We start from the raw sequence: 57,671 nt of genomic DNA on the forward strand, positions 1-57,671 counted from the left end.
GCTGGATTGGTTAAGTATTGGTATAGGAATAAGCGTTCATATAGAAGTTGGGGAATTAGAGCATTTATCAATGCCTTTGGCTGTGTTGCTACATTTGTAGTATTAATTATAATCGTTGAAAGTAAATTTTTTGAAGGCGTTTGGATTGTGATAATTGCGATCGCAATTATCATGTATGGTTTATATGCGATAAAAACTCATTATATAAGAAGAGAGCATAATCTAGCACTAAGTGTTGATGAGGCAATTGTAAATGCTTGTATACATGAAAACTTGAAACCAAAAATAGTTGTATTAGTTTCACGTATTCACCGTGGCACAATAGAGTCGTTAAGGTTAGCAAGAAATCTATCTTATGATATTACTCCAGTTTTTGTTTCGGCAAATCAAAAGAAAATCGAAAAAATTAAAACCGAATGGAAAAATTTAGCTTTCAAAGAAAAGCTCTTGATAATGCGACCTATATATAACTCGTTTATAACTCCAGTATTGCAAATTTTGCATAAAAATGACCTAAGAGATCCAGAACGAGGCTATTCTGTAGTAATAATTCCAGAAGTTGTAAATACAAAATGGTGGCACTTCCTACTACATAATCAAAATTCACGCATGGTTAAATTAGCTATAGCAGCAATGGATAAAAAAGATGACAAAACTGTTACTAGAGTAGTGATTTCGGTTCCATATAAAGCAGAATAGATGATGGTTTTTTAAAGTTATTGGCTAGTATCTAGGATTTTTGGAGCTTTAAAGCAGGTTTAGTAGTTTTGTTGATATTGGCTGTATGTGTAGTGTTTGAGTTTACTAGTGTTGGTTTAAGTAGTTTATTTAAACCATTGGTATGTTGCCTTCTATAATGCTGTAGAGCAATATAAACAAGCAAACATTATTGCACCAGCTAGTAATATTTGCTGCTATTACTTCAGTGATGTTATTAAATAGTTTTTTGACATATTTTTGTGGTCAGTATCTTTGATAATCTTTATGTGTAAACTAATGACAGAGAATTATGTCAGTAATTGGCTTAATTCTAAAGTTACCTAAGTTGTGCCAAAATTTATGACAATCCTGAAGAACTCATTAGTTATGATATACAGCAGCTCATTATTCTTTAAAATAATATATTTTTGACAATTATTAATAGTTTGTCTCAACATTAGTTTCTTTCTCTATTATTTTGTGGTGGTTATAGGGTATTATCCTTGTCATTATATGGTTATGACTTTAATATCTATGGTTATATTTTTTTGGGTTAAAATAGTTTTAGTAGTAAATGTTTTGAGTTGTTTTTAGGCTTGGTAAGCCTTTAAGAGAGCTTTTATATAGTCATAAGAAATGTGAAGCAGATTTTAGATATGGCCTTATATGTGGTTAGAAATAATAAAAACTACATTTATGATAATCAATCTGAAAAAAGAGAATATGTTTTATCAAAGAAGAATTTTAATAAGGTTGTTATTTTTATAAAGTTACATTCCGTAAAAAAAAAAAGATATTGTCAGAAGTTTTTTTGTACAAATAGTCCTTGACTAGAACAATTTTAGCATTACCACGCTATTTTGCTAAAATTATTAGTTTTGGATAGATTATGCAGGTGCAGTCAGCATTTACAGTGTCATTTCTCCAATGCTACTTCTAGTTTTTAGAATGAGAATTTAGCTGAGCTAAGAACTAATATTAGTAGGTTTTCTGAGCTTAAAAATTTCTCAACAAAATACCTAAAATACTTTTTTATTATAGCGCCCATATTTACCTGAGGATGATTTTAAAATAGCAATGTTTTATCCATATTTTGCTAATATTCTAGCAAATGATGAATTCAAGCAGATAATTAATTTATTAGGAATAGGCTATTTGGCTAAATTTATAAATACTATGCATGATTGGGGGAATATATATACTATCTTCTGGCAAACAGCAAAAGCTGCGATTATGTAAAATTATTTACTAAAGATTATGATTTGATTTTGCTTGATGAGGCAACTTGAATATAGATGTTAACTTATAGAAAAATCTATTAATTACTCAAAATAAAGGCTTAGCGTATATTTCAGTTAGCCATAATTACAGAGTTAAAGCGTATCATGATAAAGTTATCGAACTTACTAGTGATTGATTAGAAGATGTATAATAATACTAGCAAAATAGCCTAGGGCAATAGCCCAAGTCCACTTTAGATGTCCGACAAAAGTGTATTTGCCTTTAGATTTACCCATTACAGCAACACCAGCAGCGGATCCAATAGCCAATAAACTACCACCAACACCAGCGGTAAGTGTGATTAAGAGCCACTGAGCATGCTCCATAGTAGGGTTCATGCTTAATATCGCAAACATAACAGGTATGTTATCAATAATAGCTGAGAGTATACCAATTATAGTGTTTGCTTGAGTATGTGCCGAAAATAAAGTTGGAGCTATCGACTGCATATCCGAGTAGATATATTGAGAAGCAATACCTAAGTAACCAAGAGCAGCAAGTCCTTGCACTGAGACTAAGATACCATAGAAGAATAGTAAAGTATCCCACTCTGCTTCTTTAACTTTATCGAAAATATCAAAAGCATGTGGAGGCATTTTATGACCTTTAGGATTTTTATTTTCATTAGCTATTTTTAGACCATAAAAGTAATTATAAATCATTACATAGCCAAATCCTGTCATCATCCCTAGTGATGGTGGAAGGTGAAGCATATGTTCAAATGATACAGCTGTAGCTATTGTCAGTATAAATAACGCTATTACTGTAATAGCACCACGTTTAAGCTCAACTTTTTCTTCAATTATTGACTGAGTTTTCATTTTAGGTATAAAAAAACTCATAATAATAGCAGGAACTAAGAAGTTGACAAGTGACGGTAAAAATATAACAAAAAATTCAGTAAACTTGATAACTCCTGCTTGCCAAACCATAAGCGTGGTAATATCGCCAAATGGCGAAAACGCTCCACCAGAATTTGCGGCAACTACGACATTCACACAAGCCATGGTTATGAATTTTTTATTATCTTTACCGATAGATATTACAACAGTACTCATAACTAAAGCCGTAGTTAAGTTATCAGCAACAGCTGATAAGAAAAAAGCAATTATACCGGTAAGCCAAAAAGTTGCTAGATAACCAAAACCAGCGCGTAAAAGAGAACTTTTTAATTTGGCAAAAACATTTCTATCTTCGATTAAATTGATATATGCCATAGCAACCAATAAGAAAAGTAGAAGCTCGCCATACTCTATCATAATATGGTTGAAATTACTATGAACAATATTATTAGCACCCAAAGATTCGCCAACAATAGCTACTAGTATCCAGATTACCCCAGCAGCAACAATTACAGGCTTTGATTTGTTTAATTTAGTAAAGTCCTCTGTCATTACCAGTAGATAAGCCAAAATAAATACTACTATAGCTGTTATTGCTAAAGGGTGATTAACTGCATTGACACTAATAGCACTTAGTGTTTTTTCATCTTTTGCAAATGACAGAATTGGTAGTATAATTGACAAAATAAGTATAATCTTTTTGTACATTTTATTTGATAAAACTCTTTGAATAACGGCTATTATAACACCGATAATCATATAATTAAAAATAAACTAAACAAGCTGATCTTATAAGTCTTAATATGCTAAATGGGTAACATATTTTTATTATTAATGTTATAATAACTGGTTATCCAATATAATAAGTACAAGAGTGTTTCTTATGTGGAAGTATTCTCCATTAAAGACTATTCTTATCTTAGGGCCTATGGCTTTTGCTTTTGCATTAGCTATGGATGTATATATGCCTGTTTTACCTGATATGCGTGAATCTTTACATACAACTCAGCAGATGGTACAAGTGACGTTATCTTTATTTTTGGTCGTGACAGGTGTCGGACAGCTTTTCTTGGGGCCTTTATCTGACCAACTTGGTAGATTTAGAGTTATCCTATTATCGGCGATATTGTTTGTTATAGGTTCTGTCCTTTGTGCTTTATCGAGTAATATAGAGCTTTTGATAGCTTCTAGAGTAGTGCAGGGGTTAGGCTGCTGTGGTTTGTCTGTTTGTGCTTTTGCAATTATTCGCGATGCCTTTTCAGGTAAAACAAGCTCGATTGTCTATAGTTTTATAAACGCAATTATATCAGTCTCTCCTATTATAGGACCTTTAATAGGTGTACAACTAGCTATTCATTTTCATTGGCAATCAGCATTTGTATTCCTTACTGGGTTAGCAATTGTAGCATTTTTGATAGTGGTGATATTTGTCAAAGAGAGTTTACCTATCGAAAGGCGTAAAAAAATGTCTTGGAATGTATTTGCAAGATATTTATATGTAGCTAAGTCTTTACAGTTTTGGACATATTCATTAGCAGCTGTATCTGGAATGGCTTCATTTTTTATGCTATTTTCGATGACACCGTATATTATCAATTATCTAGGGTACCCAATATCTGAAATATATGTCGTATTTGGTTCAGCAGGATTAGCATTTTTGATAGGCTCTTTATTCGCAGGCATTATAGTTAATGCGTTAGGTGTTTATAAAACAGCTTTGTTAGGAGTTGCATGCGTTTTTGTTGCAGGTATCTTATCATTAAGTATTTATGAAATATGGGGATTAAGCTTGTGGGGGTTTTTTGCTCCATGTTTTTTAGCAACATTTGGTTGTGCACTTACTGCAGGTACTGGAGCAAGTGGTAGTATGGAGCCTTTTTATGAAATAGCAGGCGTTGCTGCAGCATTATTTGGAACTATGGAGTTTGCTATTAGTGGAGTTATAGGAAGTATAGCAATGTTATTTCCTGCTACTAGTTCTATACCTATTGCTATTACAATGATTATTATGTCAATAGTTTGCTTTATACTTCTACTCTTAATAAAAGTTAAAACAAATTAAAATATGACTTTTTAAAAAAATTGCAACTTTTAGATTATTGTTACTAATAGTTTTTTATAACAAGGAAAGATCATAGTCAGCAGATTCTTGCTTAAGTTTAATAATAATCTAATGCACGTAAGTATCCTTTTTAGATATTCAAACTTTTTTGGATCCCAATTATGAATATCTAAACTTAGCAAGTCATTTATAATTTCTTTACTAAATCGATATTTAATAGTTTAGCTGGAGATTCAGCAACAATACTATATGGTTCAACATTTTTGGTGACAACTGTATTAGACGCCACAATAGCACCTTTAAATCAATAGTAATTCCTGGCATGATTTACATTCTCGTCCCCAGACAAGCCACGTCATTAATATAAGTATCTCCCTTGCCAATATAAGCCTCTTCAATAAATTCCATAAATGGATACAAGCAAAACCAGTCAGATCTGTGAGTATGGTTACCGCCAATCATAATAATAACTTCTGGCGCGATGAAACTATATAACTTGTCTATCAGACCAACTTACTTTCAATTGTTTGCTTATCTCATAACCATAAAGGATAGCTAATAACGGATTCTTCAAAACCATAATCCCAACAGTCACTATAGTAGCTATTTTCTCCCTTATTTTATATTAGTGTTTTTAACGTTCTCATGTAGAAGTTGTACTTTTAACTTGTGTTTCTTAGACATTTGTGTTTATCCACTTTATAGATTTTTAATCATCAAAGCAAACTTCATATCTTTAGCTGTAACATTATCAAACTTTATCTTAGCTTTATAGCCGCTACCTTTTGCTTCTTCCATATGTTTGCCATCCTTATCTTGCATATTATCTAGGATAATTTCACGGCTACCAGATGGTAACATTAGTTCGATACTATCACCAATCTTGATTTTATTGCGGACATTGACATCAGCATAACCAGTGTGTTCATCAAAGTTTGTTATTTCACCAACAAATTGCTGTGTAGAGCTGCGTGAATTAGAATTATCATATTTTTGATACTCATCGTGTACATGGCGACGATAGAAGCCTTCTGTATAACCTCTGTGTGCAAGACCTTCAAGCTTATCCATTAGCGTCATATCAAAAGGTTTACCGGCTAGAGCATCTTTGATTGCTTGGTCATAAAGTTGAGCTGTTCTTGCGGCATAAAAGAATGATTTAGTTCGCCCCTCAATTTTAAAGCAGTCAACTCCCATTTTCATCATAGTTTCTACATGTTGTATTGCACGCAGGTCCTTTGAGTTCATAATATAAGTGCCATGCTCATCCTCAAACATTGGATTATATTGGCCTGGCTCTTTATCATTTTCTATCAAGACAACTTTATCAGATGGTGTACCGATACCTAAAGTAGATAGTGTTTGTACTGGTTCAAAATTGCCTAATTCGTTTTGTTTTGCTTCGGCAACTTTATAGCTATTACGACACGCGTTGTTACAAACACCTTGATTAGGATCTCTATGGCTATAATATCCTGATAGTAAACATCTACCAGAGTAAGCCATACAAAGAGAACCGTGAACAAATGTTTCAATTTCCATATCTGGACAATGTTCTTTAATCTCAGCGATCTCTTTTAGCGATAACTCTCTTGACAGCACAACACGCTTTATCCCCAGTTTTTGCCAGAATTTAACAGTTTGATAATTTACTGCATTTGCTTGTACTGATAGATGTATTTCTTGATCTGGGAAATGCTCTCTAACAAGCATTATCATTCCTGGGTCAGACATAATCATAGCATCAGGCTTAAGAGCTATTACTGGAGTTATATCTTTTATGTAAGTTTTTATTTTTGCATTATGTGGTGTTATATTATTAGCAAGCATTATTTTTTTGCCTTGAGCATGAGCCTCAGTAATAGCTGTCTCAAGGATTTCTAGCTTTGAAAATTCATTATTTCTTACTCTCAGGCTATATCTGGGTTGGCCGATGTATACAGCATCTGCTCCATATGTAAAAGCATAGCGCATCGCCTGTAGCGTGCCTGCAGGCGATAGTAATTCAGGTCTTTTCATTTATGCTTATATCCTTTAATTTAGTATTTACTAATTTAATTTTTAGAAAGTGAATAATTTACTCTAAGTATTTTAACTTTTTATTTTTTGTCTATAAAGATTTTTTTAAAAAAATCAGAATAAACAAACATGCAGAAATTAGGCGATATTTATAACTATATTGAATTAAATGAACATATATAGCAGTAAAGGTAAATGTCTGCAAATTTCGCATTAATTGAATTTCAGCTGTCATTTATCTTATATTAGAATGTTGATATAAAATAATAACTCAAAGCAAAAAGTAGTAAGGTTCCTTTTGCTGTGGTATTATGATATTATATCTTGTCTGAATAGTAGATGAAATTTACTTCTTAAATATCTAATAGGATCTAATATGAATTTTGAGCTTGCTAGAGAAAATATGGTAAAGCAACAAGTTCTTATTGAAGGACTTTCTTTAGATGGTGTTGCTAAAATTATGGCAGAAATCCCTAGAGAAATTTTTTTACCGAGAGAACTTCAAGGTTTAGCTTATTGCGATACAAATTTAATTGTAGGCGAAAAAGAATTAAGAAGTCCGATGTTTACAGCTAAGCTTGTAGAGGCATTAGCTATCAAAGCTAACGATAATATCTTAAAACTCGGGTTAGAAAGTGGTTATCCAGTAGCCTTAATAGCTAAATTATGTAAGAGTGTCGAACTTGTTGATTATGATGAGCAAAGCTTAGCCTTAGTAAGGCGTCAGCTAGCAAATATTGATATATATAATGTTGAGTTTAATAGTGCTGAACATATAACCAATATTATCAAAAATGGTAAAAAATATAATTGTATATATATATCAAATGTGGTTAAAGAAGATGAGATAGATGAGTCACTATTAGGGCTTCTTGAGACTAATGGTAGACTAATATTTGTCGTTAGAACAGCTATTTGTGATAAAGCTTACTTGATAATTAAAACACCAACACAAAAATACGAAAAGAGTCTCCTCTTTAACACGTACAATAAGTAAGAAGTGCTATGAAAAAGTTAATAACATTATACTTCTTAGGTTTTTTTGGGTTCTGTCTAGCGTTAGCTAATGAAAATACAACTGTTCCTAACTATAACTATGCAGGAAGACCTGTAGGTACTGATGTTGCTGAAAACGCGTATAGTGTCGAAAAACAATATGCCAAAGCTGATCAGATTAAACAAGGCAATAGATTCTATAACCTTAAAAAAGCTGATGAAGTTGCGATGGTTGGTGATACTGAGGATAAGTACTATAGTTTAGTCGATATATATAAGCTAGCTGCTGAACATAATGCTGATTATCAAGCAGCAAGATCAACTTTTGTGGCAAATGTTGAAACTGTGCCAACAGCATTAGGCGCATTATTACCACAGATTGATTTTAATTATAACCTTAGAAGAGATTTGTATAATCAGTTCGGTGGTAGAGTCAATGATACTGCAAATGTGGTAAATTTTAGTGGTTCTCAGGTTCTCTTTGATTGGAGTAAATGGAAGACATATACCCAGGCAACATATTTGCAAAAATCGTATGCGATGATTTATGCTAAAGCTGAACAGACTCTTATAACTGATACGGTTACTGCATATTTTGAGCTGTTAAGAGCAGAGCAGGCACTACAGTTTCAGTTTGCTAACGAAGCTTGGAACAAAAATTTATATTTGACTCAGAAGTATAAGTATAACTCAGGTATGGTTTCGTATGCTGATTTTAAAACTACAGATGCACAATATCGTCAAGCAATCGCTGATAGAGTTAATGCACAAAGAAATTTCATTAATGCCAAAGCTGTGATGGCTAAACTTATTGGTAAGCGTATAAGTTCGATTTTATATATATCAAAAGATACTGAGTTTGGTAATCCAGTTCCTGATGATATTAACTATTGGTTAAATACTGCTGAGAAGCATAATCTCGATATTGCGCAGAAAAAATTTGAATACGAAGCAGCACAAGAGGGGGTTGGCATTCAGTGGGGTAATTTTTTTCCTAAAGCTAATTTAACTGGTGGCATAATGATGTCTCGTAATGCTCTTTCTAATTCACCAGCACAAATAGCTGTAATCCCAACTAAATATGATGTTGCTAATATTGGTGGCGAAGTCAACTGGAATTTATTAAGAGGAGGTTCTGATTATGCTCAACTTAAACGGGCTAGTTACGATAATCAAGCAGCTAACTATGCGTTACTACAGACTAAGAGAGAAGTTTATGCTAGTACAGTAGAGGCATATCAAACAGTTATCCTTGATGTAGTTAGAATTGAAGCCTTTAGAAAGTCTGTATATTCAGGTATAGCTTCTGTAAAAGCGATATTAGAAGGTTTTGAAGCAGGGACACAGACAATCGTTGACTTGCTTAACCGTCAGGCAATACTTGTCCAAGCACAGCTATCATTTGCAGATGCTATATTCAACTATGTTGAAGATTATGTGCGCTTAAAACAATTGCAGGGAAGCTTGACATACAAAGATATTGAATACACTAATAGTATTTTAGGAACCACAGATATAATATCGCAGATTGCAACGGAGTAATTAGTTTGATGTCGCAGGCCTCAGCTTTTATTTTAGACTTTGAGAAATATAAAGCTGAGCACATTAAATCATGGCTCTTTAGTAGAAATATAGATTTATCTCAGCTTACAAACAAGCAAGAAATATTTTCGCAGTTTATTCGTTATTTTGTTTTAGAAGAATTTTATCATATTTCCTCGCCAGTTTTTTTCAATCAGCATGGTAAACCTTACTTAGAGGATAATAGTATTTTTTTTAATATTAGTCATACACTGACAAAGCTTATAATTGCCGTTGCTGATCAAGAGATTGGTGTAGATATTGAAAAGCTATCAGCTAGACAAAATATTATTAGGATCGCACGGCGTTACTTTAGCGAATTAGAATGCTACGAGCTAACTATTAGTGATAATCCTAATAAGGATTTTTATACTTTATGGACACTCAAAGAAGCACAAGTAAAAAGAAATTCACTGGGAATAGCAAAAGGCTTGAGCAGTTCTAATTTCAGCAAAGTTAATAACTTCTGGCTTAGTAATACTTATCCAGATGATTTTGTGACATTTTTTTATGACGAATTAATAATCTCAATATGTTGTAAAAATATCGCTGCTGAGAAAATTAATTTATTCGAGATAGTAGATTTTAAATTTAAGATACAACTATAGCGAGAAGATTATAGCGATACACGGCAAAAATGATAAAAATATGTATAGAATACCTGCAGACTGCAAAATAGAATCGAGCGGTGTAAATATCTTGGCAAATTTGTGGAATTCAGCTACTGAGAATGCTATAGTTTGCTCAACTACTTGGTTCATTAGAGGCAGCTGTACTTGAATGGTATGGTGATGAAATGGCGCTGGCGCGATAAGATGAAAGCCCAAGGTAAAGATTATTCAAAACCAAAATTAGTTACCGGACCTGTGCAAGTATGCTGGCATAATTTTGCTAGATATTGTAATATAGAGCTTAGAAGAGATGCCGATGTCTCGAAATAGCTTAATAATGACACCACAAGCTGTATTAGAAAGGTGTGATGAAAATGCTATAGGAGTTGTACTAACTCTTGGAGTAACTTTTATAGGACAATATGAACTAGTCGAAGATGTATGTAAAGCTCTTGATGATTTTGAAAAACAAACAGATATAGATATTCCGGTTCATGTTGATGCAACTATCATGAGGTTTCCAGGCTCTGTTTATAGATTCATATTTAAAGTGGAATTTTAGATTATCTCGTGTCAAATCAATCAATGCATTATGACACAAGTTTGGCCTATCTAAGCTTGGTGTTGGTTGTGTTGTCTGGGCTGATAAAAAGTATTTACCAGAGAATTTGATTTTAAATGTTAATTACCTATGTGGTAATATTCCACAACATTTGCACTGAATTCTCACGGCCAGGTGGCCTGATAATAGTAGCGTAGTATTATATAATTTTGTTAGGCTAGGTTTTGAAGGTTATAAGAGAGTACATCAGATTTGCTATGATTTTGCAAAATATATACACTAGTAAATTAGAAGAGATGGGTAATTATTCATGCTGGTGAGTGAGGTATTCCTACCGTTAGCTGGTCACTTAAAACAACTAAAGAGTATAGTATTGTTTAATATATCTTAGAAAATCTGCGCTAAAGGTTAGCAAATAGCGGCTTACATAATACCAAAGAATTGCAAAGATCTAGTATGCATGTGCTACTTAGAAAAGGCTTTAGCTGTGACTTGGCATAGTTGATGATTGGAGATTTAGTTTCGGTGATTGATTCACTAGAGGTAAAGTCAAAAACATTGAAAGGAGTAGTTTTGCGCATTAGTATTTTAGATAATTTTGATTAATTTATCGTGTTAAATATTGTTATAATATTGTGTTAATAATTAATTTATACTAAGAGTAATCGGTAGTTTATGTGTGGAGTAATTGGAGTCGCTGGACCAGATCAGGTTAGTTATGCGTTATTTTATGGTTTAAGTCTTTTGCAACATAGAGGTCAAGATGCTGCAGGTATCGCAACTATGGATCAAGGGCACTTTTTTATCCGTAAAAATACAGGACTAGTAAATGATGTATTTACAGATGAGAAATTAGAGAAGTCAAAAGGTAAAATGGGTATAGGTCATGTAAGATACCCAACAGTAGGAAGCTTGGGTGCTGCAGATAGTCAGCCTTTTTATGTAAATAATCCTCATGGTATAGTTTTTGCTCATAATGGTAACTTGACTAATGTTCCAGAGCTTGTACAAATGCTCCATAATATTGAAAGACGCCATCTTAATACAAGTTCAGATTCCGAATTATTACTCAACTTTTTTGCTTGTGGTATGAATAAATCAAAAGGTTGTCCAATTCCAGATGCTGTTTATAAAGCATGTGAGTTTGTCTTTGAGCATGTCAAAGGTGGCTATGCTTGCACTGCAATGATAGCAGATTTTGGTTTAATTGCTTTTAGAGATTCTTATGGTATTCGCCCACTTGTGCTTGGTTTTAAAGAGTACGATAATGGTGATAAAGCCTATATGGTTGCTAGTGAGAGTGTTGCTTTAGATATTTCAGGATTTAAAGTATTGCGTGATGTAGAGCCTGGTGAGGTGATAATAATCACTGAAGATAGAAAGGTTCATTCTAAAATCTGTGCAAAAAATCCAGTATTAGCACCATGTCTATTTGAATATGTCTATTTTGCTCGACCAGATAGTATTATGAATGGTGTTAGTGTTTATCAAGCGCGTGTTGATGCAGGTAAAATTTTAAGCAAGAGAATCAAAGAGTCATGGAAAGATAAGGATATCGATATTGTTATTCCTGTACCGGAGACAGGTAGAGCTTCTGCTCAAGAGATTGCAACAGCACTAGGTGTAGAATACCGTGAAGGCTTTGTTAAGAACCGCTATATTGGTAGAACATTTATCATGCCGGAATCAGTTGATAGAAAGAATTTTGTAAGAAGAAAACTAAACCCTATTCCAGCAGAATTTAAGGATAAAAATGTTCTACTTGTTGATGACTCTATTGTAAGGGGTACAACATCAAAACGCATTATTGAAATGATTAGAGATTTAGGTGCTAAATCTGTTTATTTTGCTTCGGTATCTCCGGCAGTTCGTTATCCAAATGTGTATGGTATTGATATGCCGGTTAAGTCAGATTTAATTGCTCATGGTAAGACCATAGAGGAAATTCGCCAGTGGATTGGTGTAGATGGGTTGATATATTTACCATTAGAGGATTTAAAAGAGATTATTCAACAGCAAAATCCTAAGATTAGAGAGTTTGAGGATAGTGTTTTCTCTGGTAATTACATTACAGGTGATGTTGATGATGTTTATCTAGATGTGCTAGAGAAACATCGTAAAGAGTTAAAAGAATTAGAAAAATATAGGTTTGATAACTAATGATTAGGATTTTTAAAGGTTTAAGTGCATTCTCTTCTTTTAGAAGAGAAAAAATTTTAGCCGATGTTAAAAAAATATCTAGTAAAGTTGAGTCAATATCAGCGCAATATATTCACGTTGTTGAAATTGATCAAGAGCTTAACAGTAAGCAAGAGCAGATTATTAAATCTTTACTTAACTACAATAGAGAGTATGGTTTAGCTCAACCAAAAGGTCATACTTTTATGACGGCGCCAAGAGTTGGTACAATATCACCGTGGTCTTCTAAAGCTACTGATATTATCCGTAATACGGGGATTAATGAGGTTAAGCGAGTAGAAAGAGCAGTTTTATTTGGTGTAGAGGGTCAAGTTTCTGCTACTGAGCTAAAGGAGATTGAAAACTTAGTTCATGATCGTATGGTTGAAGAGATCTTCTCATCAAAAGATGATTTACAACGCCTATTTGAAGCTAGAACTCCTAGAGCTTTAGAATTTATCAATGTTTTAGAAAATGGTCAGCAGGCTATCAAAGATGCTGATAAAAAGCTTGGTTTAGCACTTAGTGAACAAGAGATAGCATATCTATCATCTGAATATAATAAGCTAGGTAGAAACCCAACAGATACAGAGTTGTATATGTTTGCGCAAGCTAACTCAGAGCATTGTAGGCATAAAATATTCAATGCTAAGTGGACAATCGATGGTCAAGAGCAAGATAAATCATTGTTCAAGATGATTCAAAATACAACAGAGAAATCTCCACAAGGAGTACTCTCTGCATACAAGGATAATGCTGCTGTGATAGAGGGTACAACAGCGCAAAGGTTCTACTCAAATACGCAAACAGGTATTTATAATTTCCACCAAGAAGAAGTTGATATTCTGATGAAAGTTGAGACACATAATCACCCTACAGCTATTGCACCATTTAGTGGTTCAGCAACTGGCGTTGGTGGTGAGATTCGTGATGAAGGTGCAACAGGTCTTGGTGCAAAACCAAAAGCTGGTCTAACTGGTTTTACAGTTTCAAACCTAAATATTCCAGGTTTTGAGCAGGCTTGGGAGACTAGTAAATATGGTAAGCCTAATCATATCGTGACACCGTTACAGATAATGCTAGAAGCGCCTATCGGTGGAGCACATTATTCAAATGAATTTGGTCGTCCAAACCTAAATGGTTATTTCCGTACTTTTGAGCAAGCTGCAAATACCTCTAGAGGTAAAGAAATATTTGGTTATCATAAGCCAATTATGATTGCTGGTGGTATGGGTAATATCAAAAGAATGCATGTTGAGAAAGGTGATATCAAAGTTGGTGCTAAGCTAATATGTCTTGGTGGTCCAGCAATGCGTATTGGTTTAGGTGGTGGTGCAGCATCATCAGTAGTTTCATCCGAGGCAAATTCAGAGTTAGATTTTGCCTCAGTTCAGCGTGATAATGCTGAGATGGAGCGCCGTTGCCAAGAGGTTATTGATAGATGTTGGCAAATGGGTGAAAATAATCCGATTACATTTATCCATGATGTTGGAGCTGGTGGTATATCAAATGCGTTTCCTGAGCTTGTCAAAGACGGCAGTGTTGGCGGTTACTTTGAGCTTAGAAAAGTAAATGTTGGTGAAGAAGGGCTTTCGCCACTAGAAATATGGTCAAATGAATCGCAAGAGAGATATGTGCTATCAATAGATCCCGAGTCACTAGAGCTTTTTGAACAGTTGTGTCAAAGAGAAAGATGCCCATTTGCTGTGGTTGGTGAAGCTATTTCAGAGAAACATATCACCTTAAACGATGAGTATTTTGGTAATAAACCAGTTGATTTACCAATGGAGTTGTTATTCGGTAATACGCCACAAATGCATATTAATGTTAAGACTGTTAAAGTTGAGCAAGATGTTTTTGATACAAGTACTATCAAGCTTGATGATGCAATTGAGCGGGTGCTAAAAGTACCAGCTGTAGCTTCTAAATCTTTTTTAATCACGATTGGTGATAGAAGTATTACAGGTATGGTTGCGCGTGATCAGATGGTTGGGCCATGGCAAGTACCAGTTGCCGACTGTGCTGTGACAACTGCTACAGTAGATAGTAAAGCTGGTGAGGCAATGGCGATGGGCGAAAGAACTCCAGTGGCTACTATAAATGCTGCTGCTTCAGGTAGATTAGCAATCGCAGAGGCTGTGACAAACTTATTAGCCGCGGATATACAAAAACTAAGTGATATTCGCCTCTCAGCAAACTGGATGGTTGCTGCAAATCATGGTGATGAAAACCAAAAACTATACGAGATTGTCAAAGCAGTTGGCATGGAATTTTGCCCAGAGTTAGGTATCGCAATACCTGTTGGCAAAGACTCAATGTCAATGAAAACTAGGTGCTCAGATGACAACGGTCAATATAAATCTGTAACGTCGCCATTATCATTAGTCATTTCAGGTTTTTCACCGGTGGCAAATGCACGCAAGACTTTAACACCAGTTTTAGTTGATGATAGTGACACAACTTTATTACATATTGATTTATCAAATGGTGCTGGCAGACTTGGAGCTTCATGCCTAGCACAAGCTTATAACCAAATTGGTAATATAGCTCCTGATGTTGAGGCTTCTAAGCTAAAAGTGTTATTTGAAAATATCACTAAGCTCAAAGCTCAAAATAAAATCTTAGCATATCATGATGTATCAGATGGTGGTGTGTTTGCTACTCTATCAGAGATGTCATTTGCTGGGCGTAAAGGTTTAGATGTTAAGCTACAAACTCAAGATGTATTAGCTAAACTTTTTGCTGAAGAAGTTGGTGTTGTTATCCAAGTTAGAAATAATGACGTAGCGCTAGTTGAAGAGTTGTTTAGAGATACCCAAATTCATCTGCGTGTAATAGCTAATCTAAACTCTAGAGATGAGCTAAATATATTTGTAAATGATGAAAAAGTATACTCAAATATGCGTGTAAATCTACAAAGATGGTGGGCTGAAACTTCATATCATATTCAGTCGATCCGTGATAATAGCGAATGTGCTAAGCAGGAGTTTGATAGTATTTTAAATACTGGTGACAAGGGTATCCATGTAGAGGCTACTTTTGATATTGAAGAAGATATCACTGCAAACTTTATTAATGTTAAGAAGCCAAAAGTTGCAATCTTAAGAGAGCAAGGTGTCAACGGACAAGTTGAAATGGCAGCAGCATTTACAACCGCAGGTTTTGAGGCTCATGATGTACACATGTCAGATCTTCATGCGGGTCGTGTAACTTTAGCTGACTTCAAAGTATTAGTAGCCTGTGGTGGTTTTTCGTATGGTGATGTTCTAGGTGCTGGTGGTGGCTGGGCAAAAAATATTCTATTTACGGAGAAGCTAAGAGATGAGTTTAGCAAATTCTTTGGTCGTGATGATACTTTAGCACTAGGTGTGTGTAATGGTTGTCAAATGCTGGCACAACTTAAATCACTAATCAAAGGTGCTGAAAACTGGCCGATATTTATCAAAAATAAATCGGAACAGTTTGAGGCTAGAGTTTCTATGGTTGAGATTCAAGAATCTGACTCTATTTGGTTTGCTGATATGGCAGGTACAAAGGCGCCGATTGCTGTAGCTCATGGTGAGGGTCGTCCACTATTTGAGAATGATTCCGAGCAACAAGCTATGTTAGCAAGTTCTCAAATAGCTCTTAAATATATCGATGGACAAGGTCAGGCTACGGAGATGTATCCATATAATCCAAATGGTGCAGTAAATGGTCTAACAGCTGTAACAGCACTAGATGGTCGTGTACTTGCGATGATGCCACATCCAGAGCGTGTCTATAGGGCGATTACAAACTCATATATCCCAGAAGAATATAATGAGTATTCTGTATGGATGAGAATGTTTAGAAATACTAGAAAGTGGATTGGGTAGAGTTAAGTCTTTCAAGGAGAGATTAGTTGATCGAAATTACCAAAGTAACAATATTTTTAATATCGTTGATTCTACGATTTCTTTTTGAGCGGATAAATCTAGTCTTATATTTGATTTGTGTTTGTTATAAGGAAGCATATTATCGTATGCTATTTGTTTGTTGTGCAAAAAAATCTATAAGATAATTGACAAATTTATATCAAGACTAATAAGATCAAGTATGTTCTGATATTTTTTCTTTTAGCGAGTTACTGGGATATCGGTTAATGTTTGGTTTTCTAAAGAGATTTACAAGCTTTATAGTAGCTGGATATTATTATCAGCAACATTTTAGAAGTGTTTTGGGTATTGACAATAATATATTCAAGATCTTTTTCTGATAATTTTTATGCTGTTAATGGAATATTTACATTACTACTTCCAATCATAAAATGGTTTATTATACTATTTTACTTGTTTAATTTTATTAATCTTTACTGATATATTTTTTGTTCCTGGAGCCGTTCTTGTAAAGTATACGGATCAAAATGAAGATAGGTTATTTACTAAATATCTTGGTCAATTATTATCTTTGTTTGCTTTAATTCCATTTACATGGTTTTCTGTAATAATACTTATTATACCTAAGGGTATAAGAGTTTAATTCTTGAGATGACGCTGTTGATGTGGTATTTAGAGTTTTAGAAAAATATCGATGCTAAACTATGGTTTAAGAGTTGTTTGTATTTTGTTAAACAAATTTAAATAAACCATGGAGGTGATGATGCTATAGATTTTTAGTTTAATTAGCATTTGCAGAAATAGATTATTTAATCTTAATCTATTTCTGAGATTTAGAGATCGAATCTGATGGAATGACACGCTATTTTGGGGAGGGTAAGTCTGACACAATGACGCCTATTGGTTTAAGGTTACATCTCTTCATCAACAGTAAGGGGATTCTTATAATCAAAATCAACAACGATATTTTATTGGTATAAATTAGCGAGTTAGGTACAGAGGTTTGAGCAATTATAAATGCGACAACAAACCATGAGTATATGTGGTCTGGTGATATTCGAGTTTGGTCAGGAGTTTCTCCTATGTTATTCGCAGTAGTTTGTAATCTCATGGTAATAAAATTAAATATCAAGGCAAAGAATACCTTATATATAATCATGGCTTAGCGTAACATAGCTGTATTTGATATTGTCATACATAGTGAATATTAGTGCTATCTTAGCAATGAAACTAACACAGAAAACTATCCATTTAGACTAAGGTTTGAAGTTATTTATACTCTAGAAGCTAATAAACTTATCGCAGAATACAATATTATAAATCTTGATGAAAATATTGCATCGTGTGGTTTTGGAGCACACCGGGCATTTGCTGGTCCTTTTGATTATAAACATTAGTTTAGTGATTATGAGATAATATTCTCAGAGCTAGAGTTAGGTTTTCATCCAATTACACCAGAGGTTTTTATACAGGAGAAGCTAAGCACTTTAAGCTATCTAAAATTGAGTTAGATAGTCATACTTTTGATAATGATGCTTTAGTGTATAGTGGCTTTACCTATAAAGCTATATTAGCTGAAAAAGGCTCAAAGCTTTATATACAAGTAAATTTTGATGGTTTTTAGTATCTCGGACTGTGGTCAAAACCAGCATAGCTCACATATACCAAAGTGATTATAAATGTAGATGTAGCTATAAGCTTTTCATATTATTTTCTTTTTAAATTAACTAAATTGACTTTACCACAACTATAATAATATAGTTTTTTAGTTAAATTATTGTGGTTTAAGTTTAGAAACTATCAAGCCAATGTTTATTATAACAAAATAACTCAAGTGAATTAGTAAATATGATGGCATATTATTTATTTATAAATATGTTGACAATATGACTCTATTTGAGAAAATTAAGCTATATTTAAGTTGAATCAAATAGTTCATGATTTACTGTCATGCTTGTGCCTTAGCACTAAGTGTGCTTGCAGGTGTTTTATTTAGATAAGGTAGTCAAATGATAAAAAGATATGATATAGCAGAAATCTCAAAAATTTGGGCAGATGAGAATAAATATGCAAAAATGTTAGAGGTTGAGCTTGCGATTTTAGAGGCACTTGAAGATAGAATGGTACCCAAAGGTACAGCGGCAGAGATTCGTGCAAAAGCACAAATTAGACCAGAAAGAGTCGATGAGATAGAAAAAGTTACAAAGCATGATATCATTGCATTTTGTACTTCTATCGCTGAGCAGTTTAGAGCAGAGACTGGTAAATTTTTTCATTTTGGTGTTACATCTTCTGATATTATTGACTCAGCTCTTAGCCTACAAATCCGTGATTCTATGAGTTATGTTATCAAAGATCTAGAGGCGCTTTGTGGCTCGCTACTTGCGAAAGCTCAACAAACAAAAGATATCATCACTATGGGTAGAAGTCATGGCATGTTTGCTGAGCCAATGAGCTTTGGGCAGAAGTTTTTGGGAGCTTATGTAGAATTCAAGCGTAGACTAAAAGATCTAAAAGACTTCCAAAAAGAAGGTCTAACAGTACAATTCTCTGGAGCAGTTGGTAACTACTGTATATTAACTACAGAAGATGAGCAAAAAGCGGCTGATATTTTGGGCTTACCTGTAGAAGAGGTTTCTACACAAGTTATTCCTAGAGATAGGATTGCTAAACTTATATCTATACACGGACTTATAGCCTCTGCTATCGAGAGATTAGCTGTAGAGATCAGGCATTTACACCGTAGTGATGTTTTTGAAGTATATGAAGGCTTCTCTAAAGGGCAAAAAGGTTCATCAACTATGCCACATAAGAAAAATCCAATTTCTACAGAAAATCTAACAGGTATGGCAAGAATGCTGCGTTCTCATGTTTCTCTAGCTCTAGAGAATTGTGTACTATGGCATGAGCGAGATATTTCTCACTCTTCAGCAGAGCGTTTTTATCTGCCAGATAACTTTGGTATCATGGTTTATGCTCTGCGTAGAATAAAAAATACTATTGATAACCTAGTAATACAACAAGATATTATTGAAGATAGAGTTAGAAGTACTAGTGCTTATTTATCAAGTTTTTACTTGCACTTCTTAGTAGCAAATACGCCATTTATGCGTGAGGATTGCTACAGGATTGTGCAGCAAGTTGCTTTTGATCTTAAGCAAGGAGAATCTTTCTCTAAGAAATTACAAGAAGTTATGCAAGATGAACATAATATTAGTTTGGATATCCCTGAGATGGATTTTGATGGTATTAAGAAAACTTATCTAAAAGAGATTGATCATGTTTTTGAGCGATCTATCAAAGCTTAGAATATGTCGTTTTCAGTATTACACTTATTTGCTGCTCCTAAACTCTAAGTAAAATTATAGTTTTCGAATTACTTTTACAGGAGGTGGTGCTGGAGGGACTTACTGGAGTATAATATTACTAAGCTTACAGGATATTAATATTTAAAAATGTATTAGAAGCATAAAATCTAAAGGCTTTGTATCTTATAATGTTATTTAGACAAATAAAAACAGTTTTTAAAATACCTAAGTACATGGTATATACTCTTAATTATATATAGTATATTAAGGTTTTTTATCTCTTACTATCCATTTTCAGTGCAAGCTTTGGTAAATCTAGTTGGTGTAAGCTTTTCGATAAGACCAGTTATATCGTTGATAACGAGTTTATTTTATTAACTGAGGTTTTTTTGTCATAATCTTTAAACTAAAGCTTATTTAGGATATCAATTGTTGAAACTAAGATAATATCTACTACTTATAGCGTCGATTTCAATGATTTGATAAAAATTAATGTTATAGAGAAAATCAATAGAGTATTTGAACTGAAGTTTTTACAAAAGTCGGTTTCAGCGATATTTATAATCATACTTGATATATTCTTACAGACATTTTTTTTGTGATTATTTTAGTATTTTATCATTCTATGTTTTTAGTCTTTGATATATTGTACATGCATTGTATTAGCTATTTTTATTCCTATGAGAGCTGGTTATGAGGCAGGTCTAAAAGAATCAAATAATATTTATGATATTGTTTACTGGTTTGGATATTTGACAGCGTCCAGAATATAGCTTGGTTAAAAAAGTAAATGCTAAATTATGTAAACTAATTTAGATGCTAGAGATAACTTTTTTAGCGTAATATTCAGATAACATGTTTATATTGGTTTGACATATGTCTTTATTAATATCTTATTTAGGTATTGGTAGTTATCTAATAATTAATGGTCAACTATCAATTGGTAAGCTTATTGCTTCAGAGATATTTGTAAATATTTGTGCTATTAGGGTTACTGAAATTTAGTCAATATCTTTATGATTGTTATGGTTTTATGGTAGCAATCCGTAAGATTTTGATCTTTTAGAGATTTCTAAAAAAGGTCAGCCAACATACTAGCATAAAACTTGCTATATGAGAAAATTAGATAAGCTCATTAAAATCATAATTTGACTATACTCAAAGTCATTTTAATAATCTTTGCCTGAAGACCAGAAGAAGCACAAAATAATATATCTGCATCAATTGGGGTAGATTAGGTAAGTGGTATGTCTTTGAGGATGATTCGATCAAAAAATGTGATCCAATAGTTGAAGTTCTAGACTTAGATACAGAAGTTGTCTCAATACTAGAAGAAGAAAAAGCAGCAATTGAGCTAAGTATAAAATCTGTAAAACTAGCTATAAAAAATGCTAAAAATAAAAGATATAAGATATATATATCTTGTTGATAAAGGACCAACAACTATAAAAGAACAGTTACAAAATTAACCATCAAATATAAAATAGCGATTGTAAATCTTTCTTTATCTTAATGAGTATTTTATAATCTAATGGATATTTATTTCAAACGATTTGTTTTAGGTGTTTAAATGGATAAAAAAATAGTAAAACATATTGCTAAACTATCTTGTTTTGATTTGACTGAAGAGCAGTTAGAGCAGTATACCAAAGATCTTACCAATATCTGTAAGATTCTAGATACAGTCAAAAAAATCGATGCTCAGGGAGTCAAACCAATGATATCTCCGATTAGTGTTGATTTTAAATTTCGTGAAGATATACCTCAAGATCAAGATAATCGTGCAAGTTTTAATAAATTTGCTTGTGAAATTGTCGATAATTACTTTATGGTGCCACAGGTTGTTAAATAGGGTGAGCAATGTCATATATTAAGAAATTAAGAGCTAGATTAGATAGTAGTGAAGTAACAGCTGTTGAGTTAACTAAGCAGTATCTAGCAAAAATAAAAGAACAAGATAAGAGTGTAAATTCTGTAATCACGCTATGTGAAGCAGAGGCTCTCAAAGAGGCAGAAATAGCAGATAGTATAATATCTCAAGGCAAACAATCACTGTTAACAGGTATTCCTATTCTGCATAAGGATATTTTTTGTACTAATGGTGTAAAAACTACAGCTGGTTCTAAGATGTTAGATAATTTTATTGCGCCATATGATTCAACAGTAACGAAAAACTGTAAAGATCATGGTATGGTTACTTTAGGTAAGCTAAATATGGATGAGTTTGCGATGGGTTCAACCAATGAGCATAGTTACTATGGAGCTGTTAGTAATCCTTGGGATTTAGATAGAGTGCCTGGAGGATCTTCAGGTGGTTCAGCTGCGGCAGTTGCTGCAGGCTTTGCTCCAGTAAGTACAGGTTCAGATACCGGTGGATCTGTTAGACAACCTGCTAGCTTTTGTGGTCTTACAGCAATGAAGCCTACTTATGGTAGTACATCAAGGTTTGGTATGATAGCGTTTGCATCATCTTTTGATCAAGCGGGGATTTTTGCCCACTATGCTGAAGATGTCGCGATTATGTTAGATGCAATTGCTGGGGAGTGTCAGTTTGACTCTACTTGTGTTGGTGTTAAACAAAACCATTTTACCCAAGATCTACAAAAAGATATCTCAGGTAAAGTAATTGGTATTGATGAAAGTTTGATCAAAGACCTACCAGATCAAATCCAACAAGTAGTAGCAACAGCACTTAAAAACTTTGAGAAGTTAGGTGCCAAGATAAAATCTGTAAAAGTTCCAGATTTAAAAGAAGCTTTATCAATTTACTATATCATAACTCCTGCAGAAGCAGCAGCAAACTTGGCTAGATATGATGGTGTTCGATATGGTTATCGTAATCCAGAAGCTAGAGATTTAGATGAGTTATATATAAAATCGCGTACCTATGGCTTTGGTGAAGAGGTTAAGCGTAGAATTATGATTGGTAACTATGTCTTAGCGTCGAGCCAGTATGATTCTTACTATAATAAGGCTCAGCAGTTGCGTAAAGTAATGACATATCAAATTAACGAAATATTTACGCAAGTTGATGCTATTTTTATGCCAGCATCCCCAAGCGAAGCATTTAAAAAAGGCGATAAGCTAGATCCAGTTTCAGCATATTTATCAGATATCTATACTATTCCTGCTAATATCTCAGGTTTGCCAGCTATTGCGTTTCCTATTGGTTTTGCTAATGGTTTACCAGTTGGTGGACAGCTTATGGCTAAAGCATTTAATGATAATATATTGACTCAGATGGTAGTACAATATCAAAACCATTATGGTATTGAAGAATTTATTTTAGAACAAGCGAGGATTTAATAGTGAATTGGGAAATGGTGATAGGGCTAGAGGTCCATATTCAATTAAGTACTAAATCTAAGCTGTTTTCGACTTCTGCAACAAAGTATGTGCAGCACCAAAATACCCAAGCAGCATTTTTAGATTTAGGCTTGCCTGGAACATTGCCAGTGGTAAACAAAGAGGCAATTCGTAAAGCAGTAATATTTGGTTTAGCTGTAGATGCTAAGATTTCAAAAGATAGTTTCTTTGCACGAAAAAATTATTTTTATCCAGATTTGCCAAAAGGTTATCAGATTAGCCAATCGACTAATCCGATAGTCCAAGAAGGTAAAATAGAAATTGAGACTTCAAATGGGATAAAAAATATCAGAATAGAGCGTGCACATTTAGAAGAAGATGCTGGTAAGTCTGTTCATGGTTATATCGCTGGTGAGACAGGTTTAGATTATAACCGTGCTGGTAAGCCACTTTTAGAGATTGTGACATATCCTGATTTTAGATCAGCAGAAGAGGTTGTTGCTTATCTTAAAAAACTTCATCAGTTGGTTAAGCATTTAGGTATCTGTGATGGTAATATGCAAGAAGGTTCATTTAGATGTGATGTAAACTTGTCTATCAGACCACATGGGCAAGTAGAGTTTGGTACTCGTGCTGAACTTAAAAATATAAACTCATTTAGGTTTATTGATAAAGCTATAGAGTGTGAATATGTTCGTCAAGTTGCTGTATTAGGGTCAGGAGGTGAAGTTGTGCAAGAAACACGTCTTTATGATGCAGATGCTAATGAGACGCGTTCAATGCGTTCTAAACAGGATGCTTTTGATTATCGTTATTTCCCAGACCCGGATTTACTACCATTGATGGTAACCGATGAGTATATTGAAAGTATTAAAAAGCAAATGCCTCTTAAACTAGAAGAGCGTGAAGCAATGTATCGTGAGCATTTGGCAGATCAAGAAGTTGAGTTTTTACTATCAAATCTTGAGATAGCTGACTATTATGATCAAATAGCAGTTGGGATAGGGCACAAGCCAGCTTATAACTGGATAACAGTTGATCTAATATCAACTCTTAATAAAGCTGAAAAAGAGTTCTCCGTTGATGTGATTCCCGCAGAGATTCTTTTAGAGATTATTGCTAATGTACAGAAAAATGTTATCTCACAGGCTAATGCTAAAAAAGTTATAGCTGAATATATTGATTCAGCAGCTTCTGTTGAATCTATTATTGAGAAGCTAGGTTTGAAGCAAATATCTGATGAGGGTGCGATTCGAGAATTGGTCCAAGGCATAATAGCAGCTAACCCTCAACAAGCATCTGACTTTAAAGCTGGTAAGACTAAGCTTATGAGCTTTTTTGTAGGGCAGACTATGAAAGCAAGTAAAGGTAAAGCAAACCCTAAGCAAGTTAATCAAATAGTTCAAGAAGAGCTAAATAAATTAGGAAAATATAATGAATACAAATAAATTTTACTATGAACTTATGAAGCTAAATGTTTTAAGTAGTAGCTATGTTGATGATAGTTATAAAGCAGCGTGGCAAGGGAATGTCTATCCTTTTTTTCATGATAGCAAATATGAGTTTCATTATGAGGTAGCTAAATACTTTGATAGAGCAGATGAGAAAACTATTGATAAGTTATGTTCTCTACTAGATAATTATGTTGATGAAAGATCAGACTTTACTAATTTCGAAGCAAAAGTTGAAAAAGTTGTTGGAAAAGGTAATGTTTACTATGTTCTAAATTATATTTTTAGAGCTGGTCAATATAAGAAACTTTTAGCAAATATTAGGCTAAATAAAATTCATTTTAGTCAACATTTTATCGATCGTTTTGAAGCTGGTGGATATTTCGATTAATAACTCTTAATTTTCTTTATTACAATTTTATTCCTAAATATTCTTTAGCAATGTATCAAAAGTGCTTTGTGTACTTAATAAGTTGGGTGAACACTATCTCAGAATATAAACTTTTCGGGGATATCACAGAGTTTACCAGTTTCAGCAGATAAAATTGCACTAGTAATATCTGGAGTTATAGGTATTTTACTCATATCTATTTTGCTAGTAGGGTACCTATCGCTAGTGCTTCTTTGTAGTAGTGTTGGCTCATGGTTTGATGTTAACAAGCCTTCATAGAAATCGCTCATAGACTGATTGTTAAGTTGATAAGCAAAATATCCACCACTTCAGCAGTTTTGTATGTTTTGTTTGGATCTATCGAAGTTTGGTATTTTTTATTAAAATTATCCGTACCATTAAATAGCATTTCAAAGATTGGATTCATATCAACAAACTCAATATTATTGGTTATATGTAACAAAAATACTTATTTCAGAAGTTTTGATTTCCAATATGTTTTGGTTCAGAAGTTAATCCTAAATTAGGTAGATCGATAATTAATGTTTTCTCTGCATTAATTTTGTTAACTGTAGCTATGATTTTATCAGTTACTTATAAAGTAATAGCATTAATAGAAGCTGGATTTTGATTTGCAGATATTGTTAGATAGTCATTAGCACCAATAAAGAATATTGTTAGATTTTTATTTCGTATCATGATAGCCTTTATCTACAGAATATGCTTTTAGTTCTGCATCTAATGTATAAGTTAGGCTAAGATCTGTCCAGGCTAGTTCAACTACGGTAGCTCCTCCAAAGAGTAATTACTTATTGGGATTTGATTTTGACTTCGTTTAGCAGAGTGGGTCCAAGAGCTATTTGAAAACATTCATCTATAATGGAGTAGGCTTTGGGATGATTCTACTTAGTATACTTATATAAATTGCCAGAGTCACTTAAGCTATCTCCAAATATAAGTACTCTTTGTTACATCTTTTAGTTTAGTATTGCTATATATGCATATTTTGGACATGCAGAAATTGTAATATTGGTATTCGATATTTTAACGTTGTGGTTTAACTATGCCAGCTATAAGCTAGAGTCGCTTCCTTGATGTTTACAGCTATATCACCAACTAAGTTATTAAAAGTATACTTCCCTAAACTGTATTGTATTGAACCATTATGCTGTAAGTTTTTAGAATGATAACAGATATCTATTATTGATTTATAATCTTTCTCATTTGTATACTGTCCGAGATTTATATGGTGAGTTAGCAATTTCTGATTAGTAATCGTTTTACTGTACTATTTCTAGGTAAAACATTCTTTACTAGAGCCTGAGAAGTCTTTTTTATTAGTTGTTGTCGCCCAAACCATCACCTAAATTTAAGAAACAGCCCGCAATAGCATAGATACTGTTTGTATTGACATTAAAACTACCAATATTATTAACTTACTTAAAGAGACATTTCATGCTGCATCCATATTATAAACATAACCAGTATTAAAACCAGCAGCTATATCTTTAGTCGATTTCTGTGCATAAAATAGTCCTGTTGAAAAAAATAAACTAGTTATCATTAGAGCCAAAAACTGTGACATTAGCATTACATATATCATTTAATAATTTAGAGAAACATTTGTCACTTTACCAGGAGAAAGGAATTTTTTTGTTATTTGACCTGAAGAGTTTATTTCTTCCAGTAGTTAATAAAAAAGTGAAGTATCAAGATTACCAAATATAACAAAAGCATTACCTAAAGTTCAGTAGTATTAAACTCTATTTCTGTAGTTACATAATACCCAACATTTGATATAGATTTGGGGCGTACATAGATTTCAGATAGTGGCCTATAGACTATCATTCCTAGGCTTTACCAGCTAAGAAGAAGGCTATTACATACTGAGTAGTTTTACAGCTGCATAGAGTTTTGGAGAGTCAGGGTGGTAGTAATGGCAGTAATAAATGTACACACATATTACCTAAAAAACATGTTAAGAGAACTAACAAAGGAATATATTGTTAAATTTTTAGTATCAAAATCTGCATTTTACCTATTTTATTAGTATGTTTGTTTGACTCTGAGGACTTGATATTGATGATTTTATCAGGATTACACTTGGCTTTAGATGAATGAACTCATTATTTCTTGATATATTAATGAGCACCAGCTCCATCTATTAGTAACTTATCTCCATATTCAAGCTTAGGTAAAAATACACCATCATTCAAAAAATTATGCTGCATACAGCTAGTTTTCTTATAATCTCTTGCTTTTAGGTGATAGATTGGATGCCTATAGTTAGATATTGGTTGGTATGGTATGTATCCCAGCATCTGTTATTAAGATCTGAAAATTCTCATTTTGTTCTCTATTGCCAACTATGGTTTTTAATAGTGCTATTTAATAAACCAATCAAAATACTCCCTAGCTCAACAAATAGTTTGGTTTTGTTATTGATTAAATGGAGCTATTATTGTCGTGGTATATAGCTCTAAATCAAATGGACTGTATGGTTGTAATTATTTATCGCTTAGAGTTGGACTTATTCCTGCTAAACCACCACCTAAATCTATCCAGTCTAAACTAAGCTTATACTTTGTTAGAATTATCTAGCTAGTCTAGCAATATTTTTTGTGATTGCTGCAAATCTAGAGATGTCTCTAATATCTGTACCAATATGACAATGTAGTCCAGCTAATTGAATATTTGGTATTTGTTGTATTTTATTGATGATGGGTAAGTATATCATCATTATTTTGTTCTCCTGCTAAGGCAAATCCAAATCTGGACCAATTTTGTAGAGTTTTATTATCTGCTACTCTTAAGCCAATTTTTGCAGTTATATATAGTCCTTTTGCAATCTTTGTAATACGCAGTATCCCATCAAAGTTATTGCAGTTTATTATAGTATTTAAACGTAGTGCTTTGATTAAGCTTGCATCGTTCTTATTGGACCCATTAAAGATTATATATCTATCCCAGAGCTGTAGTTTTTGTACCAGCTCAACCTTATCACTTTAGACAACTTCGAGGACGAAACCTACTTTATAAAATTTTTGTATAATAGTGCTTAGAGATTGAGTTTTTGCTGAATATACCACTATACTTAGAGCATTTTCATTGATGATGAAACATGGTGAAGCATATTTGTGGACAATTATCTTAATTTGATTGTTTTAAAGTTTATTAAAGACACTTTTAGAATTGCGTAGTTCAGACATTGATTAATTCCTTATTTTTAAAACTATATAGATTTATGGTCAAGCAGATAAAGTAGACAGATATAGATAACTATAAATAATATATAGATAACAGTAGTAATATAGAAAAATGTTTGCATTGTTGACATTTGGAATATAAATCCACCTAAGAAAATGTCATAGAGATTGCCAAATTTAGAAAAAGTGTTGCAATTTCTGATTAGAAAACCAAAATCACTATTTTTAGCTTTACATGCTAAACCTAAATAAGCAAGGTAATGTCCTAGCAAAACTAATCCCAATAGAAGCCTAACTACTAATATCAGGTAAATATTATGCGTAAATCTATGAATATAAATTGCTACAGCTGATATTGCAATAAAATTAATAGCTACTAGCAAAGAAATATTGTTTATCAATTCGTTTGTTAAGAAGCTTATTATAAATATATGACCTATAGTTGCTGAAAATAGGAGTATGGTAAATGTGCAGGCATTGCATAAATAGCAAAAAATGATTGTAGCAAAAAAATTGCTGATTCGTGGACCTATTTTGACAGATTCTGGTGATACTGTTCTTGTTACACTTGTGGCATGGATTGATACAGGTAGCTTTATATGTGGTATTAATCTATTCTTATTTTTAGAAGTTACAGGCAACATCGTTCTAAAAGACATGCTTGGTTTATTAGTACATTTACAATTATTGATAATAATAAGCTGTTTACAGTCTATCAAACATTTGTGCTTAACATGGAGAATATGCTCAGCTTGTCATGGATGAATGGGTATCATTATATAATCACTACTATCAAGCCCTCTGTTATAAAGTTCGTGATTCCAAATTTTATATTGCTCGGTATAATTGATGATCATCCAGTTTTGATAATTGATGTATACGATCATCAATTATCTCGATATGTGCAATATTCTTGTGTATAGATTCAAATTCAGGAGAGTAGAGAATATTCTCAAATTTACTAAGACCAATTTTAGTTTTTGACCCTGGATGATATATGACCAACTGCTCCCCATTCTTCTAGAAAGGCAAGCTGTTGATTTTTAGACATAGTTGTAGTTAACCACTACCAAAGGTTTGAGTAATTTGCAGATTTTATCGTATTTGCAAGTTGTTTTTGTCTTAAACCTCGATAGATATTCATTGATAATTCATTCTCAAAAGAGTTATGCAGTTCATACTCAAATTGTTGCCAGTCATCGTGATTAATGTGTGGATTACTGTTTTTTGCCCAGTTGATAAGTTCATCAATATTTTCAAGAGATCTTTCTTTTTTAGTTAGGCAATCTTGTATAGTTAGTAATATATTCTATTGAGACTTCTAAAGAGGAGTTTTTTTGGAGTTGTATAGTTTTTTTTAGAATAGTTTTAAATTATGGTTATTGATTTACTCTTTTTCGCTACATGACTTGCACTTAACATATATATTAAGGCTATGATTAATCATTTCAGCACCAAACGATTCAACAATTTGCTTTTGCAGAGCTTCAATTTCTGGACTATAGAACTCTTGTATTATATTGCACTTAATACAGATTATATGATCATGATGTTCGCCATTATTTAGCTCATACATTGCTTGCTCATTGTAAAATTTTAAACGATTTATTATCCCTGCTGACTCGAACTGGTTAAGTACTCTGTAAACGGTAGCAATTCCTGTTGAGCTACCCTGTGCTTTAAGTTTAGAAAAAACACCATCAGGACTGAGATGTTTATCCTTGTTTTTTTCAAACAATTTAAGTATTTCAACACGAGGTTGTGTGACTTTAAAACCGAATTCTTTTAAATCAAGATTTTTCGAGTTCATCATTATTTTAGGTAATTTTATAAATTCTAGTATAAGATTATTCGAAAAGCTTAGTTATGTAAAGATTTTAGACAAGGAGTTTTTAGTGATTAAATATACGTCCACTTTAGCTAATCAATAAGCTATAAATAATTCATCAACTTTGTACTTAGGGTCTAATTATGCTATTATTACCGCACTAACCATTTTTATTATCGTTTTTCTATGAGTACAAGTGTTTATGAGCAATTCGCACCTATATTGATATTCCTAATTATAGCTTTTGGTTTAGGGGCTGCTTTTGCAATTATTGGTAAAGTTTTATCAGTAATAGTAGGTGCAAATAATCCAAATAAAATCAAAGGGGAAACATTTGAATGTGGTTTTCCAACTTTTGGTGATGCAAGAGAGAAGCTTGAATTGCGTTTTTATCTGATTGCAGTATTATTTTTGGTCTTTGACTTAGAATTGGCATTTATTATCCCATGGGGAATAAATCTAAGAGCTAGTGCAGGGATACCAGCTATTTCAGATCATGCATTTTTTGCGATGATTATATTTTTAATGGTACTATTCTTAGGCTTAATATATGCCTGGAAGAAAGGAGCTTTAGAGTGGGAATAGGTAATGAAAATAAAGGTTTTATAACCGCAAGTGCAGATGCACTTATAAACTGGGCGCGCACAGGATCTTTATGGCCAGTAACAACTGGCTTAGCTTGTTGTGCTGTAGAAATGATGCACGCAGGTGCTGCTAGGTATGATTTGGATAGGTTTGGTATAGTTTTTAGACCCTCTCCAAGACAATCTGATGTACTTATTGTTGCTGGGACTCTTTGTAATAAAATGGCTCCAGCATTACGTCAAGTGTATGATCAAATGCCTAACCCTAAGTGGGTAATTTCTATGGGTTCTTGTGCAAATGGTGGTGGTTATTATCATTACTCGTACTCGGTAGTTAGGGGCTGTGATAGGATTGTGCCTGTTGACATATATGTGCCAGGCTGTCCGCCTACTGCTGAGGCTTTAGTTTACGGTATTATACAACTGCAGAATAAGATTATTAGAAAAGATACTATAGCGAGGAAGTGATCGTGAGTGCTAAATTACAAGATCATTTTGATAATATAACAATTATTTTAAGTGGCTTTGGTGTTGAAAGTTGTATAGATTATGGTGAGATAACAGTTGCTATCAAGGATCAGCGCGATATCCATTTGATTTTGAAAAAACTTAAAAGAGAGTATCTTTTTGAGCAGCTTACAGATGTAACAGCGGTTGATTATTTAACTTATGGTCAGTCAGACTGGCAGGTTGGTAAGATTGTCTCACAAACAGGTTTTTCTAGAGGGCGTCAGCAAGATTTTAAAACTGCTGATGTAAATAATAGATTTGAAATTATTTATCAGCTACTAAGTATGGCAAATAATGTCAGAGTCAGAGTGAAGTGTAAATTAAAAGATGCGCAGATTATTTTAGTTGATTCTGTCAGTGACTTATGGTCATCAGCGAATTGGGCTGAAAGAGAAGTTTACGATATGTTTGGGATTTACTTTAATAATCATCCTGATCTAAGAAGGGTGCTTACTGATTATGGTTTTGTTGGACATCCTTTAAGGAAGGATTTCCCACAAACAGGCTATGTTGAGATGCGTTATGATGAGAGCCTTGGTCGAGTTGTGTATGAGCCGGTAGAGATTGATGATAGGGTTAATACACCAAGAGTGATTCGTAAGTAAAAATATAATTGTGGATTTATAGTAATGGCAGAGTATAAAAACTATACACTAAATTTTGGCCCAGTTCACCCTGCAGCACATGGTGTTCTTAGGCTTATTTTAGAACTTGATGGTGAAAATGTTGTGCGAGCTGATCCACATGTTGGATTATTGCATAGAGGTACCGAAAAACTTGCTGAATTTAAACCATATAACCAAAGTATTGGTTATATGGACAGGCTTGATTATGTCTCGATGATGTGTAATGAGCATGCTTATGTGATGGCTATTGAAAAGCTTTTGCAGTTAGAGGTTCCAGAGAGAGCTAAGTATATTCGCGTAATGTTCGCTGAAATAACTAGGATTTTAAATCATCTGCTATGGGTTGCTGCTTGTGGTATTGATCTTGGTGCAATGACAGTATTTTTATATGCTTTTAGAGTCAGAGAGGATTTGTTTGACTGCTATGAAGCTGTATCTGGTGCGCGTATGCATGCAGCATATTTTAGACCTGGTGGTGTTGCTAGAGACTTACCAACACAAATGCCGCAATACCAAAAAACTAGATTTACTAGCAAGAGAAAGGCTAAGAAATTAAATGAGCCAAGGCAAGGAAGCATACTTGATTTCTTAGATCATTTTGTTGTTGATTTTGAGAAATCTTTAGATGAGATTGATACTCTTTTAACTGATAATAGACTATGGAAGCAAAGGACTGTAGATATCGGTACGGTAAATGCTGAGAGAGCTAAAGAGCTTGGTTTTACTGGTCCAATGCTAAGAGGTAGTGGTGTTGCTTGGGATCTTAGAAAAACTCAGCCTTACGAAGTGTATGATAAGTTGGAGTTTGATATTCCAATTGGTACAAATGGTGATTGTTACGATAGATATCTTGTCAGAATGGCCGAGATGCGCGAATCAAATAAGCTTATCAAGCAATGTGTGGATTGGCTTAGATCCAATCCAGGCCCTGTATTATCAGATAATCATAAGATCACACCTCCTAAAAGAAATGCGATGAAAAATAATATGGAAGAGCTTATACATCACTTTAAAATTTTCTCGGAAGGTTATTGTACTCCTGAGGGCGAGGTTTATGTTGGAACTGAGCATCCAAAAGGTGAGTTTGGCGTATATATAAAATCAGATGGTGCGAATAAGCCATATAGATTAAAAATGAGAGCTCCAGGATTTGCACATATTGGCGCAATGCATGAATTATTATCTGGGCATATGTTAGCTGATACTCCAGCGATTATCTCAACAATAGATGTCGTGTTTGGTGATGTAGATAGATAGAGGGAAAAGATGTCTTTAGTAGATTTAATATCGCCACAAGCGAGAGAAGATATTGACAGAGTTTTAAGTAAGTTTCCTACCGATCAGCGTAGATCGGCAATATTAGAAGGCTTGCATATTTTGCAAGATCAAAATGGTGGTTATTTGACCGATGACTTGCAAACAGCCCTAGCAGAGTACTTACAGGTTAGTAATGTTGATGTCTATGAGGTTGCTACTTTTTATTGTATGTATAATCTAAAGCCGGTTGGGAGACATAAGTTGAACTTGTGTACAAATGTTTCATGTATGCTAAATGGCGCTTATGAAATTTTAGCACATATAGAGAAAAAACTCAGTATTAAGCCTGGAGAGACCACTAAAGATGGTCGTATAACTCTTAAAGAAGTTGAGTGCCAAGGCGCATGTTGTGGTTCACCTATGCTTGAGGTAGATAAAGTTTTTTATGAAAATCTAACTATAGAAAAAGTGAATCAAATAATTGATTCTTTGGAGTAGTTAATAAATGGCAAATGAAGTTTGTTTTCGTACCCTACATTTAGATAAGCCATATAGTTTGGAGTCTTATCTATCTGTGGGTGGTTATTCCTACTGGAATAAAATATTGACAGAAAAAATTCCACCTGAGCAAATTATTGAAGAACTCAAAATCTCTGGTCTTAGAGGTCGCGGTGGTGCTGGTTTTCCTACAGGGTTGAAATGGAGTTTTATGCCACGCAATACTCCAGGACAGAAATATGTTGTATGTAATTCTGATGAGGGTGAGCCTGGTACATGTAAAGATAGGGAAATTCTTAGAAATAATCCTCATCAATTAATAGAGGGTATGGCTATAGCGGGATATGTTGTTGGAGCTACCGCAGGTTATAACTATACTAGAGGCGAGTTTTATGAGCCAATAGCTAGGTTTGAGGATGCGCTTATTGAGGCATATCAAGCTGGTTTTTTAGGTACAAATATTAGATCATCAGGAATCTCTTTTAATTTATACTCATCTATTGGAGCTGGTGCTTATATCTGTGGTGAAGAAACAGCATTGCTTAATTCACTTGAAGGCAAGAAAGGGCGTCCAAGATTTAAGCCACCTTTCCCTGCGTTTAAGGGTCTTTATGACAAGCCAACAAATATAAATAATACAGAAACTTATGCTTCGGTGCCGGCAATATTGCAGCATGGTGGTGAATGGTTTAAAAAACTAGGTACTGAGAAAAGTGGTGGCACTAAGTTATTCTGTGTTTCTGGGCATGTGCAGAAGCAGAGAGTTGTTGAGATAGGTTTAGGTATGCCGTTTAAAGAGCTTTTAGACATGTGTGGAGGCGTTCGTAATGGTAATAAGCTTAAGGCAATAATCCCTGGTGGGAGCTCATCTAAGATCTTGACAGCCGAAGAGATGATGGCTGTTACTATGGACTATGAATCAATAGCGGCAGCAGGCTCAATGCTTGGTTCAGGAGCAGTTATTGTGCTAGATGAGACTACTTGTATGGTTAGAACATTAGTAAGACTAGCAGATTTTTATTATGAAGAGTCTTGTGGTCAGTGTACACCTTGTAGAGAGGGTACTGGCTGGTTGGCGCGAACTTTACATAGAATTGCTGCGGGCGAAGGAAGACCTGAAGATATAGATACTTTAGTTAGAGTAGCAACGAATATAGAGGGTAATACTATTTGTGGTTTGGGTGATGCAGCTGCATGGCCAGTCCAAAGTTATATAGATAAATTTAGAGATGAATTTGTCTATATGATCGAGAATAATGGTAGAAGTATAGTGGATCAATAGTTGGAGTAGTTTTGTGTCAGACAATAAAGAATCCAAAAAGATAAGTATAGAGATTGATGGTAAGAGTTATCAAGCTATGCCAAATCAATCAATAATTGAAGTAGCAGATGCAAACGGTATATACATTCCGAGATTTTGCTACCATAAAAAATTGTCTGTAGCTGCAAACTGTAGAATGTGTTTGGTAGATGTTGAGGGTGCAAGACGTGCCTCGCCAGCATGTGCAACACCAGTTATGGATGGAATGAAAGTTAAGACTCGTTCGGATAAAGCATTACAAATGCAAAAAGATGTTATGGAGTTTTTGCTTATAAATCATCCATTAGATTGTCCTATCTGTGATCAGGGTGGCGAGTGTGAGCTGCAGGATATTGCAATGGGCTATGGTAATACAACATCAGAGTATCTTGAGTCTAAGAGAACAGTAGAAGATCCTGAGTTAGGTCCTTTAGTGGTTACTGATATGACGAGATGTATTTTGTGTACACGTTGTGTACGCTTTGGTGAAGAGATTGCTGGCGTCAAAGAACTTGGGGTTATGGGTAAGGGAGATCACTCTGCTATTAGTACTTATATTTCTGGTGAAATGGTTAACTCTGAAATCTCTGGTAATATTATAGATCTTTGCCCTGTTGGAGCTTTGACATCAAAACCGTTTAGATTTAAGGCTAGATCATGGGAATTAAAACAGTTTTCAACGCTATCAGCTGGCGATGCTTTAGCAACCGAGATTAATGCACATGTTTATCAAAATAAACTTGTTAGAGTGGTTCCAAGAGAGAGTGAGATTACTGGTAACTGGATAGCTGATAGAGATAGATTTGAATACACTGGTTTGTATAGCCAAGATAGAATTAAACAACCAATGATTAAAAAGGCTGGTGGCTGGGTTGAAGTATCTTGGGAAGAGGCATTAGATTTTGTTAAAGTAGCTATACAAAAAACTAAAGAAGAAAATGGCTCTGAGGCAATCTCTGCTATCGTGTCTGAGACTGCAACTTCAGAAGAAATGTACTTGATGAAGAAGTTATTGGCAGCTGTTGGTTCAGCTAACATTGATGCTCGTGTTAGACAGTATGCCGATATTCCAGGCATTAGTGCAGGTAAAGGTTTAAGCTGCTCATTAGAGGATATTCGAAAAAGTGATTTTATTCTTATTTTTGGTTCTAATATCAGAAAAGAATATCCACTAGTAAATATTGCTATCAAAGATGCAGTTGAAAAAAATGTTGCAGAGGCTGTTGCTTGGAACATTTGTGATTATAACTTTAATTATGATATTAAGCAGGTAAGATTAGCCGCCTATAATATTCAATATATTGTACTATCTTTACTTAAAGCTATTTTTGTTAGAGCAAATCTACCTTATGTTGATCTTGATGAAATTCTAAGAAAGGTTGATCCAGCTGCAGAGGTTAGATATGTTGCTGATAGAATAGTAGCAGCAAGAGCTCCAAAAATAATTATTGGTCAAGATATTGTCAACACAAGTAGCTTTGAAACGGTTTTTAGTATTTTAGATGTATTAGAAAAAGTTACTAGTGTAAGAGGTGGGGTGTTAGCAAGTAATGTCAACTCTGTTGCAGCTTATAGAATATTTAGTCCTTCTAAAACTAAATTTAGCACATATAAGTGTTTAAATGGTCAAACAAATACCAAGTTGCTTTTGACAGCGCATACCGAGTTAGCTAAAGATAGCTTGTATGGTGAGCAAAAGCTTAGAAATGCATTAGAGAATATTGATATTGTGGTAAGCTTTACAGCATTTGCTGATAAATTTACTAAAGAAACTGCAGATATTATTTTACCAATAGCTACTCACTATGAAACTAGTGGAAGCTTTGTTGATTTATTCGGGAATAAAAAAGAGTTTAAGCAAGTAGTTAAATCATATGCTGGCAGTAAAGAGTTATGGAGAGTCCTAAGAGTGCTAGGTAATCTGTTAGAGTTAGAAGGCTTTGAGTATAACTCTATTGCAGAGGTTACTAATGATGCTTATGCTACACGAGCTAGAGTTTGTGTTAATCATGTTACGCAGATTCTTAATGCTAATCTTGATTATCAAAAAGACGTAGCATTTGTGGCATCAAATTCAATGTATAGCACAACCAGCCTACTTAGAAGGGCTGAACCTTTACAAAAAACTGCTGATGCAAAATGTTTTTTTGGTGTGAGAATATCACAAGAACTAGCGGATGATATAGGTCTAAAAGGCCAGTCAGGAATTATCAAAATTTATAATATCGACAATGAGATAAACCATGAAGTAGTTGTTGATCCAAGCTTGCAGGCTAAAAATATTATGCTTCCAAGGACACTGTTTAAGGACTTCTTAAATGGCGATAATGTTAGTATTAAGCTAGTAGAGGAGGAGAGATAATATGCTAGGGTATATTTTATGGACATCACTTTACGTATTGTTGATAGTCATTCCTTTGATACTAGTTGTTGCATACTATACATATGCAGAGCGTAAAGTTATCGGTTATATGCAAGATAGAATTGGACCAAATAGGGTCGGTTCTTTTGGCTTGTTGCAACCTATCTTTGATGCACTCAAGCTTTTTCTTAAAGAAATTATAGTGCCAACAAATTCAAATAGATATTTATTCTTTATTGCACCAATTTTAGCTTTTGCACCAGCGTATGCTGCATGGGCGGTGATTCCTTTCTCAAAGGGAATTGTCCTGTCTGACATGAATCTAGGGCTACTGTATATATTGGCAATGACTTCATTTTCTATATATGGTATAGTAATTGCTGGTTGGGCATCAAATAATAAATATTCACTGTTTGGTGCTCTGAGAGCCGGTGCTCAGGTTATTTCCTATGAGTTGGCGATGGGTTTTGCTATCGTTGGAGTTGTTATAGCAGCAAGTTCTATGGGCGTAGCAGGAATTATTGAAGCTCAAACTGGTGGTATTTTGCATTGGTATTTTATTCCGCTATTTCCGTTGTTTATTGTTTATTTTATTGCTGGTATAGCTGAAACAAACAGAGCTCCTTTTGATGTTGTTGAGGGCGAGTCTGAGATAGTTGCTGGACATCACATAGAATATACTGGATCAAGGTTTGCGTTATTTTTCTTGGCTGAATATGCAAATATGATTTTAATTAGTATCCTAACATCAATCATGTTTTTAGGTGGTTGGAATTCACCATTCCAAGCTACTGCATTAGAGTCTGTATTTAGTTTTGTACCAGATGTAGTATGGTTATTTGCTAAGACTGGTATATTTATGTTTATGTTTTTATGGGTTAGAGCTACATACCCTAGATATAGATACGACCAAATTATGCGTTTAGGTTGGAAGATATTTATACCGCTGACATTTATATGGGTTGTTATTGTTGCTTGTATGGTTAGAATTGGTGTAGGACCTTGGTGGTAAAAGGATAGTATCATGAGAAATATAATAAATTTTTTAAAGACTTTTTTGCTTTGGGAGCTCCTAAAAGGATTAAAAGTTACAGGTAAGCATTTTTTTACACGTAAGGTTACAGTACAGTATCCAGATGAAAAAACTCCTATCTCTAACAGATTTAGAGGTCTACATGCCTTAAGACGCTATGAGAATGGTGAGGAGAGATGTATTGCATGTAAATTATGTGAGGTTGTTTGTCCAGCATTAGCAATTACAATTAATTCAACAGAAAGAGAAGATGGTACCAGAAGAACTTCAAGTTATGAGATAGATTTATTTAAGTGTATTTTCTGTGGCTACTGTGAAGAATCGTGTCCAGTTGATTCTATTGTTGAGACAAATATCTTAGAATACCACTTTGAAGAGCGTGGTGATAATATTATGACAAAAGCTAAACTGCTTGCTATAGGTGATAAATATGAAGCGCAAATAGCTGCTGATAGATTGCAAGATAAGGATTTTAGGTAGGGAAATGGTTGTAACAAATATTTTATTTTATACATTTGCATCATTTGCTATCATTTCTACTTTAGTACTGGTTTTGGCAAATAATCCAGTAAATTCTGTAATAGCAATGATTTTTACGTTCATATTTACAGCGGCAGTATGGATAATTTTACAACAAGTATACCTAGCATTATTGCTTATTGTGGTTTACGTTGGAGCGGTGTTAGTAATGTTCTTATTCGTGGTCTTTATGTTAGATTTGCATGTTGAAGAACATGGTCGAGTTGGTAGATTTTTCTATGCTCTAGCTGCTGTGGTTGTTTGTGCTATATTTGCAACAGTTATAAGCTATGCAGCGACAAACGTTTTTGCGGGAGCTAATATGCAAGGTGGAGTCGGTGGTCTCAAGATCATAGGTTTAACCATGTTTAATAATGCTAACTTGTATGTATTTGAGCTTGTTGACTTTATTTTATTAACAGCGCTGACTACAGCGGTAACATTGACATTAAAAGCTAAGCGTAAAGGAAACAAAACAGTTAATCCAGCTCAGCAAATTAAAGTCAGAGCAAAAGATCGTTTAACTATGATCAAAATGCCAAGTAATAAAGAGGGCGCTAAAGATGAATAGCATTTCAGTGTCAGTCACACATGGACTGATTTTTAGTACACTTTTATTTGTGACAAGTGTTGCTGGTATAATTATAAACAGAAGAAATATTCTTATACTATTGATGTCGATAGAACTGATGTTTTTAGCGGTCAATACTAATTTTTTGATATTTGCTAATATGCATCGTCAGGCAATTGGTGGTGTTTTTGTATTCTTTATAATGGCAGTAGCAGCTGCTGAAACAGCAATTGGTTTAGCAATTGTTGTGGCAATATTTAGAAAACGCAAAACTATTGATTTAAGTAAACTTAATACACTAAGAGGTTAAGAGCAAACTATGGTAGTAAACACTCAAGTAGCAGCTGTACTAATCGCAGTTATAGTTTTAGCTCCTCTATTGGGGGCATTGATTGCCGGATTTGGTGGTAAATCTATAAAAAATGCTGGTGTTAGCTTTTTCACAATTTCTCTATGTGGCCTGTCTTTTCTCCTTAGTGTAATTTTAGCTTATGGTGTTTTTGGTGGTGCTGAAGTTTATTCAGTTAGCTTTTATCAGTGGGCGCCAATCTCAAATATGTTCGCCTTTGATGTTGGCTTTACGGTAAATAAGATCACTGTGTATATGATGTTGATAGTAACATTTGTATCAACGCTAGTACATGTTTATTCGATTGGATATATGAAAGGTGAAGAAGGTTATGCAAGATTCTTTGCATACATTTCAGGTTTTACTTTTGCAATGCTTTGTTTGGTAATGGGGAATAATTTCTTATTATTATTCTTTGGTTGGGAAGGTGTGGGCTTATTCTCATATTTATTAATTGGTTTTTATTTTAATAGAGATCAGGCCAATGTTGCAAGCTTAAGAGCTTTTATTGTAAATAGAATTGGTGATTTAGGCTTCTTGTTAGGTATTGGTGCAGTTATTTTATATACAAGATCGGTTGATTATACAACAGTTTTTGCAGCTTTACTGGATATTGATAATACTCAAACTATCCATTTTCTAGGTATGAGCTTTAGCCCAGTTACTCTAATGTGTTCACTATTATTTATAGGAGCAATGGGTAAGTCAGCTCAATTTCCTTTACATTCATGGTTAGAAGGTTCAATGGCAGGCCCTACCCCTATTTCAGCGCTAATCCATGCGGCAACAATGGTTACAGCTGGTGTGTTTATGGTTGCGAGACTTTCTCCAATGTTTGTGCTGTCTCCAGCGGCTCTAAGCTTTGTATTAATTATCGGTGCTATAACATGCTTATTTATGGGACTGATTGCAATTGTTCAAACAGATATTAAAAGAGTTATAGCATATTGTACACTATCGCAGTTAGGTTATATGATGGTAGCTCAAGGTGTTGGTGCATTTTCAATCGGGATGTTTCATCTAATGACACATGCGATGTTCAAAGCATTGTTGTTCTTAGCAGCAGGTTCTGTTATTGTCGCGATGCATCATGAGCAAGATATTCGTAGAATGGGTGGTCTAAGAAAATATATGCCAGTCACATATTTGTGTATGCTAATAGGTGCTTGGGCGCTTGCAGCTTTACCACCATTCTCAGGATTTTTCTCAAAAGACTTAATTATTGAAGCAGCTCAAGCTACTACAGTATACGGACATAAGTTCGCCTACTATATGGTTTTAGCTTGTGCATTTGTGACTTCATTTTATATTTTTAGAATGTTTTTTATGGTCTTTCATGGTAAAGAAAGAATGTCAGATGAAGAAAAATCACATCTTAAAGAATCACCCATAAGTATATTAATACCTTTGATATTATTGGCTATACCTTCGGTGTTTGTTGGAGAGTATATCTTTAGTAGTATTTTGTCTCAAGAGCATGGTTTATTCGGTAATACTATAAGCCCATTTATACAAGCTGGTCTTGGTAGGGAATCAGTGACTGCTTATTTAGCTAATGAGCCTGATACAGTAAGCTCAATGGCATTTATCAAGCATTCTGTGACAACGGTACCTTTTTGGTTAGCTCTAAGTGCTTTAGTATTAGCATATGTCTTATATGTGTGGCTACCAGTAATTCCAAGACTATTTGCAAATGTAAAATCAGGATTTGGAATAATTTATTATATCTTAGTTAAGAAGTACTTTATTGATGCTTTGTATGATGTGATATTTGTAAATATCTTCTTAGCAATTAGTAATTTCTTATGGAAGGTTATTGATATCCTTATTATCGATAAGACAGTTGTAAATGGGATATCTAGCTTGATATATCATACAGGTGATAGTTTCAAAAAAATACAAAGAGGATATTTATTTGACTATGCGTTTGTAATGATGGTTGGTGTGTTATTATTTATGATTTTGCTAATTTCTGTTTAGGCAAGTTAGAGGATAAATTTGTATTATGAATTTAGGTAATTACTTATTAAGTTTAATAATCTGGCTCCCAATAGTTGGAGGTTTTGTTGTTTTAGCAACAAGAACCAAAGAATTACATGGAGATGCGGCTCGTTGGGTAGCCTTAGTATTTAGTTGTTTAACTCTAGCTTTATGTATACCTTTAGTTACATCTTTTGACTATAGTAGCTCTGAGATGCAGTTCCAAGAATCAGTAAAATGGTTTAAAGTTTTTGGCATGCATGACATTTACTATAGCTTAGGTGTAGATGGATTCTCTATTTTATTTATACTTTTGACATCTTTTGCTACATTAGTGATAGTTTTAGCAGCTTGGACATCTATCAAAACTAAAGTTAGACAATACATGGCAATATTTTTGATTACATGTGGTTTGACTAATGGTGTTTTCTGTGCAACGGATTCGATACTTTATTATGTTTTCTGGGAAGCGTTATTAATTCCAACTTGCCTTGGTATTGGTATTTGGGGCGGTAAGAACAAAGCATATGCTGCAGTTAAATATTTCATGTATACATTTTTTGGTTCGGTATTCTTATTAGCAGCAATTTTGTATATTCAGACACGAGTTGCTGCTTCACCGACACACTTTTTAGTAAATCAAGATACTTATTCTATTCAGAACTTTATCGCCTGGGCAACTCATTCACAAGGCTTTATAGATTCGGTTAAGTTTACTCTAACAGCTCAATGGTTAGTTTTCGGAGCATTTTTCTTAGTATTTGCTGTTAAGATTCCAATGTGGCCATTTCACTCATGGTTACCAGATGCTCACTCAGAGGCACCTGCTGGAGGTTCTGTTATCCTTGCAGCTCTTATGCTTAAGTTAGGCGTATATGGTTTCTTAAGATTTGCCATCCCAATGCTACCGGAGGTAACGGCTTCACTTGAGTATGTGCTGATTGTGATGTCTTTAATAGCTATTGTTTATGTTGGTATTGTTGCAGTTGCACAGACTGATGTTAAAAGACTAATTGCATATTCATCTATTTCACACATGGGACTAGTTACTCTTGGCTTATTCTCAATATTTATATTGAAAAATGCTGATCCAGTACTAGGGACAACTAATGCGCAATTAGCTTTACAAGGTGCAGTTTTCCAAATGATTGCACATGCATTCTCATCTGGTGGTATGTTCATTGGTATTGGTTATTTGTATTTAAGAATGCACACGAGAGAAATATCTGATTTCTCTGGGGTAGCTAAAACTATGCCGATATTTGCAACATTCTTTTTACTTTTTTGTATGTCTAATGTTGGTTTACCTGGTACGAGTGGGTTTGTCGGCGAATTTATGATCTTATTAGCAGTATTTCAATATTCTCCATTAATAGCATTAATTGCAGGATTAACTCTTGTGATAGCTCCAATTTATACTTTATGGATGTATAAGCATGTTTTCTTCGGTGAAGTTGTATCTATACAAGTAGCAAACTTGACTGATTTAAATAGAATGGAGCTATTTGTATTTATATTATTAGCGGTACCAACTTTATTATTTGGTTTCTATCCTGAGCCAATTTTGCATCTTTCAGCATCGGCATCGGCACATATCGTTGGTTTATCTCTATAAGGTGGTGTTTTGATTATGAGTTTATCAATCCTTTATATTTTGCCAGAAATATTATTAGCAATTGGCGTAATAGCTGTGATATTTTCTGGACTTTTTTTACATGGTAAAATTAGAAACATTAACTATATTTTTTTCCAAGTATTTACGCTACTTGCTTTGGTAGCAACTTTTGCTAAAGAATATCTAATTCAGACTAGTGGTTCAGTGTTTGAAGGTCAGGTTGTATTTAGTGGCTTTGCATATACTTTACAGCTAGTGATACTTGTTTTAGCGGTATTTGTTGCACTATATTCAAGGGATTATGTCAAAGATAGAAAAATATCAGATGGTGATTTCTATACACTGTTAATGTTATGTGTGCTTGGTGCAATGGTTTTAACATCTGCACATAGTTTAGTTATAATATATGTCGGTCTAGAATTATTATCATTACCAATGTATGCATTGATAGCAATCCATAGGGATTCAGGTAAAGGTCTTGAAGCTGCTATTAAATACTTTGTTTTAGGAGCAATTGCTTCAGCGTTATTATTGTTTGGGATGTCATTTGTCTATGGTATTACAGGTAAGCTTGATATCACAGAAATAGCTAAAGTTTTAGCACAAGCTGACCTTACAGGATTACAGCAGCAGTTTTTACTTGTATGTTTGGTAATGATGATAGCTACATTCTTATTCAAGCTTGGCGCTTTTCCTTTTCATATGTGGTTACCAGATGTTTATCAAGGGGCTCCAAACGCTGTAGCAAATATCGTTGCAACTATTCCTAAAGTTGCTGCTTTTGCAATGCTTGTGAATATTTTATTTGTTGGCTTTCCATCGTTGAAAGACTCTTGGATATATCTATTTAGAGTTATAGGTATATTATCAATATTCTTTGGTAGTTTGGTGGCACTATCACAAACTAATGTTAAGCGACTTTTAGGTTACTCAACAGTTTCACAAATTGGTTTTGTCCTACTGGCAACAACATTAAATCTTCAAGGATATGCATTAACAGCAGCAAGCTTCTATGTGATAGTATATGTATTTACAACCTTGGCAGTATTTGGTGTAATTACAACTATTTCGGTCGGTGGTTATGAAGTTCAAGATCTTAGTGATCTAAAAGGTTTTAACACAAAAGATTCATGGTTAGCATTTATTTTACTGATAGTATTGTTCTCAATGGCTGGCATCCCTCCATTTGGTGGCTTTATTGCTAAGTTATTTGTTGTGATGGGATTAATTAATGATGGCAACTATTTATTAGCGTGTTTTGTATTGCTTATGGCAGTAATAGCATCATTTTACTATGTCAGTGTTATCAAGACTATGTACTTTGATGAGCCAGAAAATGATCAAACTGTCAAACCACCGCTTGCATCACTAATAGCATTAAGTGTTAATGGTTTGGTACTTTTATTTTTAGGTATTATGCCTATGCTTCTTTTAGGTATCCTTACACAAGTTACTAATGTTATATAATAATCATTAATAGTTTATTGCCTATTGTCATTATTACTTTTATACTTTTATCTAGAAACAATTAAATTTTATTAGATGATGAAAGAAATTCTAAGTCCTATTAATGATGTAATTAAGAACTCAAAAGAAAGTATTATAAATAAAAGCCTGAAGAAACTTGATGTTGTAAGCAGAGAAGAGTTTGAAGTACAGAAGAAAATTCTATTAAAAACTCGTCAAAAGCTTGAACAAATAGAAGCTAAAGTAGATAAGCTTTTAGCTGAGAAAAAAATAGAATGTCTTTAGCGGTTCTAAAAAGTCGAGCACAACTTGATACAGAAGCACCTACTTGTCTCGATAGAGGTGTATTTATCAAATGGTTTACCAGGTTTATCAATAGTAGGATTGCCAGAGGTGGCTGTCAAAGAAAGTAAAGATTTGTAAGAAGTGTTGTGATGATTAACTCAGGCTTTAATTATTCCTAATAAGCGTATCACAATTAACTTGCACCAGAGGATTTACTAAAAAGTAGTGGTAGATTTGATTTACCAATAGCATTGGGTGTTCTGTATGCCTCTGGAGAAGTAAATATTGTCAAAGATATAGATGAGTATGAGTTAGCTGGTGAGTTGGAGTTTTTATCCGTAAATAGTATAGAGATTGATTTTGCTAAGCTATACAAAGATTTAGCAGATGTCAAAGGATAGTTATCAAGCCAAAAGAGCACTTGAGATTGCTGCAAGCAGATGGCCACAAAGGGACCTCCTAGTACTAGAAAAACAATGCTGGCAAGCAGACTACGATTTTACCACCATTAGAATTAGATAAAAAAGAATCACTTTCATAAGCAATGATTGATTACATCAGTCAAAGAAGAATCAGGTATCGCTAAAAGTTCTTATAAAGATCATTTCACAATCTACATTATACTTCCTCTGGAGTATCTTTGGTTGGTGGTAGTAATCCAATGCCTGGAGAAATTTATTTGGCACACAATGGCTTACTTTTTCCTGATGAGTTGCTAGAAAAGTCTTAGAAGTCTTGCGTGATCCTCTAGAAACCAGTAGTGTGAATATTTCTAGGGCTAGGTGTCAAAGTTGAATATCCAGCTAATTTTCAGTTAATAGCGGCGATTAATACATGTCCATGCGGATATTGAGGTTCACAATTTAAAGAATGTGCTAACAAAGCCTATTATGAGATATCAAATTAAATTATCATGGCTACTTCTAGATAGAATAGATCTTCATGTTGAATTTTTGAGCTTGCAAAAGATGATTTGACAAATCAGCAATTAATAGGGGAGAAAAGTAGTATAGTTAGAGAGTGAGTTAAAAAATATTGAGAGAGAAAAATCTCTAGACAGGGTAAGATTGACTCAATGCTATTTAGTAAAGAGCTTGATAAGAGTTTGTAATTTTAATGATGAAAGATGAAACGAGAAAAAATGCTCACATTAGCTATAGAAAAACTTGGACTATACGCAAGAGGGTATTATAAAATACTCAAAGTTGCCAGAACTATAGCAGATCTTAATAATACTGATAAGGCTAAAATAAATTTAGCAATTAATTATTATTTATGAATTTAACAAAGGATTTGTATGAGGGAATTATTTTTGGATGCTTTTGGCGAAAAGAAATTAGAGAGACCACCAGTTTGGATAATGCGTCAAGCTGGTAGATACCTGCCAGAGTATCGTGCAGTTAGAGCAAAATTTGATAATTTTATGGATATGTGTCGTAATGCTGATGCATGTTGTGAAGTAGCGCTCCACCCACTTCAAAGATATGATCTTGATGCAGCAATTGTTTTTTCAGATATTCTGACAATTCCGGAAGCTATGGGAATGGATCTTAAATTTATCAAAGGTCCAGGGCCGGTATTTTCTGAGCCAATACAATCGCAAAAAGATTTAGGTAAGCTAAAGTCAGTTGAGGATAGTGTAGGCTCTTTGGACTATGTTTATAATGCTGTCAAAACTACTAGTTCAGCAATAAATGTACCTTTAATAGGTTTTACTGGAAGTCCTTGGACTTTAGCTGCATATATGATTGAAGGTTCAGGATCAAAACAGTTCAATAAATTGCGCAAGATGATGTATGCGAATCCACAATTGATGCATAGCCTGTTACAACGCCTAGCAGATATAATAGTTATCTATTTGCTTGAGCAGGTTAAAGCTGGAGTGAGTTCTTTGATGATATTTGATACTTGGGGCGGCATACTACCTTTAGAGCATTATAAAGATTTCTCTCTCAAATATATGGATTATATTGCTAAAAATGTTAAGCAAAAAATTAATGTGCCAATAGTTTTCTTTACTAAGGGAGGGTCAAACTTTTTTGAAGAGCTAAAAGATAAATCCTGCGATGGAGCCGGAGTTGATTGGAGTGTTACATTAAAACAGGCGCGACATAGAATAGGAGTTGGTAAAGTTCTGCAAGGAAACTTTGATCCAGCACTTTTGTATGGGACTAAAGAAAGTATTAGAGCGACTGTCAAAGCTAATATTGAATTTATTCAGTCAGATAAACTAAACAACTATATTGTCAACTTAGGTCATGGCATTTATCCTGATATAGATCCTGATAATGTTAAGGTTATGATTGATGCGATTAGAGAATTTAGTGTTTAAATTTTTTAAAAAAAATGAGTATCACATAAAAGACTTGACATCAGTAAAACATATTGATATTATGTCTTTTTACAAAGACGCGGGGTGGAGCAGCTTGGTAGCTCGTCGGGCTCATAACCCGAAGGTCGTAGGTTCAAATCCTGCCCCCGCTACCAAACAGGAATTTTTTACAAAGGCCCTTTAAAGGGCCTTTTTACTATCTGCAGGATATGCTAAATCTAAGGGGTGAAAATGTTACTAGACGATTTATATGAGATAGTAGAACCCATTACGGCTGATCTAGGCTATATTTTATGGGGGATCGAAGTTGTAGGAAGTGGTAAACGTACCATACGTATTTTTATTGATCATGATAATGGTGTTTCAGTTGATGATTGCCAAATAGTTAGTAAAGAAGTGAGTACCGTTTTTGATATTGAGGATCCAGTTTCGGGTAAATATGTGCTTGAAGTTTCTTCGCCAGGAATGAATCGCCAAATTTTTAATATAATTCAGGCACAAGCTCTGGTAGGATTTAATGTAAAAGCGGTTACTTTAGCGCCAGTTGAGTTACAAACTAAGTTTAAGGGTGTGCTATATAGAGTGGAAGGAAATAACGTCATTTTAAAGCTGGAAGGTGGTAAAGAAATAAGTTTTGATTTTGACGAACTTAAAAAGCTAAGAGTATCACCTGATTTTAGTTAGATAGAGGAATTTAAGATATGGGCAAAGAATTATTGTTAGTATTAGAAACCGTAGCAAATGAAAAAGATATATCAAAAGATCTTTTATTTGAAGCTATGGAAGATGCTTTGGCTATTATAACTAAGAAAGAACTTGATGAGCATATGAATATCGAGGTTAAAATAGATAGGATTACTGGTGATTTCAAAGCTAATAGGGTTTGGCATATTGTTTCTGAAAATGAAGATTTAATTGATTATTCAAAAGAGCTTTATGAAGATGTTGCTCAAGAAAAGGGCTATAATGTGAAAGCCGGTGATATCATACGCGAGCCAGTCGAGGTCAAAGAATATGGGCGTATAGCTGCAACGATGGCTAAGCAAATTCTAATGAAAAAAATTAAAAATTTTGAAAGAGAAAAGACTGCTAGATTCTATCAAAATAAAATTGGTGATATTGTTTACGGTGAGATAAAGCGCGCCACCTATGAAATCTTGGTTGTTGATTTGGGTAATAATGCTGAGGGGGTTTTACCTAAAAAAGATCTTATAGCTAGAGAAAGATATCGTGTTGGTGACAAGATAAGAGCTTGTGTTGAGGGTGTTGAGTGTGATGAGTCTAGTAAGCCAAGTACGGTTATGCTAAGTCGCTCAAGTAATACGATGCTTAAAGCTTTATTTAAGCTTGAGGTGCCAGAAGTTGAAGAAGAGCTTATTAATATAGTAAATGTAGTTCGTGAGCCTGGTTTTAGATCTAAAGTAACCGTGAAAAGTAATGACCAAAGAATAGATCCTTGTGGCGCATGTGTTGGTGTAAGAGGTTCTAGAATACACTCTATAATGAGTGAGTTAAATGGTGAAAAGGTTGATGTTATACTTTGGGATGAGGAGATCGTTCAATATGCCATCAACTCATTATCACCTGTAGATGCTGCAGATATCTTAGAAGTGAATGTCGATGAAGAAACTAATTCGATGGATATTGTTGTTAAGCAAGAAAGCTTATCTAAAGCAATCGGTAAAAATGGTGTGAATGTAAGATTAGCAAGCTCACTAATTGGCTGGAAAATTAGTGTTCTATCAGATGCTGAGCAGGAAGAAAAACAAATGTCTATAGTAGATAAATTTGTTGAAGCTTTGGATATAGATCATGATTTCGCATTGGTATTGATTGAAGAGGGTATAGAAACTCTTGAAGATTTAGCATATTTAGATAGAGCAGAACTTTTAGAAATTGAAGGGTTTGATGAAGAGATTGTCGATGAGCTTCAAGAGAGAGCAAAAGCTGTTATTTTATCTCAAGCTTTGGGTGGTAAAAAACCAGCACAAGATTTGCTAGATATGCAAGGTATGAGTAGAGATTTAGCTGAGCAGCTAGCACAGAATAATATAGTTACTATGGAAGATCTGGCAGAATTGTCTGTAGATGAATTACTTGATATTGTACCTATGGATGAAGAGCAAGCGACAGATTTAATTATGCAAGCAAGAGCTCCTTGGTTTGAATAAGAAAAGTACATATCAGTAATAGTACAAAGGAGAGGAAAATGGCAGAGATTACAGTTGGGCAGTTAGCACAGCAAACAAAAAAAGAAGTAGATGCACTACTAAAACAGCTTAAATCTTTTGGTATTGAAAAATCTAGTGAGAAAGATACATTAACTCCTGCAGAGATGAAAACTTTGTTAGAGAAGATCAAAAGTGCAAAAAATACCGTGACTAGAAAGAAAGTAACTTCAGTTAAGCTTGATGGTAAACATAAGATTAATGTTTCGGTTAAAAGAAAAAGACTAATTGCTAAAAGAGTAGAAGAACAAGAACCTGCTACATCGGCGCAGGTACAAGAACTTAAAACTGTAGTTCAAGTTGCTCAGCCAATAGAAGTTATGAAAGAGCTAGAGTTGGTGGAAGATGAAATAAAAAAAACAGTTATAAAGGATAGTGGTTTCAAGATAACTGCAATGCCAGAAATTAAGGTTGAGGAAATTGTTGCCGAGAATGATGAAAAGCCAACTACTAACAATAAACAAGCTAAGAAAAAAACTACTAAGAAAGTTTTTTCTGAAGCTACACATACTAATACAAAGTATAAGCGTGATGAAGAGGAGAAAAAATCTAAAGCAAAGAAAACTGGAGACAAAGGTTTCAAAAAAGCTACCCCGAGACAGCTTTCACAACTTGCTGGTGATATGGAGTCGTTTGATGAATTTGGTGCTAAAAAAGGTAAACTAAAAGTGCCAAAAGTCAAAAAACAAGAATTTACCAAACCCGTTGAAAATACAATTAGGACTGTAGAAATTCGTGAAGGTGTTACTGTAAGTGAACTAGCACAAAAAATGGCGATCAAAGGTGCAGAAATTGTTAAAGTGTTATTTAATATGGGTGTGATGGCGACAATTAACCAATCACTAGACCAAGACACAGCAATTTTGATTGTTGAAGAGATGGGGCATAGATATACTTTACTCAATGAGAATGCTCTTGAAGAAGCGGTAACAACAGTTGATAGAAGCTTATACAAGAAGATTTCTCGAGCTCCGGTTGTAACTATAATGGGACATGTTGATCATGGTAAAACATCTTTGCTAGACTATATCCGTAAAACACGAGTAGTTGCTGATGAGGCTGGTGGTATAACACAGCATATAGGAGCATATTCTGTTAAGACTGATAAAGGTTCTATTACATTTTTGGATACTCCAGGGCATGAAGCTTTTACTTCAATGCGTGCGCGTGGTGCTAAGATTACAGATATCGTAATTTTAGTTGTTGCTGCTGATGATGGTGTTATGCCTCAAACTGAAGAAGCAATTCAGCACGCTAAAGCAGCAATAGTACCAATTGTTGTTGCAGTGAATAAAATTGATAAGCCAGAAGCTGATCCTGATAAGGTGATTAGTGAGCTTGCACAAAGAAATGTAATTCCAGAATCATGGGGCGGTGATGTAATGTTTGTAAATGTTTCTGCTAAGACTGGTGAAGGGGTTGCCGATCTATTAGATGCGGTACTTTTACAATCAGAAGTTTTAGAATTAGAGGCATTTGCTGAGGGCTTAGCTGAGGGTGTCGTAATTGAGTCACGTCTAGAAAAAGGTCGCGGTCCAGTCGCAACTGTACTTGTGCAAAATGGTAACCTTAAGCAAGGTGATAATATTTTATGTGGTACCGAATATGGTAGAGTAAGGGCTATGCATAATGATCTTGGGAAAAAGATAAAAGCAGCTGGTCCAGCTACCCCTGTTGAAATACTTGGTTTATCAGGTGTGCCAGCAGCAGGTGATGAGATGGTTGTGATTGAAAATGAAAAGAAAGCAAAAGAACTTGCAGCTCAGCGCTCACAGAAACAAAAAGAAGCTAAAGTTGCTCAAGAACAAGCACTTAAACTATCAAACATGTTTAATAGCATGGGTAAAGAAGGTGAACAGCAGGTACTTAAAATTATCCTTAAAGGTGATGTACAGGGTTCTGTTGAGGCAATTAGAGAGTCATTGCTTAAGCTTTCAACTAATGAGGTTAAGGTTGATATAATTGTAAGTGGTATAGGAGCGATTACATCTTCAGATGTGACTTTGGCTGTAGCATCAACGGCGGTTGTTATAGGTTTTAATGTCCGTGCTGATAGTGCTGCTAAAAAACTTGCTGAAGCAGATGGTGTAGAATTACGTTATTACAACATTATTTATGATTTAATAGATGATGTTAAAAAAGCGATGTCTGGTTTACTTTCTCCAGAAATGAAAGAGCAAATTATTGGTATTGCTGAGGTTAGAGAAGTTTATCGTTCATCTAAATTTGGCTCAATTGCTGGATGTATGGTTGTGGAGGGTGTGGTTAAGCGTACTAATCCTATACGTGTTTTACGTAATAGTGTCGTTATTTACGAAGGTACACTAGAGTCGCTTAAGAGATTCAAAGATGATGCTAGTGAAGTCAAAAAAGGCTTAGAGTGTGGTATCGGTGTCAAAAACTACAGTGATGTACGTGAGGGTGACCAAATAGAGGTATTTGAGGTTATCGAGGTTACTAAGGAGTTGTAATTATGGCTGCAGATGGTAGAGTACAAAGAGTTGCAAGTGAGCTTCATAAAGTTATATCTTTATTGCTGCGTACTAGAATAAAAGATACTAAGTTAGCCAGTGCAACTATTACAGAGGTTGATATTTCTAGTGATCTATCTTATGCAAAAGTATATTATACCTGCATCACTGTTGAGGATGCTGAATATATTGACAAGGCATTTGAAAAATCAAAAGGTTTCTTTAGGTCATCTATAGCTAAGTCATTAAGCCTAAGAATTGTTCCAACCCTTAAGTTTATTTATGATACTTCGCTTGAGTATGGTATACAAATGGAAGAAAAAATCCAACAAGCACTCAATGCTGATTCAAAAATCATTAAGCAAGATGATAAATCTTTACAAGAAAACTATAAGCACAACGATAAAGAAACTAAAGCTGAGAAGTTAAGGTAGGTAGCTTATGAGTAAGCTTACTATTATTCGTGGATTTAATGATGTACTGCCGCTTGATAGTTATAAATGGCAATTCTTAGAATCAAAAATAAAGCTCATACTTGATAGATATAAATATAACGAAACAAGGTTACCTGTTGTTGAGAAAAGTGAACTGTTTCACAGAAGTATTGGTGAAACTTCTGACATAGTTTCAAAAGAGACTTATGACTTTCAGGATCGTAATGGTGATAGTCTCACGTTACGTCCAGAAGGAACAGCTGGTTGTATCAGAATGGTTATTGAAAATAATTTAGCTACTCGAGGTCAGACACAGAAGCTATGGTATTGTGGTCCCATGTTTCGCTATGAGCGTCCACAAAAAGGTCGTTATAGACAATTTTATCAGCTTGGAGTCGAAGCTTATGGCTTCGATGGTATAGCTATTGATTTAGAGATTATTGCTGTTGCATGGAATCTTTTCAAAGACCTTGGAATTTCTGAGTATGTAACTTTAGAGTTAAATAGCCTTGGTTTGAGCCTTAACAGACAAGAGTATATTCAAGCGCTACTAGAATACCTAAAACCATATCATGCTGAGCTTGATGAAGACTCTATCAAGAGGTTGGATAAGAATCCTCTAAGAATATTAGATTCTAAGATAGATAAGACACAAAAAATCTTAGCAAATTCACCTAAACTTATTGATTTTATAGATCAAGATCTACGATTGAGATTTAAGCAAACTTGCCAATATTTAGATGCTTTAGGTGTTGTGTATAAGATAAATCAAAATCTTGTTAGAGGTTTAGATTATTATAATGGTTTAGTTTTTGAATGGACTACTGACAAGCTTGGCTCACAAAGCGCAATCTGTGCAGGTGGTCGTTACGATAGTCTAATAGAAAACCTTGGTGGTCAGAAAACAGCTGCTATAGGTTTTGCTATAGGGATGGAGCGCTTGCTACTATTATTAGAAGATTTAGGTAAATTGCCTAAACAAGACAACCTTTGTGGTGTGTTTTTTTTATTAGACAGTAATCAGATTCATCGATCTTTAGTTATAGTTGAGAATATTCGCCAAGAGCTTCCTCAGCTTAAAATAGATATGGATCTAAAATTCGGTAGCTTCAAATCACAATTTAAGAAAGCTTATAAATCTGGAGCTAAAATTGCTATAATAATTGGACAAGATGAGTTAGATAATGGGTTTGCTATTATAAAATATCTTCAGCAAGACAGAGAACAACAACAAGTTGCTTTTAATGACTTAATTAATTTTTTAAAAAAGATAGAGGTATATGAAATTACATAATATAAAAGGTTATGATTGGATTGTAGTTGGGTTAAGCTCATTTCTACTAATTGATAAATATATAATGAATGTTTCTCCTAGCTTGATTACTAATGAGCTAATGAGTAGCTTTTCAATAAATGCTACTAAAATGAGTGCAATGGTCTCGCTATTTTTATGGTCTGTAGTGTTTTGTCAGTTTTTTGTTGCAGGACCTATCATTGATAAGTTAGGATTTAGAAAAGTAAGTTTTTTCTCATTAGTATTGTCTGCAGTGGGGTTATTATTATTTGTGTTATCTGCAGATATCCATAGTTTTGCATTAGGGTGTATCTCAAGACTAATGATAGGTATCGGAGCTTCGTTTGCAACAGTTGGCTATATTAAAGCAGCTGCAGTATGGTTTGATCCACGCAAGTTTGCTTTTGTGTGTAGCTTTCTGATGACAGCAGCAATGACAGGTGCTTTGCTAGGCCAAGTGCCACTAGTTTATCTAATTGAGCTTACAGGTTCATGGCATAGAGCATTAATTAGTTATGCTTGTTTTAGTATTGTTATAGCACTTTTATATTTAGCTTTAGTCAGAGACTATAACCCTGATGCTTCATATGCAAATCAAACAAAAGGTAATATTGAAACACTTACTGGAATAAATAAAGTTTTTTTAAATAAAAATAACTGGTATCTTACTTTATATACTGGTCTTACTTTTACCACAATAGACGTTTTTGGTGGAATTTGGGGTAATAACTATTTTAGAGAGTTATATAGTATCCCAGCAAAAGATGCATCCTATATTGTTTCGATGATGTTTTTAGGCCTTGCGATTGGTTCACCTATAATTGGTAAGCTCTCAGAGAAATTTAATAATAGAGTTGGGATTATGGTTGTCTTTCATATTATCGCAACAATTTCACTAGCTGTAGTTCTAAAATTTAAGCTTACACCAATAATATCTGGAGTTTTACTATTTATTTTTGGCTTTTGCTTAGGTATATATATGCTAGCTTTTGCGATTGGGAATCGTATAAATCCAGTGGTGGTTGCTGCAACAGTAGCTGCCTTGATAAATACTGGTGAGCCTTTATTAGGTGCTTTATTTGATCTATTAATAGGTCATTTATTAGATTTGACATGGGCAGGTCAGTATATAGATGTGCAAAATCATATTAGTACTATAGCTTTAGAAGGAGCACATAGATATTTTCATATAAATGCTTATCAACATGCTTTTTTAATACTTGTATTTAGCATGATCATATCATTCTTCTTGCTGATTTTAGTAAAAGATAAAGAAGTTAAATAGAAATGAAACTCGAAAATATTTATCTTCAAAGAATTCGTGAACTTGACTTAAGAGTAGATTCTTTGCAACTTGAGGCTATTAGACGGTTGCAAGAAATAGTAAATCAACTCAATTCAAAAAAAAATTATAAGTTGAGGTTGTTTAACAAATCTTTTTATCCTTGTATCAAAGGATTATATATGTGGGGTGGTGTAGGTCGTGGTAAGACCTTTGTAATGGATATCTTTTATAATAACCTCACAATAAAGAATAAAAAAAGGCAGCACTTTTCACATTTTATGAAAAACATTCATACGCAACTTAGAAAATATCAGGGGGAAAAAAAACTAATTTCAAAAGTTGCTTATGACATGGCGAAACAAACACAAGTTATATGTTTTGATGAATTCTTTGTTGAAGATATTGCTGATGCTATGATCTTAGGTAGCATTTTTACCGAGTTATTTAAGTTTGGTGTGGTGTTGGTAGCAACCTCAAACATAGAGCCAGAAAAACTTTATAAGAATGGTTTGCAACGCGAATTGTTCTTACCTGCTATCGATATTTTACTTAAAAATGTTGATGTACTAAATTTAGATTCTGGGGTTGATTATAGGTTTCGTTTGCCTACTGAGTATCTAAATTATCTCTATCCATACAATGAGCATAATCGTAAAAATTTCTTTGATAAATTCTTCCTTAGAAATAGTTATTTTGATAAAGATCTTAGTATACGAGTCTTAGCTAGGGATATTCCAACAATATTGCTAAGTCATAGAGATGTTTGTTTTGATTTTAAGGTTATTTGTGGTGATGGTAGAAGTGCTCATGATTATATAGAAATTTGTGATACATATGAACAGCTTTTTATCTATAATATAGTTGGGTTTTATCATCATAATGAAGATATGGCTAGACGCTTTATTGCATTAATAGATGAGTTTTATGATCAGAATAAAAAGGTTGTGATTCTTGCTAATTGTGATTTTAAGGACTTGTATAATGGCGAAAGACTCAAGTTTGAGTTTAAACGGACTATAAGCCGATTAAATGATATGCAGAACTCACAGTTTGGAGTTATAGATGAATAAGGTTGAGTTTATTGAGGTTACAGATGATGTCATAGACCAGCGTATTGATAACTTTCTGTTAAGTAGATTTTCTCAGCTACCTAAATCTTTAATTTATCGCTGGATTCGTAAAGGTCAACTACGTGTAAATAAAAAAAGAGTTAAGCAGACATCACGCGTAAGAGAGGGAGATATTGTAAGAGTACCACCATTTAGTTTAGAAGAAGGTGCTAAATCAATAAAAGTCTCACAGTCACATCTAGATTTCTTGGAACAGCGTATTCTTTATGAGAATGATGAATATATAATAGTTGATAAACCATCAGGCATGGCAGTACATGGTGGCTCTGGAGTTAATTCAGGATTAGTTGAGCGTTTAAGGCAGCTACGTCCTAAAGTTAGACGTTTAGACTTAGTGCATAGGCTTGATAAAGAAACATCTGGGTGTGTACTTTTAGCAAAAAAACATAGCTCTTTGGTATATTTCTTTGATATCTTCAAGCAACGCAAAGTTAATAAGGTTTATTATGCGATAGTTCATGGCTACTGGGATAAAAAAATCACTACAATAGATTTACCTTTAAAAAGAATCAAAACTAAAGATGATCAAAGAGTTGTTAAAGTTGATAATAAAGATGGGAAACAGGCTTTAACTAAGATTGTATCAATTCGGCATTTACAAGGAGGCTTTAGTCTACTTGAGATAAAACTAGAAACAGGTAGAACTCATCAAATTAGAGTGCATACAAAAGCTATCGGTCATCCTATTGTTGCAGATAAGAAATATGGCTTTGCTACTAAAGATCAATTGTTGTTAGACAAGGGAATTGATAAGCTATTATTACATGCTGGTAATTTAGAGTTCTATGATGAAAAGCAAAACAAGCAAATATCAGTAACAGCAGCTTTAGATTCTAGATTTGAAAAATTTATGCAAGAGTAGAATTAATCTTTATTATCTTTTATCATAATTAATATTACAAGCGAAGCAATCATACTTGCAACTAGAGTTGTAAATGCAAAATGGTATGAGTTTAATTCAAAGTATTTAATATCAGCAGAACTAGTATATTGAGAAACAATTTCTCCTGTTTTATTTATGTACTTGCCAGTCCATGACCAATCTAGGAAATATCCTATAAGTGGGTCAAATATTGCACCTAATAAAGGTTCACCTGTATTTATGAAAGCAGCAACAGTTGCTGTTATTACTATAGGATTTATAAGGTTTCCTATAGCAAATGAAAGCATATAGATTCCTAAACATAGACCAAAGATAAACAACATTATTGCTGATATTGTAGCGCTTGTTTTTGTCAATAAAACAAAGCTGAGTGCTATAGTACCAATTATATGAAAGAATATCATCACTTCTTTTCTACTATCAAGGATTTCAGATAATTTGCCAATAATTGGCGATCCAATAGCCATACCGATAAAAATC

General features: G+C 34.0%; 46 protein-coding genes, 1 tRNA gene and 10 pseudogenes (2 of these 57 running past the window's edge). 47 read left to right on the forward strand and 10 right to left on the reverse strand.

Annotated features, from left to right (window positions below):
* Window positions 1–699, forward strand: the 3' portion of a protein-coding gene (locus tag FSC845_RS02480) for an APC family permease (protein ID WP_064461616.1). 1,170 nt of this gene lie to the left of the window's left edge; the window shows 699 of its 1,869 coding nt (coding positions 1,171–1,869); its start codon lies off the left edge, out of view; it ends in the stop codon at window positions 697–699.
* A gap of 1,077 nt (window positions 700–1,776) precedes the next feature.
* Entirely contained in the window at window positions 1,777–1,938 is a 162-nt protein-coding gene (locus FSC845_RS08645) for a hypothetical protein (RefSeq protein ID WP_227806633.1), read from the forward strand.
* Window positions 1,939–2,105: 167 nt separating this feature from the next.
* On the opposite strand, the gene nhaD is transcribed toward FSC845_RS08645, so the two are convergent.
* Window positions 2,106–3,530 carry a sodium:proton antiporter NhaD gene (gene nhaD / locus FSC845_RS02490; RefSeq protein ID WP_064461798.1) on the reverse strand — a complete coding sequence of 475 codons (1,425 nt, stop codon included), beginning with the start codon at window positions 3,528–3,530 and terminating at the stop codon, window positions 2,106–2,108.
* Window positions 3,531–3,705: 175 nt separating this feature from the next.
* On the opposite strand from nhaD, the gene FSC845_RS02495 reads away from it, so the two are divergent.
* Complete coding sequence (locus tag FSC845_RS02495) at window positions 3,706–4,884, forward strand: multidrug effflux MFS transporter (RefSeq protein WP_064461617.1); 1,179 nt, start codon at window positions 3,706–3,708, stop codon at window positions 4,882–4,884.
* A 699-nt stretch (window positions 4,885–5,583) separates the two neighbouring features.
* On the opposite strand, the gene trhP is transcribed toward FSC845_RS02495, so the two are convergent.
* Complete coding sequence (trhP, locus tag FSC845_RS02505; protein ID WP_064461618.1) at window positions 5,584–6,903, reverse strand: prephenate-dependent tRNA uridine(34) hydroxylase TrhP; 1,320 nt, start codon at window positions 6,901–6,903, stop codon at window positions 5,584–5,586.
* Window positions 6,904–7,279: 376 nt separating this feature from the next.
* On the opposite strand from trhP, the gene FSC845_RS02510 reads away from it, so the two are divergent.
* From FSC845_RS02510 to FSC845_RS02560, 14 genes and pseudogenes are all read left to right on the forward strand, one after another.
* Window positions 7,280–7,900, forward strand: coding sequence for a protein-L-isoaspartate O-methyltransferase family protein (locus FSC845_RS02510; RefSeq protein ID WP_064461619.1), 621 nt, complete (start codon window positions 7,280–7,282; stop codon window positions 7,898–7,900).
* 8 nt (window positions 7,901–7,908) lie between these two features.
* Entirely contained in the window at window positions 7,909–9,441 is a 1,533-nt protein-coding gene (locus FSC845_RS02515) for a TolC family protein (RefSeq protein ID WP_064461620.1), read from the forward strand.
* Window positions 9,442–9,449: 8 nt separating this feature from the next.
* Entirely contained in the window at window positions 9,450–10,088 is a 639-nt protein-coding gene (locus FSC845_RS02520; RefSeq protein WP_064461621.1) for a 4'-phosphopantetheinyl transferase family protein, read from the forward strand.
* A 40-nt stretch (window positions 10,089–10,128) separates the two neighbouring features.
* Window positions 10,129–11,237: pseudogene (locus FSC845_RS09570) on the forward strand (pyridoxal-dependent decarboxylase).
* A gap of 91 nt (window positions 11,238–11,328) precedes the next feature.
* A complete protein-coding gene (gene purF, locus FSC845_RS02530) occupies window positions 11,329–12,813 on the forward strand; it encodes an amidophosphoribosyltransferase (RefSeq protein ID WP_064461623.1) in 1,485 nt (494 codons plus the stop codon).
* The gene (gene purL, locus FSC845_RS02535; RefSeq protein WP_064461624.1) at window positions 12,813–16,688 is read left to right on the forward strand and encodes a phosphoribosylformylglycinamidine synthase; all 3,876 of its coding nucleotides are present in this window, start codon (window positions 12,813–12,815) and stop codon (window positions 16,686–16,688) included. The genes purF and purL overlap by 1 nt, the downstream gene beginning before the upstream one ends.
* 980 nt (window positions 16,689–17,668) lie before the next feature.
* Window positions 17,669–18,309: pseudogene (locus FSC845_RS09575) on the forward strand (aldose epimerase family protein); the annotation flags it as partial.
* A gap of 388 nt (window positions 18,310–18,697) precedes the next feature.
* On the forward strand, window positions 18,698–19,996 hold the full coding sequence (gene purB, locus FSC845_RS02540; RefSeq protein ID WP_064461625.1) for an adenylosuccinate lyase: 1,299 nt from the start codon (window positions 18,698–18,700) through the stop codon (window positions 19,994–19,996).
* 188 nt (window positions 19,997–20,184) lie between these two features.
* Window positions 20,185–21,203, forward strand: a pseudogene (locus FSC845_RS09580) (ABC transporter ATP-binding protein); the annotation flags it as partial.
* A pseudogene (locus FSC845_RS08660) lies at window positions 21,187–21,459 on the forward strand (hypothetical protein); the annotation flags it as partial. The pseudogenes FSC845_RS09580 and FSC845_RS08660, both read left to right, overlap by 17 nt.
* A 107-nt stretch (window positions 21,460–21,566) precedes the next feature.
* Window positions 21,567–21,848: an Asp-tRNA(Asn)/Glu-tRNA(Gln) amidotransferase subunit GatC gene (gatC, locus tag FSC845_RS02545; protein WP_064461626.1), complete on the forward strand. Its 282-nt coding sequence runs from the start codon at window positions 21,567–21,569 to the stop codon at window positions 21,846–21,848.
* Between the two features lie 8 nt (window positions 21,849–21,856).
* The gene (gene gatA / locus FSC845_RS02550) at window positions 21,857–23,302 is read left to right on the forward strand and encodes an Asp-tRNA(Asn)/Glu-tRNA(Gln) amidotransferase subunit GatA (protein WP_064461627.1); all 1,446 of its coding nucleotides are present in this window, start codon (window positions 21,857–21,859) and stop codon (window positions 23,300–23,302) included.
* Window positions 23,303–23,304: 2 nt separating this feature from the next.
* A complete protein-coding gene (gene gatB / locus FSC845_RS02555) occupies window positions 23,305–24,750 on the forward strand; it encodes an Asp-tRNA(Asn)/Glu-tRNA(Gln) amidotransferase subunit GatB (RefSeq protein WP_144416526.1) in 1,446 nt (481 codons plus the stop codon).
* Window positions 24,737–25,144, forward strand: a complete 408-nt coding sequence (locus FSC845_RS02560; protein WP_064461628.1) for a hypothetical protein — start codon at window positions 24,737–24,739, stop codon at window positions 25,142–25,144. The genes gatB and FSC845_RS02560 overlap by 14 nt, the downstream gene beginning before the upstream one ends.
* Window positions 25,145–25,242: 98 nt before the next feature.
* Here FSC845_RS02560 and FSC845_RS09420 read toward each other — a convergent pair whose 3' ends face one another.
* The 7 genes and pseudogenes from FSC845_RS09420 to FSC845_RS02585 form a co-directional block, all read right to left on the reverse strand.
* Window positions 25,243–25,434: a hypothetical protein gene (locus FSC845_RS09420; RefSeq protein WP_227806634.1), complete on the reverse strand. Its 192-nt coding sequence runs from the start codon at window positions 25,432–25,434 to the stop codon at window positions 25,243–25,245.
* 1,016 nt (window positions 25,435–26,450) lie between these two features.
* A pseudogene (locus tag FSC845_RS09965) lies at window positions 26,451–26,944 on the reverse strand (DUF3573 domain-containing protein); the annotation flags it as partial.
* A 3-nt stretch (window positions 26,945–26,947) separates the two neighbouring features.
* Window positions 26,948–27,175: pseudogene (locus FSC845_RS09585) on the reverse strand (rhizoferrin import MFS transporter FslD); the annotation flags it as partial.
* A gap of 15 nt (window positions 27,176–27,190) precedes the next feature.
* Window positions 27,191–28,299: pseudogene (gene fslC, locus FSC845_RS02570) on the reverse strand (rhizoferrin biosystnesis N-citrylornithine decarboxylase FslC).
* A gap of 46 nt (window positions 28,300–28,345) precedes the next feature.
* A pseudogene (locus FSC845_RS09970) lies at window positions 28,346–28,873 on the reverse strand (rhizoferrin export MFS transporter FslB); the annotation flags it as partial.
* Window positions 28,845–29,650, reverse strand: a pseudogene (locus FSC845_RS07780) (IucA/IucC family protein); the annotation flags it as partial. The pseudogenes FSC845_RS09970 and FSC845_RS07780, both read right to left, overlap by 29 nt.
* Before the next feature lie 87 nt (window positions 29,651–29,737).
* Entirely contained in the window at window positions 29,738–30,160 is a 423-nt protein-coding gene (locus FSC845_RS02585) for a Fur family transcriptional regulator (RefSeq protein WP_064461631.1), read from the reverse strand.
* Between the two features lie 204 nt (window positions 30,161–30,364).
* On the opposite strand from FSC845_RS02585, the gene ndhC reads away from it, so the two are divergent.
* The 30 genes and pseudogenes from ndhC (at window position 30,365) to FSC845_RS02715 (ending at window position 57,170) form a co-directional block, all read left to right on the forward strand.
* Entirely contained in the window at window positions 30,365–30,763 is a 399-nt protein-coding gene (gene ndhC, locus FSC845_RS02590; protein WP_064461632.1) for an NADH-quinone oxidoreductase subunit A, read from the forward strand.
* Complete coding sequence (locus FSC845_RS02595) at window positions 30,754–31,230, forward strand: NuoB/complex I 20 kDa subunit family protein (protein WP_064461633.1); 477 nt, start codon at window positions 30,754–30,756, stop codon at window positions 31,228–31,230. The genes ndhC and FSC845_RS02595 overlap by 10 nt, the downstream gene beginning before the upstream one ends.
* Window positions 31,231–31,232: 2 nt before the next feature.
* The gene (locus FSC845_RS02600) at window positions 31,233–31,877 is read left to right on the forward strand and encodes an NADH-quinone oxidoreductase subunit C (RefSeq protein WP_064461634.1); all 645 of its coding nucleotides are present in this window, start codon (window positions 31,233–31,235) and stop codon (window positions 31,875–31,877) included.
* Window positions 31,878–31,901: 24 nt separating this feature from the next.
* Window positions 31,902–33,155, forward strand: a complete 1,254-nt coding sequence (locus FSC845_RS02605; RefSeq protein WP_064461635.1) for an NADH-quinone oxidoreductase subunit D — start codon at window positions 31,902–31,904, stop codon at window positions 33,153–33,155.
* A 9-nt stretch (window positions 33,156–33,164) separates the two neighbouring features.
* Window positions 33,165–33,653, forward strand: a complete 489-nt coding sequence (locus FSC845_RS02610) for an NADH-quinone oxidoreductase subunit NuoE family protein (protein WP_064461636.1) — start codon at window positions 33,165–33,167, stop codon at window positions 33,651–33,653.
* A 7-nt stretch (window positions 33,654–33,660) separates the two neighbouring features.
* Window positions 33,661–34,935 carry an NADH-quinone oxidoreductase subunit NuoF gene (gene nuoF / locus FSC845_RS02615; protein ID WP_064461637.1) on the forward strand — a complete coding sequence of 425 codons (1,275 nt, stop codon included), beginning with the start codon at window positions 33,661–33,663 and terminating at the stop codon, window positions 34,933–34,935.
* 13 nt (window positions 34,936–34,948) lie between these two features.
* Window positions 34,949–37,315, forward strand: a complete 2,367-nt coding sequence (gene nuoG / locus FSC845_RS02620; protein WP_064461638.1) for an NADH-quinone oxidoreductase subunit NuoG — start codon at window positions 34,949–34,951, stop codon at window positions 37,313–37,315.
* 1 nt (window position 37,316) lies between these two features.
* Complete coding sequence (gene nuoH / locus FSC845_RS02625; protein WP_064461639.1) at window positions 37,317–38,327, forward strand: NADH-quinone oxidoreductase subunit NuoH; 1,011 nt, start codon at window positions 37,317–37,319, stop codon at window positions 38,325–38,327.
* Window positions 38,328–38,339: 12 nt separating this feature from the next.
* Entirely contained in the window at window positions 38,340–38,828 is a 489-nt protein-coding gene (gene nuoI, locus FSC845_RS02630) for an NADH-quinone oxidoreductase subunit NuoI (RefSeq protein WP_064461640.1), read from the forward strand.
* Window positions 38,829–38,832: 4 nt separating this feature from the next.
* The gene (locus FSC845_RS02635; RefSeq protein ID WP_064461641.1) at window positions 38,833–39,438 is read left to right on the forward strand and encodes an NADH-quinone oxidoreductase subunit J; all 606 of its coding nucleotides are present in this window, start codon (window positions 38,833–38,835) and stop codon (window positions 39,436–39,438) included.
* Window positions 39,431–39,748 (forward strand): NADH-quinone oxidoreductase subunit NuoK, encoded by a 318-nt coding sequence (gene nuoK / locus FSC845_RS02640; protein WP_064461642.1) that lies wholly within the window; start codon window positions 39,431–39,433, stop codon window positions 39,746–39,748. The genes FSC845_RS02635 and nuoK overlap by 8 nt, the downstream gene beginning before the upstream one ends.
* Before the next feature lie 9 nt (window positions 39,749–39,757).
* Window positions 39,758–41,767, forward strand: coding sequence for an NADH-quinone oxidoreductase subunit L (gene nuoL / locus FSC845_RS02645; protein WP_064461643.1), 2,010 nt, complete (start codon window positions 39,758–39,760; stop codon window positions 41,765–41,767).
* A gap of 25 nt (window positions 41,768–41,792) precedes the next feature.
* On the forward strand, window positions 41,793–43,382 hold the full coding sequence (locus tag FSC845_RS02650; protein ID WP_064461644.1) for a complex I subunit 4 family protein: 1,590 nt from the start codon (window positions 41,793–41,795) through the stop codon (window positions 43,380–43,382).
* A gap of 15 nt (window positions 43,383–43,397) precedes the next feature.
* Window positions 43,398–44,849 (forward strand): NADH-quinone oxidoreductase subunit N, encoded by a 1,452-nt coding sequence (locus FSC845_RS02655; protein ID WP_064461645.1) that lies wholly within the window; start codon window positions 43,398–43,400, stop codon window positions 44,847–44,849.
* 78 nt (window positions 44,850–44,927) lie between these two features.
* Complete coding sequence (locus tag FSC845_RS02660) at window positions 44,928–45,134, forward strand: accessory factor UbiK family protein (protein WP_064461800.1); 207 nt, start codon at window positions 44,928–44,930, stop codon at window positions 45,132–45,134.
* On the forward strand, window positions 45,125–45,262 hold the full coding sequence (locus tag FSC845_RS08675) for a hypothetical protein (RefSeq protein ID WP_227806636.1): 138 nt from the start codon (window positions 45,125–45,127) through the stop codon (window positions 45,260–45,262). The genes FSC845_RS02660 and FSC845_RS08675 overlap by 10 nt, the downstream gene beginning before the upstream one ends.
* 123 nt (window positions 45,263–45,385) lie before the next feature.
* Entirely contained in the window at window positions 45,386–45,535 is a 150-nt protein-coding gene (locus tag FSC845_RS08680; protein WP_236940295.1) for a hypothetical protein, read from the forward strand.
* A gap of 239 nt (window positions 45,536–45,774) precedes the next feature.
* Window positions 45,775–45,929 (forward strand): annotated as a pseudogene (locus FSC845_RS09250) (ATP-binding protein).
* Complete coding sequence (locus FSC845_RS09255; RefSeq protein WP_250635908.1) at window positions 45,901–45,987, forward strand: ATP-binding protein; 87 nt, start codon at window positions 45,901–45,903, stop codon at window positions 45,985–45,987. Before FSC845_RS09250 ends, FSC845_RS09255 begins: the two are co-directional and overlap by 29 nt.
* 273 nt (window positions 45,988–46,260) lie before the next feature.
* Window positions 46,261–46,413 (forward strand): magnesium chelatase subunit ChlI family protein, encoded by a 153-nt coding sequence (locus FSC845_RS08685; protein ID WP_227806637.1) that lies wholly within the window; start codon window positions 46,261–46,263, stop codon window positions 46,411–46,413.
* Window positions 46,414–46,431: 18 nt separating this feature from the next.
* Window positions 46,432–47,466: a uroporphyrinogen decarboxylase gene (gene hemE / locus FSC845_RS02670; RefSeq protein ID WP_064461646.1), complete on the forward strand. Its 1,035-nt coding sequence runs from the start codon at window positions 46,432–46,434 to the stop codon at window positions 47,464–47,466.
* Between the two features lie 78 nt (window positions 47,467–47,544).
* Window positions 47,545–47,621, forward strand: a tRNA-Met gene (locus FSC845_RS02675).
* A gap of 76 nt (window positions 47,622–47,697) precedes the next feature.
* The gene (gene rimP / locus FSC845_RS02680; protein ID WP_064461647.1) at window positions 47,698–48,150 is read left to right on the forward strand and encodes a ribosome maturation factor RimP; all 453 of its coding nucleotides are present in this window, start codon (window positions 47,698–47,700) and stop codon (window positions 48,148–48,150) included.
* A gap of 17 nt (window positions 48,151–48,167) precedes the next feature.
* The gene (gene nusA, locus FSC845_RS02685; RefSeq protein ID WP_064461648.1) at window positions 48,168–49,637 is read left to right on the forward strand and encodes a transcription termination factor NusA; all 1,470 of its coding nucleotides are present in this window, start codon (window positions 48,168–48,170) and stop codon (window positions 49,635–49,637) included.
* Window positions 49,638–49,675: 38 nt separating this feature from the next.
* Window positions 49,676–52,165, forward strand: a complete 2,490-nt coding sequence (gene infB, locus FSC845_RS02690; protein WP_064461649.1) for a translation initiation factor IF-2 — start codon at window positions 49,676–49,678, stop codon at window positions 52,163–52,165.
* A gap of 2 nt (window positions 52,166–52,167) precedes the next feature.
* A complete protein-coding gene (gene rbfA / locus FSC845_RS02695) occupies window positions 52,168–52,599 on the forward strand; it encodes a 30S ribosome-binding factor RbfA (protein ID WP_064461650.1) in 432 nt (143 codons plus the stop codon).
* 7 nt (window positions 52,600–52,606) lie between these two features.
* Window positions 52,607–53,893, forward strand: a complete 1,287-nt coding sequence (hisS, locus tag FSC845_RS02700; protein WP_064461651.1) for a histidine--tRNA ligase — start codon at window positions 52,607–52,609, stop codon at window positions 53,891–53,893.
* Complete coding sequence (locus FSC845_RS02705) at window positions 53,880–55,178, forward strand: MFS transporter (protein ID WP_064461652.1); 1,299 nt, start codon at window positions 53,880–53,882, stop codon at window positions 55,176–55,178. Before hisS ends, FSC845_RS02705 begins: the two co-directional genes overlap by 14 nt.
* Window positions 55,179–55,180: 2 nt before the next feature.
* A complete protein-coding gene (gene zapE / locus FSC845_RS02710; protein WP_064461653.1) occupies window positions 55,181–56,248 on the forward strand; it encodes a cell division protein ZapE in 1,068 nt (355 codons plus the stop codon).
* The gene (locus FSC845_RS02715) at window positions 56,241–57,170 is read left to right on the forward strand and encodes an RluA family pseudouridine synthase (RefSeq protein ID WP_064461654.1); all 930 of its coding nucleotides are present in this window, start codon (window positions 56,241–56,243) and stop codon (window positions 57,168–57,170) included. The genes zapE and FSC845_RS02715 overlap by 8 nt, the downstream gene beginning before the upstream one ends.
* A gap of 2 nt (window positions 57,171–57,172) precedes the next feature.
* Here FSC845_RS02715 and FSC845_RS02720 read toward each other — a convergent pair whose 3' ends face one another.
* Window positions 57,173–57,671 carry the end of an MFS transporter gene (locus FSC845_RS02720; protein WP_064461655.1) on the reverse strand. Its footprint extends 806 nt past the window's final position, so only the last 499 of its 1,305 coding nucleotides appear in the window; its start codon lies beyond the right edge, outside the window; it ends in the stop codon at window positions 57,173–57,175.

It is taken from the genome of Francisella persica ATCC VR-331, from assembly GCF_001653955.1.
GTDB lineage: Bacteria > Pseudomonadota > Gammaproteobacteria > Francisellales > Francisellaceae > Francisella > Francisella persica.

Coding starts and splice junctions, on each gene's coding strand:
- FSC845_RS02650 (WP_064461644.1), top strand. CDS start 41,793: ATGAATTTAGGTAATTACTTATTAAGTTTAATAATCTGGCTCCCAATA.
- ndhC (WP_064461632.1), top strand. CDS start 30,365: ATGAGTACAAGTGTTTATGAGCAATTCGCACCTATATTGATATTCCTA.
- FSC845_RS02510 (WP_064461619.1), top strand. CDS start 7,280: ATGAATTTTGAGCTTGCTAGAGAAAATATGGTAAAGCAACAAGTTCTT.
- nuoL (WP_064461643.1), top strand. CDS start 39,758: ATGGTAGTAAACACTCAAGTAGCAGCTGTACTAATCGCAGTTATAGTT.
- infB (WP_064461649.1), top strand. CDS start 49,676: ATGGCAGAGATTACAGTTGGGCAGTTAGCACAGCAAACAAAAAAAGAA.
- FSC845_RS02585 (WP_064461631.1), bottom strand. CDS start 30,160: ATGAACTCGAAAAATCTTGATTTAAAAGAATTCGGTTTTAAAGTCACA.
- trhP (WP_064461618.1), bottom strand. CDS start 6,903: ATGAAAAGACCTGAATTACTATCGCCTGCAGGCACGCTACAGGCGATG.
- FSC845_RS02715 (WP_064461654.1), top strand. CDS start 56,241: ATGAATAAGGTTGAGTTTATTGAGGTTACAGATGATGTCATAGACCAG.
- gatA (WP_064461627.1), top strand. CDS start 21,857: ATGTCATATATTAAGAAATTAAGAGCTAGATTAGATAGTAGTGAAGTA.
- FSC845_RS02660 (WP_064461800.1), top strand. CDS start 44,928: ATGAAAGAAATTCTAAGTCCTATTAATGATGTAATTAAGAACTCAAAA.
- zapE (WP_064461653.1), top strand. CDS start 55,181: ATGAAACTCGAAAATATTTATCTTCAAAGAATTCGTGAACTTGACTTA.
- nuoI (WP_064461640.1), top strand. CDS start 38,340: ATGAGAAATATAATAAATTTTTTAAAGACTTTTTTGCTTTGGGAGCTC.
- FSC845_RS09420 (WP_227806634.1), bottom strand. CDS start 25,434: ATGAGCGATTTCTATGAAGGCTTGTTAACATCAAACCATGAGCCAACA.
- nusA (WP_064461648.1), top strand. CDS start 48,168: ATGGGCAAAGAATTATTGTTAGTATTAGAAACCGTAGCAAATGAAAAA.
- FSC845_RS08675 (WP_227806636.1), top strand. CDS start 45,125: ATGTCTTTAGCGGTTCTAAAAAGTCGAGCACAACTTGATACAGAAGCA.
- hisS (WP_064461651.1), top strand. CDS start 52,607: ATGAGTAAGCTTACTATTATTCGTGGATTTAATGATGTACTGCCGCTT.
- FSC845_RS02515 (WP_064461620.1), top strand. CDS start 7,909: ATGAAAAAGTTAATAACATTATACTTCTTAGGTTTTTTTGGGTTCTGT.
- rbfA (WP_064461650.1), top strand. CDS start 52,168: ATGGCTGCAGATGGTAGAGTACAAAGAGTTGCAAGTGAGCTTCATAAA.
- purB (WP_064461625.1), top strand. CDS start 18,698: ATGATAAAAAGATATGATATAGCAGAAATCTCAAAAATTTGGGCAGAT.
- hemE (WP_064461646.1), top strand. CDS start 46,432: ATGAGGGAATTATTTTTGGATGCTTTTGGCGAAAAGAAATTAGAGAGA.
- FSC845_RS08685 (WP_227806637.1), top strand. CDS start 46,261: ATGAAACGAGAAAAAATGCTCACATTAGCTATAGAAAAACTTGGACTA.
- nuoF (WP_064461637.1), top strand. CDS start 33,661: ATGGCAAATGAAGTTTGTTTTCGTACCCTACATTTAGATAAGCCATAT.
- FSC845_RS02520 (WP_064461621.1), top strand. CDS start 9,450: ATGTCGCAGGCCTCAGCTTTTATTTTAGACTTTGAGAAATATAAAGCT.
- FSC845_RS02705 (WP_064461652.1), top strand. CDS start 53,880: ATGAAATTACATAATATAAAAGGTTATGATTGGATTGTAGTTGGGTTA.
- rimP (WP_064461647.1), top strand. CDS start 47,698: ATGTTACTAGACGATTTATATGAGATAGTAGAACCCATTACGGCTGAT.
- nuoH (WP_064461639.1), top strand. CDS start 37,317: ATGCTAGGGTATATTTTATGGACATCACTTTACGTATTGTTGATAGTC.
- purF (WP_064461623.1), top strand. CDS start 11,329: ATGTGTGGAGTAATTGGAGTCGCTGGACCAGATCAGGTTAGTTATGCG.
- FSC845_RS02560 (WP_064461628.1), top strand. CDS start 24,737: ATGAATACAAATAAATTTTACTATGAACTTATGAAGCTAAATGTTTTA.
- FSC845_RS02610 (WP_064461636.1), top strand. CDS start 33,165: ATGTCTTTAGTAGATTTAATATCGCCACAAGCGAGAGAAGATATTGAC.
- FSC845_RS02495 (WP_064461617.1), top strand. CDS start 3,706: ATGTGGAAGTATTCTCCATTAAAGACTATTCTTATCTTAGGGCCTATG.
- FSC845_RS02635 (WP_064461641.1), top strand. CDS start 38,833: ATGGTTGTAACAAATATTTTATTTTATACATTTGCATCATTTGCTATC.
- nhaD (WP_064461798.1), bottom strand. CDS start 3,530: ATGTACAAAAAGATTATACTTATTTTGTCAATTATACTACCAATTCTG.
- purL (WP_064461624.1), top strand. CDS start 12,813: ATGATTAGGATTTTTAAAGGTTTAAGTGCATTCTCTTCTTTTAGAAGA.
- nuoK (WP_064461642.1), top strand. CDS start 39,431: ATGAATAGCATTTCAGTGTCAGTCACACATGGACTGATTTTTAGTACA.
- FSC845_RS02655 (WP_064461645.1), top strand. CDS start 43,398: ATGAGTTTATCAATCCTTTATATTTTGCCAGAAATATTATTAGCAATT.
- FSC845_RS08645 (WP_227806633.1), top strand. CDS start 1,777: ATGTTTTATCCATATTTTGCTAATATTCTAGCAAATGATGAATTCAAG.
- gatC (WP_064461626.1), top strand. CDS start 21,567: ATGGATAAAAAAATAGTAAAACATATTGCTAAACTATCTTGTTTTGAT.
- FSC845_RS02605 (WP_064461635.1), top strand. CDS start 31,902: ATGGCAGAGTATAAAAACTATACACTAAATTTTGGCCCAGTTCACCCT.